This window comes from Methylocystis silviterrae (genome assembly GCF_013350005.1).
In the GTDB taxonomy this organism is placed as follows: domain Bacteria; phylum Pseudomonadota; class Alphaproteobacteria; order Rhizobiales; family Beijerinckiaceae; genus Methylocystis; species Methylocystis silviterrae.
The window spans coordinates 279,436-322,853 of record NZ_JABVWW010000005.1 but is presented as its reverse complement, the minus strand read 5'-3'; the positions used below and the strand labels follow the sequence as shown (position 1 = coordinate 322,853).

Genomic DNA, 43,418 nt, shown 5'->3' with positions numbered 1-43,418 from the left:
AAAAACGGTCGGGAATCATTGGCGCTTCCTTTCGGAAGCTGTGAATCACGACATCGCGCCCAAGCCAACAACTTTATAGGTCCGAGCCCTAAATCGGGACGCGGGAGGCGGCGCTGAACGTCTGCGCCAAACAGGCGGCCAAGCGCGGCCCTTGCGCCGGGAGCTTTCGGTGGCCAGACGCTCGCAGCGGGACTAATTCGCTGCACTTGATTGCGCTTCGCCAAACTCGACCCGCGTCCGCTCCATAGTTGCAAATACGCTAGACTATTGCGCGTCGATCGTTCGCCCTGATGCTTGCGCCGCCTTTCCTGCCGTGGTCCAGCGCCGAGCGACGGCTTCGCCGCGTTCGGCTTTATCTCGACTTGCCCGCGACACGCGCTTCGCCTAGACCGGCGCGGCACGCATGGAGGCGAGATGAGCAACATTAAAAGGATCGGCGCGGGGCCGCGTATGAGCCAGGCGGTCGTTCGCGGCAACGCCGTCTATACGGCCGGCCAGGTGGCCGACAAGACCAAGGGCGGATCGGTCGCCGATCAGACTCGCGAAATTCTCGCGCAGATCGACGCCCTTCTCGCCGAAGCCGGCAGCGCCAAGGCCAATATCCTGTCAGCGACGATCTACCTTGCCGACATTGCGACCTTCGCGGAGATGAACGGCGTCTGGGACGAATGGGTCGACAAAGCCAATCCGCCCGCGCGCGCCACCGTCGAAGCGAAGCTGGTCGCGCCGGCCTACAAGGTCGAGATCGCCGTCATCGCGGCGCTCTAGCGCATTTCCGCCGAAGTGGACGCCTTATGGAACGCATTCATCATTGCGCTCCGGCGCCGCTGAGCGGATTTTCCGGGTCAAAGGCGTAGCGGACGGTCTCGAACCGCATGCCGCGCGTATCGATGAGCAGCAGACGGCCGACCAGCCCCTCGCCGAAGTCGACGATCTCGCGAACGACTTCGAGCGCCATCATCGCGCCGACGATTCCGGCAAGCGCGCCGAGAACGCCGGCTTCTTCGCAGGTCGGGATTTCCCCCGCCTGCGGCGGCGTCGGAAAGAGACAGCGATAGGTCGGGTTAGGGCCGCCGTCGGGGCCGCGTTCGAAGGGCCGCAGCGTCGTCAGCGAGGCGTCGAAGCCGCCGAGCGCTGCGGTCACGAGCGGCTTTCTTTCGTAATAGCAGGCGTCCGAGACGAGGTAGCGCGTGGCGAAATTGTCCGAACCGTCGGCCACGATGTCGTAGCGCCCGATCAACGCCCGGGCGTTCGTCTCATTGAGTCGCAGCGCATGCGGCTCGACGAGGACATGCGGATTGAGGCGCGCGATGGCGTCCCGCGCGCTTTCGACCTTGGAACGGCCGATATCCTGCGTGGCGTGGATCACCTGACGCTGGAGATTGGACAGCGAAACGGCGTCGTCGTCGACGACGCCGAGCGCGCCGACGCCGGCCGCGGCGAGATATTGCAAGAGCGGCGCGCCGAGCCCGCCAGCGCCGACGACGAGAACCCGCGCATGTTTGAGCTTGCCCTGGCCCGGCCCGCCGATGTCGCGCAGCACGAGATGTCTTGCGTAGCGTTCGATCTCTTCAGGCGAAAGATTCAAAAGGCGCTCCGGCGCACGCTAGGATTGCGGCGGGGCCGACCATAGCGGCTTCGCCCGCCGGCCTCCAGCCATGGCGACCGCACGCGGGGCGACGACACGACGTTTATGGCTGGACAGGCTGGCGCTTTTTGGCGGAGCGGCGCTCGTCCGCCGATTCCTGGCTTGTCGCGCGCAGCGCCTCTATACCGACGCCGCCGAGCGCGGCCGCGCCGCGGGCGTAAGCGATATTGTCGAGGAACTGCCGTGCGCAATTCTCCCAGGTGAAGGTCAGCGCATGCGCCCGCGCCGCCTCTCGGCTGATGTCGAGCGCGGCGAGCGCCGCCGACCGCAAATTTTCGTCCAGCGCGCCAGCGCCGCTCGCGCCGACGACGTCGAGCGGGCCCATGACCGGATAGGCCGCGACCGGCAGGCCGCAGGCCATGGCTTCGAGCAGCACAATGCCGAATGTGTCGGTGCGGCTCGGAAAGACGAAAACATCCGACGAGGCGTAAAGCGCCGCAAGTTCGGCGCTCGATTTCAGGCCAAGGAACCGGGCCCGCGGAAATCGGGCTTCGAGCCCGGCGCGCGCCGGGCCGTCGCCGGCGACGAGCTTCGTGCCCGGCAGATCGAGCGCCAGGAAGGCCTCGATGTTTTTCTCGACGGCGAGTCGCCCCGCATAAAGAAAAATCGGCCGCTCAAAGGGGAGCGGCGTCGCTGCGTCAGGCGTAAACAGCGCGTGGTCCACCCCGCGCGACCAGCGCAAAATCCGGCGAAATCCGCGCTCCGACAATTCGCGGGAGAGGCTCGGCGTCGACGCCATCACGCCGGCGCCGGCGTTATGAAAGCGGCGCAAAGCCGCATAGGAAAGCCCGACGGGCAGTCCGAAGCGCGCCTGAATATATTCGGGGAAGCGCGTGTGAAAGCTCGTGGTGAAAGAGCGGCGCGCCCGCAAGAGGACGGCGCGGGTCACAAGGCCGATGGGGCCTTCCGTCGCGATATGGACGTGATCATAGCCATCCTCGAGCCGCCGCCGAACGGCGCGCGGCGAGGCAAGCGCCAGCGCGATTTCGGGATAGGTCGGCATCGGCAGCGAGTTGAAGTCGCGCGGCGTCAGAAAGTCGATTTCGGCGCCCAGCGCGCGGGCTGACTGCGCCATGGTTTCAAGCGATCGGACGACGCCATTCACCTGCGGACGCCAGGCGTCCGTCGCCACCAATATTCTCATCAAGCCGCCACAGCTCTCTCGTTTTGCAAGGCCTTGGCGCTTTCTGCGGCCTCCGCCGCCTCGCGTTCAGCCGCGGTATTATGCCAGCGCAAAATCTCGAATGCGCCGTCCTGATGTTCGGCGATCGCGGTGCAGCTTTCGACGAAGTCCCCGGTATTGACATAGAGCTTGCCGGCGATGGTCTTGATCGTCGCGTGATGGATATGACCGCAGATCACGCCGTCGACATTGCGCCGCGCGGCCTCGGAGGCCAAAGCGTTCTCGAAATCGCCGATGAAATTGACGGCGTTCTTGACCTTCAGCTTCGCCCAGGCGGAAAGCGACCAATAGCCGACGCCGAACATCCGGCGCGCACGGTTGAACCAAGTGTTGACGACAATCGCAAAATCATAGGCCCAGTCGCCAAAGAAGGCGAGCCAGCGGGCGTTGCGCACGACAATGTCGAACTGGTCGCCGTGAATGACGAGCATGGTCTTGCCGTCGGCGGTCTCATGCAGCGCGTCGTCGACGACTTCGACGCCGCCGAAATTGAGCCCGGTGTAATCGCGCGCGAATTCGTCGTGATTGCCAGGCACATAGATGACGCGCGCGCCTTTTCTCGCCTTGCGTAGGAGCTTCTGGACGACGTCATTATGGGCCTGCGGCCAGTACCAGCCGTTCTTCAGACGCCAGCCGTCGACGACGTCGCCGACAAGATAGAACGTGTCGGCGTCGTTATGCTTGAGAAAGTCGACCAGCAGTTCAGCCTGGGCGCCGCGCGCGCCCAGATGCAGATCGGACAAAAACAGCGTCCGATAGCGCTTCACTGCATGTTCACTTGCCGGATCCGACATCTGCGCTGTTTTGGAGCGCACCGCTTGGGAGACCTTCACCCTGGCGTTTCTGTCGAGCATGAGCTGTTCGCCTCTCGCCTTCGCCGCTTCGCCTGATTGACCAGATTCGCATCACAGCCAGATGACATGGCCGCCTCGGGCTCGAGCAAACGCAAGGTCGGGGAAAGGCGAGAAGGGTTCGCTGTTCGATATTTCGAACGCAGTCGGCTATCTTGCCGGTCGATTCTGAAACGTATGGGCGCGGCTGAAGCGCTGGGGATGATGGGCGTCGAAGGTCAGGACAAGCAAAAAATGCTGGAGGCGGGCGCGCTGGCGCTTTCTGGGCAGCTCGGCGCGACCGTGCAGCGCCTGCGCAAGGCCTATAATTTGTCGCTTTCCGAACTCTCTCAGCAGTCTGGAGTCGCCAAATCGATCATCAGCCAGATCGAACGCAATGAAACCAATCCGACGCTCGCCACCATCTGGCGTCTCGCGCAGGCGCTCGATGTCTCGATCGAGCGGGTTTTGCAGACGACGGAAGACGGACCCTTCCTCGAGAAAACCAGCAAGGCCGATACGCCCATCCTGGTGTCCGACGACGGCAAATGCCGGCTCGAGATCATCGGCTGGATCAAGACGGTCGAGTGGCTTCAGTGCTATGAATTCGCCGCCGCGCCGGGCGGCGTACTGGAATCCGAGGCGCATCAGCGCGGCTCGGTCGAGAGCCTATCCGTGCGCGACGGCGAGCTTGAGGTCGAGGTCGCCGGATCGAAATCGAGCGTGAAAGCAGGCGAAACCCTGCGCTATCGCTGCGACCGGCCGCACATTATCCGCAACCTCGGCAAAACGCCGGCACAGGCGACGATGGTGTGCATTCTGAAGGCGGCGGCGATGGAATGACTCGCCGCCGCAGGGCGTGAAAGCGCCAGCGGCGGCCGATGACGCGCTCCGTGCGTCAGGAGTGCAATTCGCCGACGTGCTTTTGCGAATAAAGCTGGACGCCGAGCTGCTTGATCAACTCAAGCTGCGTCTCGAGGAAGTCGATGTGCTTTTCCTCGCTCTTCACCACGCCTTCGAAAAGCTGCTCGGAAACGCGATCGTTAATCGAGAGACAATAGGCCGCAGCTTCGAGATACAGGTCGCGGGCGCCGAGCTCGGTCTCGAGGTCCGCCTTGATGATCTCCTCGACGGATTGGCCGATGCGCAGCGGATCGAGCACCTGCATATTCGGGAAGCCTTCGAGGAAGAGGATACGCTCGGCGAAATGATCCGCGTGATGCATTTCCTCAATCGACTCTTCGCGCCATTTCTTGGCGAGCTCGAGGAAACCCCAATTGTGGAAAATGCGGAAATGCAGCCAGTATTGATTGACCGCGGTCAATTCTGCGCGCAATCCGCGATTGAGATAATCGATGACCTTCGCGTCACCGCGCATGTCCGCATCCTTTCCATGAAATAGACTTAGGCCGCCAATTCGTCGGCGCGACAGCCTTCACAATCGCCGCTCCCCGGGCACTCATCCAATCCTCTCGCGGCGTGCTGGTCGACGATGGCGACAATGCTGCGCACGCAGCGCCCGCATTTCGCCTCGCAGCCCATATGCCGGAACACAGCTGAAACCGAAGGCCGGTCACCGCGTGGCCCAAGCGTATCGCGCACATCGCGGTCCGACAGGACGTTGCACGAACAGACGATCATTACTTAGCCCAGTTTGGAAAGGTTGCAAACTACTTTCTGGAAAGGTTGCAAGTTTCCTTCTTTGGAAAGATTGCAAACTACCTTTCGTATCAGTAGGTTACAACATCTCCTGTCGTTTGCCAACTCTCGCGTGTCGGTTTTCGGACAGACCCGCGCCGATGAACTTTGATTGGCAAGGACCATGCCGGTTTATCAAATATATTTCGAACGGATTGGTCTCCCGGCAAGTGTCAAAAAAAGCCGCGAACCAGCGTCCGCGGCTCATGTTGTTTTGGTTAATCCCTTCTTACCAGTGACGGTGTCCCCAGCCGCCGCCACCCCAGCCGCCGCGTCCGCCCCAGCCTGGTCCGCCCCAGCCAGGTCCGCCCCAGCCTGGGCGTCGCCAACCATAGCCGCCGCCCCAACGGGGACCACCCCAGCCGTAGCCGCCGCCCCAGCCGTAGCCGGCCTGCCACCAGCAGCGGTAAGGTCCGCACACCCAGCGCGCCTTCTCGACGCCCTGACCCAGCTGAGCCGCGGGCGCGCGATCAATCCCCGGCAGCGCGGAAGCCTCTGGCGCGAATGCGCTCGAAGCGAGAACGAAAAGAAGCGCGGCGAGGGCCGGCTTGATTGGCGCCGATAGGGTTTTGACGGCTGCCGATCTCATGGAGCATCCTCCTTTTGAGAAATGATGGAACCGTCCTCAAGTTGCGGCGAACGCTCTGAACCGAGGCTGAAACTTCCGTTCATCAGAGGGTTATGAATGTCCAAACTCCTGGGTGCGCTCGATCAGGGCACGACGAGCACCCGCTTCGTCTTGATGGACAAGAGCGGGGGGATCGTCGCTAAGGCGCAGCGCGAGCACCGGCAAATCTATCCCCGCCCCGGCTGGGTCGAACATGACGCGGCAGAGATTTGGCGCAATGCGCAGGCCGTGATCGCGGCGGCGCTGGCCGAGGCCAAGGTCTCGGCCCGCGACCTCGCGGCCGTCGGCGTCACCAATCAGCGCGAGACGACGATCTTGTGGGATGCGGCGACCGGCGCGCCGCTTCATAACGCAATCGTCTGGATGGATACGCGCACGCAAGCCGCCGTCGACCGGATCGCGGCGCAAGGTTTGGGAGATCTGGTCCGCGCAACGACGGGACTGCCGCTCGCGACCTATTTTTCCGCGCTCAAGCTCGGCTGGCTTTTTGACGAAATCCCCGGCGCGCGCGAAAGGGCCGCGCAGGGCGAGGCGCTTTTCGGCACGATCGATTCGTGGATCATCTGGAATCTGACCGGCGGCCCCGATGGCGGCCGACATCTCATCGACGCGACCAACGCCTCGCGCACGCAGATGATGAATCTCGAAACCCTGCAATGGGATCAAGAACTGCTGCGGATCTTCGACATTCCCGCGGCCTGCCTGCCGAAAATATGCTCGTCGAGCGAGGTCTATGGGGAATGCGTCGGCGCGCTCGCCGGCGTTCCGCTCGCCGGCGCGCTCGGCGACCAGCACGCCGCGCTGCTCGGCCAAGCCTGCGTCAAGGTTGGCGACGCCAAGAACACTTATGGCACCGGCTGCTTTCTGCTGATGAACGTCGGCGAGACGCCGCGCATATCGACCAAGGGCCTGCTGACGACGCTCGCCTATCAGCTTGGAGACGCCAAACCCTGTTACGCGCTGGAAGGCTCGATCGCGATCGCCGGCGCTCTGGTGCAGTGGCTACGCGACAATCTCGGGATCATCAAAGAGAGCCGCGAGATCGAGGCGCTGGCGAGTAGCGTGCCTGACAATGGCGACGTCTATTTCGTGCCGGCGTTCTCCGGTCTTTTTGCGCCACGATGGCGTGGCGACGCCCGCGGGATCATCGCCGGGCTGACGCGGTTCTCCAACAAGGGCCATATCGCGCGCGCGGCGCTCGAAGCCGCGGCGTTTCAGACCCGGGAAGTGCTGGCGGCGATGATCGCCGACGCGGGCGTCGAGATCAGCGCGCTCAAGGTCGACGGCGGCATGGCGGGGAGCGATTTGTTGATGCAGTTTCAGGCCGATATCATCGACGCGCCGGTCGTCCGCCCCAGCCAGCTGGAGTTGACGGCGGTAGGCGCCGCCTATGCGGCGGGACTTGCTGTCGGAGTCTACAAAAGCCTGGATGACATCGCCGCGCAGACGCGACAATCACGTCGCTTTACGCCCCATATGACGCCGCAGGAGCGGGCGCGCCTGATCGCATCCTGGGAAAAGGCCGTCGAGCGTTCGCTCGGCTGGGTGGTCTGACATATTAAGCCTTGCGCGCACTATTCGAAGTCCGCGCTCAAACCGTGCTTTTCGAGCTGCTTTTCGACCGCGTCGAGGATTTTCTGCAGCTCCTCGATGCCGATCGGCGTCTCATCGTCTGGCGCATCCCAATGTTCGAGGTCGTCGAGACGCACGATGAAATCAGCGTCCTCTTCCGATTCGCCGTCCGGCGGCGCGGCGGGGATGGTAAGCGTTTTCCCGGCGCGGCGCACGCGAATCGCGCCTTCCGTCACTTCGACCTGATAGCCGCCTGCGCGTCGCGCCATCGCTCCCTCCAGCCTCGCAGTCTCATGCGTCGATAAGTCCGGCGCGAGCGGCGGCCTTGCGCATGAGGGTGGGCAATCCTTCTTTACCCAGATTGGCGCGCGCCGCCCAGCGGCAATCCGAGAGCGCCGCTTTGCCGCGCGTATGCGCGACGAACACCGTCGCCTCCAGCGCGAAATGCGTAAAGATATGCGTCACCGGCTCTTCGAGCGCGCGCCACCGCGCTGGCGCGGGCGCGAAACGCGAGAATTCCGCGATGGCGATATCCTGCGTGAAAGGCGTCGAAGGGAAGGCGCTCATGCCGCCAAAAAGCCCGCGCGGCGGCCGGCGCAGGAGCAACGCCTCGTCTCCGCGCCGCAGGATGAAGATCGCGCCGCGGCGCTTGGGCTTCGGCCGCTTGACCTCTCGCGCTGGGTAGTCGCTCTGCGCGCCGAGACGCCGCGCGGCGCAATCGGGCGACAGCGGACAGGCGGGACAGTCCGGCGTTCGCGGCGCGCAAACAAGCGCGCCAAGCTCCATCAGCGCCTGAACGGAATCGCCGGGGCGCGCGGGGCTCATGAGCGCCGCCGCCTTCTCGCGAACGAGCGGCGCAACCTTGCGCGGCGGCGTCTCGATCGCGTGGAGACGCGCGATAACGCGCTCGACATTGCCGTCGACGGCGACGCACGGCTGATCGAAAGCAATCGCGGCGATCGCCGCCGCCGTATAGGGACCAACGCCGGGAAGACGGCGCAGAGCAGCTTCGTCGCGCGGAAAGCGCCCCTGATAGGCTTCCACGACCGCAAGCGCGCAGGCGTGCAGATTGCGCGCCCGGGCGTAGTAGCCGAGCCCTGCCCATTGCGCGAGAACGTCATCGAGCGGCGCGCGCGCCAGATCCTCGATCGCCGGCCAGCGCGACAAGAAGGCCGCATAGCGCTCCTTCACGGCGGCGACGGTCGTCTGCTGCAACATGATTTCGGAAAGCCAGACCCGATAAGGGACCGGCGTTTCGCCGCGCCGCGCGCGCCAGGGCAGTTCACGCCGATGGGCGTCGTACCAGGCGAGCAGCGCCGCGCCCGGTTTGGTCGATCTCGCGCGAGGCTTTATCATGAGAGCGATTGATAGAGGGCGAAGCCTCGCCCCGGCAAGGAGGGCGGCGTCGCCGCAAGTCCGATGAGCGTATCCACGCGCGCCAAAGGCTTCAAAGCGCGCTCGCTCGCGGATTACGTTGCGCGCGAGCTCGACCCGCTCATCGCCGCGCGCGGCTTCGGGGAAGCCTCGCTGCTGTTATGCTGGCGCGAGATCGTCGGGGCGCGAATCGCGCGAATCTGCGCGCCCGCCTCGCTGCAGTGGCCGCCGCAGCGGCGGGCGAAGCCGGCCGACCCCTCGCCGGGCAAGCGCCGCGAAAAGACGCCGCGAGAGCCGGCGACTCTCGTGCTGCGCGTGGACCCCGGCTTCGGGCTTGAGGCGCAGCATCTCGCCCCGACCATTATCGATCGGGTCAATGCGCATCTTGGCTGGCGCTGCGTCGCGCGGATCGCGCTGCGACAGGAAGCCATAATCCCCGCAACTGCGTCTCGGCCGAGCCCCGGCCGAGCGCCAAAGCCCGACGCGGCGGCGCGCGCGCGCGCCATCGAGGCGGCCGAGGGCGTCGCCGAGGAAGGCCTGCGCGATGCGCTTATCAGGCTCGGCGAACGCGCGCTCGCCGGCCCGAGCGGCGCGCCCGGCGACGCTTGACGGCGCGCCGAGGCGCCCTTGCGAAGGCTTGCAATCGCGAACGCTTGCTTTTAGGTTCGCGCCGCTAAACGCCGCCATAGCTCAGTTGGTTAGAGCACCAGATTGTGGATCTGGGGGTCCCCCGTTCGAGCCGGGGTGGCGGTACCATGCTCTCAGCGGCAAATAATGCAGCCGACTCCGGGATGATCCGATCGCCCGGAGCTTTAAGACGCGCCGGCGGAACGCGACCCACGGCCGATCTATCTGGCGACCTTCGGTCTGCTGATGTCGGCTGCGAGCTACGCCATTCCCGATGAAGGCATGGCGGGAGCCTTTTTCGGCTCCGGCCTGATTACCGCGGCCTTTTGCACGGTCTACTGGGCCACCCGCGGCCTCGATTAAGCCGGTCCATCGAAGGCCTCTGCTCGAATCCGGCTGTCATTCCCGGCAGCCGAAGGCTGACCGGGAATCCAGAGCAACTTTCATGATGTTTGTCGTGACCCTGGATTCCCGATCGCGCTTCGCGCGTCGGGAATGACATCCAAGCCGTTGCGAGCCTACAGCAGAGCGCCTTCCGAGATCGCCCGAAGGCCAAAGCCCAGGGCGATGATCCCCCATCCTTTGAACAGCAAATCGATGCCCAGGAAGGTTCCGATCGCCCAAAGCCCGGTGAACGGCCAGCCGGTCACCAACAGCGCGCCAAGCAGCAGCGCGACGCCGCCTTGCAGGAGATACATCCACAGACCGTCGATCTGGGAGGTCAGCGCAAAACCGATGACGAGTATGCCTTCGGCGATGAAATAGAAGGCGATGAGAAGCGTGATCGCTTCGGCGCTGATCGCCGGGCGCGTCAGCAGCATGATTCCGACGATCGCCAGAAGAACCGCCCAGAGGACGTGGACGAAGAAGTCTGTCCACAGGCCCGCGGCCGAAAAGGCGAATATGAGAACCGACACCGCGCTGACGATGAGCAGCGCGCCAAGAAAGCCGACCGCGATGAACGTCGCCATCCTGGCGCGGATGATCGCGAGGATTCCCAGCGCCCCGATCAATATTCCCAGGGCGATGACCCAGCCCCAGTGAACGGCGAGGACATCGGGGGCGCTTGAAACGAAAGAGTCAAACTGTCGCTGCATCTAAGGCTTCCATGGTGAGATGAGGAAAGCCGGATCTTTGCCGATTAGGCGCAAATAGCAAGCCGATAATTGTGACCAAACGATTTGACGGATAGCGGCGTTCTGGTCCGCGCCGAAATCTTGAATAGCGCGGACTTTGGCCGCCCTCGCCTCGGTCGCAACCCGCCCGCCGCCGCGCGGCGCCAGCATCCAGAGCGGCGTGGATGGTGGCGACGCCTTCCGCGCGATCCGACGCGCCGTGGAGGTCCGACATGCCCATCCGGTTACCTGCTTCTCACTCGCGACTATATTCTCCCGCACGGCGTTGCGCGCGCGAGCGCGCATGAGCTTTTGCTTGGCGCGCCGAATGAGAGCAAAGAGCCGTGCCACGCCATTTCGACCCTGCGCTGATCAACGAACCCTTCGACGATCCGGGTCTTTACGTCGATCTCGTTTTCGAAAAGCGGGCGCTGCTGTTCGATCTTGGCGATCTTGGACGGCTTTCACCCCGCAAGATGCTGCGAATCAGCGACGTCTTCGTCACGCATCTGCACATGGATCACTTCGCGGGCTTCGATCAGCTGCTGCGGCGTCTGCTCGGGCGGGAAATGACGCTTGGCGTTTACGGACCACGCGGCATAATCGACGCGGTGGAGCATAAGCTCAAAGCCTATTCCTGGAACCTCATCGGCGGCTACGAGGGCAATCTGACATTCCGGGTGACCGAAATGGACGAATCCGGGCGCGCTGCTTCCGCTTCATTTTCAGGTCGAACGCAATTTGAGCGTCGCGACGAAGAGAGGCGCCAATCGAGCGAGGGACTGCTGCTGAAAGAGTCCGGAATACAGGTTCGCGCCACGACGGTCGATCATGGCCTTCCGGTGCTGGCGTTCGCGCTGGAAGAGCGCGCGCATATCAACATTTGGCGCAACAAGCTGGACGCATTGGGGCTCGCCGTGGGCCCGTGGCTGCGCGCGTTCAAAGAGGCGACGCTTGGCGGCGCCGATGACGCGGACCTCATCAAGGTCGCCTGGGCTGACGCGGAAGACGAGAAACCCAACGCCCTGCCCTTCGGAATGCTCAAGAAGGAGATCATGAAGATCTCCTCGGGCCGCAAGATCGCCTATGTCGTCGATTGCGCCTATACCGAATGCAACATCGAACGAATCGTGAAGCTCGCGAAAGGCGCGGACACTCTCTTCATCGAAGGAGGATTTTTGGAGCGCGACTTGGCCGCCGCGTCCAAGCGGCGACATCTGACGGCGCGTCAGGCGGGAACGATCGCGCGCCGCGCCGGCGCGAAGCGCCTCGTGACGTTTCATTACTCGCCTCGCTACAAGGGCGAGGGCGCGGAGCTTGCGCGGGAAGCGCAGGACGCTTTTCTTAGCGCTGAATGTTCGGGAGCGGAACGCAGTCCATGAAGCTTATTCGATCGTCGGTTTTTTTCCTTTTTGCCGCGCTATTGTATTCGGTCGCCGCCATTGGCGCCGAGAGGAGCCGTTCCGTCATTCCGCTGACCTTGACCCAGGATGAATATCTTGGGGGGCGCATCTACCTGCCGGTTCGCATCGGCAACGTCATGGGAAACATGCGCCTTGACACTGGCGCCTCGAGCACGCGCCTCAGGCTGGCGCCCTGGAACAAGGACCTGCCGGTTCTGGGCGCAAGTCTCTCCACCGGGGCGTCCGGCGCCACAATGCGCTGTGACGATGTCGAAGCGCAAAATGTCGAACTCGTCGCCGATCAAGGAAACAACGTCGCGCGAGCGAAATATCAACTCACGCGATGTCCGCCTGGCGACGCTGACGATCTTTTGGGGCTGGATTTTTTCAAAGGCGCGCGATTCAGCCTCGACATCGATCGGCGCGAACTCACCTTTTTCGGCGACGCGACGGCGAGCGGCCGTCCGAAGCCGTTTCGGCGGCTCGGACCCGATGGGCGTCTTGTCGGCATCGACCTGCGCTTGGGCAATACGGCGGCGGTCGGCCTGTTCGATTCGGGCGCGGAAGTCTCGGCCGTCGATCAGCGGTTCATACGCAAGCACAAGGGGCTGTTCACGGCCGTGAAGGCCAAAGCCCGGGCAAGCGGCGTCGGCGGAAAACGCATTTCCTTGAAGGTCTACAAGATCAAGTCGCTTGACCTCGGCGAAGGCGGCGTCCTGCGCGACCTCTATGCGATCTCCTATGACTTCGGCGCCTTGCGCGCCGCGCTTGGCCGCGATGTTTCGTTCCTGATCGGCTACAATCTCATCCGGAGATTTGCCTGGGACTTTGATTTTCGCGCGCCGGATTCGCCGACTTGGGACGCGAAGCTGAAATAGACGATCGCGCGGGCGCCGCGCGAGCGCAGCGCAGCCGAAATTGTGGTGCGTCGCAGCGGCGAGCGCGTCTAGAAGTTCACTTTCGACGTGAGATAGAATGTGCGGCCCGGAGAAGGATATCCGTCAGCGAGCACATAATAGTCATCGAATGCATTTCGTACGCCGGCGGAGAATTTGATGTTGTCGCCCGGCGTATAATCGGCGTTGAAGTTCGTCAGGCAGAAGGCGCCCGTCCGATAATACCAATTGCCGTTTGTTATGGACGTCCAGCGATCGCCGGCCACTTCAATGCTTGGCGTCAAGGTCAGCTGGGGAATGGGGCGGTAGCCGGCGTAGAAAAACATCTTGAGGTCGGGCACCCCCGTCGGCTGAAAATTGACGATCGACGGCGAATTGACCCGGCGCCGAATTAGCGTGACGTTGCCGCCGAGCGAGAAATCCTCGCGCACGAAGTAATCGGCCGAGATTTCCGCGCCCCAGAATCTGCCGCCGCCGACGTTCTGAGATTGCGTGACGTTCACGCCGAACTGCGGCGCCGGCACGCTTTGGATGAGATTGTCGACGAGGCTGTAGAAGACGTCGATCGACACCCGACTGCCGGGCGCAAAGAGGCTTGACCAGCCGAGATCGAAATTGGTTGCGCGCTCCGGCTTGAGCGTCGGATTGGACGTCGCGCCGCCAAAGCGGGTGCTGAAACGCTCGAAGAGCGTAGGATAGCGCGTCCGGCTCGAACCGTTGAAGTAAACGCGGTCCGTATCATTGTAGCGCCAGATGGCCGCGCCCTGATAGTTCGGCGCCTGCACGTCGATGGGCCGATAGTCGATGACGCCCTGCGGAACGGCAAACCCTTGCGCCTGGCGCAGATGCCGCCAGTCGTAGCTAAAGCCCGCAACGATATCGATGTCTTGTCTCGGGTGAAACGTATTCTCCACGGCCGCCGAATAGGTGTCCTCGATGCTCGAAATCACCGGCTGGGTGTAGCAGGGGACGCTGGTCACACAGCCGGAGCGCGTGCCGCGAAAATTCTGCCCGAAATTCTCCTGCCACTCGGAATGATTGTCGAGGCGATAGAAGAACAGCGCTTTCAGCGTGTCGATATCGCCGATCTGCGTGCCCACTTCGGCCTCGGCGCCGAGCGCATAATCGGCATATGCGCTGTTGAAGGATCGAGGCAGAGACTGCTTGATGAAGGAAGAGTCGTCGTAGCTGACGAGGGAATTGTCGAATTTGCTCCAATAGCCGCGCGTCTTCACATAGGAGGAGTCGCCGAGCTGAGTCTTCGACAGGAAATAAAGGTTCTGGACCCGCCAGTATGGCCATCGCCAGAAGCGCTGCGTGGAGATGGGATCGGTCGTATGCAGCGGCGCGCCCTTTTGGCCTTCTTGGCGGCTGAAGCTTAGGGAATATTCGTCGGTCGCATTGGGCGTCAGGCCCACCCGCGCATTGATATTGTAGTCTTGCGTATGGGACTGACCGCGAAATCCCCATCCTTGAGCGAGAGTCGAGCGATAGCTCGCGGGCAGCATCCAGCCGTCGTAGTTCTGAAAAGTGCCGCTGAGCTGCGCATAATACATGTCCTTTTTCGTGCCGACGAAGCCGTAGGTCATCGGCCCCAGGAATGTGCCGTCGCGACCAAAATCGAATCGCGTGCGCCATTCGGCTTCAATCTCTCGAGTCGGTCTACGCGTCACCAGATTGATCTGGCCGCCCATGCCGCCAGGGCCGTCGAGCACCGAGACATAGCCCTTGGCGATTTGCACTTCAGCGATGTCGGCGGTCAGAAAGCGCGCGAAATCGAGTCTGTTGTCGACCGGCAGATAAACGCGAACGCCGTCGACGGTGAGCGGCACCTGCCAGCGATCGAAACCGCGCACATAGATATTCTGCTCGTTGCGGGAATTGCCGGAAATCTGACTATTGACGCCCGGCGCGATATTGACCGCGCTGTCGAGCGTCGGGCGGGCAAATGTCTCCATCTGTCTGTTGGTGATGGTGTAGCCGCCGAAGGCGTCGGTATGCTGCCTGGGCGTCGGACCATTGTCGGTTTTTTCCGACGGGACCCACGCGGGGGGCGGAGCGCCTACCCCGCCGCCGCCGGCGCCGGCGCCGGGCTGAGCGACCTTGGTCGGGACTCCAAGACGACGTTCCCCGACTTTGATCTGGCCGAGCTCGAAAGCCTTTGGCGCGCGGACCTCGATCGGCGGCAGCGGCGTCTGCGCGTTCATAGGAGTTGATAGCGAGAGAAGAACGCCGCCTGAAATCGCCGTCGTCGTCAGCAGCCTGGTCATCATTGCCCCCGTGAACTTCAGAGAGAGTTGAGGAAAGCGAGCAGCGCGTCGCGCTGGGGTTCGGGTAGATTGCGGAAGGCGTCGGCGGAGGATTGCGCTTCGCCGCCGTGCCAGAGGATCGCCTCGACGAGCGTGCGCGCCCTGCCGTCGTGCAGAAAATCGGCGCCGTCTCCGCCTTTGCCGGCGAGGCCCAGTCCCCAGAGCGGCGGCGTGCGCCAGTCCCTTGGACCAGCCTCGAAGTCGTCGCGGCCGTCGGCGAGCCCGTCGCCCATGTCGTGCAGCAGAAGGTCGGTGTATGGATGAATCTCGACGCCGTTGAGCGCGGGCTGCAGCGAGAAATCCGCAACATGCAGCGCATCGCGATGGCAATTCGAGCAGCCGATCTCATGGAACAGAACGTCGCCGTCCTTGACGCGTGGGTTCTCGAGATCGCGGCGCGCGGGAGGCGCAAGCGCGCGGATGTAGGCCACGACCGCGTCGAGTTGGGCGTCGGTCAATTCCGGCGTCGAAGCGCCGCGACGGCATTCGCTGTGAGACGGCGCGCAGCTCTCGACAGGAAACAGCGACGAGGTGACCCCGATGTCTTCGACGAAGGCGTTGGCGATCTGCTGCTTGAGATTGGGCTGATTGGCTTTGAGTCCGAAGCGGCCGAGCGTTCTTTGGCCGGTCTCGACGCTGAAGACGAAATTCGGTCTGCCCTTGCCGGCGAGAATTTCGCTCTCCGTGACCGCCTCGAGCAGACCCAGGCCGAAAACCGGCGGCGCGTTGCGCAGCGACGTCTTCGTCTCGGGCCCGAGCGGACCGTAAGCAAGATTGCGGAAGGAGAGCGTCGGCCGACGAAGCCTTACTGTCGCGCCATCGGAGAGCGCCACATCGAATTCGGCGTATTCGACGACGGCCTGGCCTTCGCCAGCGACGCCGGGAACGCCTTCGGGATTGAGCTGAGCGCCGTATTCAGGATGAACGCGCGGTCCGCCATGCGCGTCCCTTCCCTCGACGCTCAGCCTCGCCGCCATCGTGCGCGCGACGCCGTTTTCGCGGTCTGGCGCGGCGCCGCGACCATTCTTGACGTGGCAGGCGATGCAGGAAAGTCGATTATAGAGCGGACCGAGACCGATAAAGTCGGGATGGTCCTGCGAAGGTCCGATGACCCAGGCTTGGCGGAAGATGCCGCTCCCCTGGCGAAAGCTTGCTGCATGTTCGCCGTCCAATCCTTCAACCGGCTGGATGAAGGCTTCGGTGTCAGGGCCGCTCGTCTCATAACGCGCGGCGCCCGCGAGCAGCACTGCGCATAGAAGGACGCCGAAGCGTTTCATGGCGCCGGCTCCAGGCTTTTGACGAGCTCACGCGCCTGTCGCCGCGCCGCGCCGATCTCCTCGCGCCATTGTGCGATTTGCTGCGGATCGATGGCGTCGCGACGTAAGAAGCGCTCAAGGAAGGCGGTTGCGCGCGCGTCGCTTTCGGACACCGGAATGAAGCCGGCGAGTCTCTTCGCTTCGCCCAGCGCCGCGATGGCTTTCGCATTGCCGGCGAATTGTTTCTCGGCGTCGTGAATCTTGCGCCACAGTTCGGCGCTCTCGGCATGGCCTTCGACGATCGCGAGATCGAAGAGCAGCGCGATCAACGGCGGCCGCCGGCGGCCGACCTCCGAGTCATAATCCAGTATCGTCGACGCCGGCAGCGCAAAGGGATTCGCAAAGCCCTGCGGCGCGCTCTGATAGGCGTCGGGTCGCGCCGGATGCCGGCGGCTGTCCCGCTCCATCATCAGTCGCTGGCCTTCCGTCGACAGCAGGAAGTCGATGAACGCCTGCGCACCGGCGACATGCTTGGAGGCGGCGGTCATCGCGACATGGGCGGGCAGGAACGCCGTGCGCTGGGGATAGATCATCTCGACCGCCGCGCCATTGGCTTTGGCGATCTCGGCGAAGAAATCGATCGTCAGCGCGAGCGCCGCCTTGCCTTCGCGCACAGAGGCCGTCGGCGCGAATCCGGAATCGAGCAGCGTCGCCTCGCCGGCAATCTCGCCGAGGAGACGCCAACCAGCGTCCCACCCTTCGCTCTGCAAGAGGATGTCATAGAGCGCAGGCGAGAAGCCGACCTTTGAGGCGATCGGCATAGCGAGCTGGCGCGCATATTCGGGCGACGCGAGGTCGCGCCAGCGTCGCGGCAGGGAAAGGCCGGCCGCCGCCAGCGCGCTTGGATTCGCGACGATCCCATAGCCGGCGACGTCATAGGCTTCGTAGAGGCCAGCCGGATCGGACAATTGCTGCTGGCCGAGCCGGCCGGGAAGCACGGCGCGGTCGACCGTTATCTTGCGGAAGGCGCCTCGGTCGCGAAGATGCGCGAAATTCGCCGGCGCCGGAGCCCAATAGACGTCCGCGCCGCCCTGTTCGGGCTTGGCGAGTTCGGCAAGCGCGTCGCGGGACTGCTTCCAGATGAATCGAACGTGGCTTTGCGGGTGGTTGCGCTCGAACTCCCGCTCGTAACGGGTCGTCAGTTCTTCGGGAAAGCTTGTGACGACGACGATCGTCTCATTGGCCGACGCGCCGGACGGCGCAGCGCCAAGAATGCTGAAAAGGCTTGCGAATGCAGCGACGGCGACAGCGCGGATCATGTGATCGAGAACCGTTATGTAGTTAGCTTACATATTGCTTGACTACAAACGGGCGGTATAAAAGTCAACATCCGAACTTTAAGCAGCGCATGATCAGTATATATGCAAACGCCATAGGCCTATCGGTAATTGATATATTATCTGACAACATATCGCTTCTTAAGAAAATAGTGATGTTTTTCAATATGATAAACTGAGTCAGCCCAGCGCTGTGCGCGTCGTTGGCGGCTTTCGTCCGTTTTTGTCGCCTTCAAGACAAGATGCGCGAAACGAGGATTCTTCCGTCGCCCGGCCGTTGCCGGATTCCCTGCAATACAAAGGCGTGCGACTTGGCGCGTGATTTGCTGAAAAAGCGCGGGAGGCTCCCCATGCCACGCTTTTCAGCAAAAGAATTCCTCTCCGACTGCAATGAGCATTTCGTCATCATCCTCGGCACGAACGAGATCGCCTCCGCGGTCGCGGCGCGATTGACATGGGAGCGGCGCCGCGTGGTTCTCAGCCATGACGCGCACCCGCCGGTCATCCGACGGGGAATGGCCTTTCACGACGCGCTTTATGGAGATCGCGCCGAAGTCGACGGCGTCGTCGCCGATCTGACGCAAACGACGCTGGATGTGGTCGACGTCTTGTCCCGGCCGGGACGCGTCGCCGTTTCGCCTCTGCCCTTGACGGACCTCATCACTCTGCGCGCCCCCGACGTTCTGATCGACGCCCGCATGCAAAAGCACCGCGTCACGCCGGATCTGCGCGGGATCGCAGGTCTCGTGATCGGGATGGGTCCAAACTTCAGGGCGGGCTGGAACTGCGACGTGGCGATCGAGACTCATCCGGCGCATACGGGCGAATTGCTCGAAAACGGCGCCACGCTGCCTTCAGACGGCGTCGCTCGCGTTCTCGGCGGCGTCGGCAAGGAGCGCTTCATCTATGCGGCGCGCGACGGCGTCTGGCGGACGCCACTCGACATCGGCGCCCGGGTTTTCAGGGATTATCTGCTCGGCCGACTCGACGGCCTTCCCATCCAGGCGCCGATGGACGGCTTCCTGCGTGGGATCGCGCGCGACGGGGTGCATGCGGCGCGGGGCGTCAAGCTCGTGGAAATCGATCCGCGCGGACGCGCCTCGAATTGGACCGGAACGGACGAGCGCGGCCGCGCCATTGCCGAGGCGGTGGTCAGGGCGATCGCTCAGTCGCCGGCGCGGGGAGGACGGAGACCATCGCGCGCTAAAGTAACGCTCCACTAACCGAACATTCATCATAGCCGCGGTTGCCTCCGGCCGTCTTGCCCTGTATCCGGGCGATGAGGCGGGACGCAGGACATGGCCGAAGGCAAGATCGATGCTTCACTGGCGCTGCGGAGCGAGGGCCGACTCCTTGTCGGCCGCGACCGCGTGAAGCTTCTCGAGGCCGTCGCCCTTCACGGCAGCATTACCAAGGCCGCCAAGGCCGTCGGCTTCAGCTACAAGGCCGCATGGGACGCGGTGAACGCGATCAACAATCTTTTGCCCACGCCAGCCTTCATCACCAAGGCTGGAGGTCGCAGCGGCGGCGGCGCCGAGGTGACGGAGGAAGGGCGTCGGCTGATCGCCACCTTCCACCGCCTCGAAGAGAAGCTTGCGCGCATCTCCGAGACGATCGCCGAAGAGGGTCTCGCGGGCGCCGAGGATTTTCTGCTGTGGACCACGGGCATGACAATTTCCGCGCGCAATGTTTTTCGCGCGGAAGTGACTCAGGTCAAGAAGTGGCCGGTCGACGTCGAAGTGACGCTGCGGGTGTCGGAAAAGGATACGATCCTGGCGATCGTCACCAATGAATCAGCCGAGCGACTGGGCCTTTCTCGCGGGCGCAAGGCGCTGGCGCTGATCAAGGCGTCCTTCGTCAATCTGGCGCCCGCCGGCGACGCGGCGCCGCTGCAGCGCAATTGCTTCCGCGGCGTAGTCACGCAGCGGATTGACGCCGAGCGCAATAGCGAAATCCTGCTCGACGTCGGTTTCGGAAAGACGATGACCGCGGTGACGCCGCGCCACCTCGTTGAAGATATGGGACTGAAGGAAGGGGACGCCGCCCTGGCGACCTTCGACGCTGCGGACGTCATTTTGGCGGTGGAATAGCGGGTCTGCGACGGCGCCAGCTCCAACTGGATACCGGCTCAATTCCGCAATAGACTCTCGTCGGCGCTTTCGCAGAAGGCGTGGACTCGAAGGAGCATCCTATGAAGCCAGTTTATTTCATTGCCGCGGCCGCATTATCTTTTTTTGCGACGAACGCGCTCGCCGAAACGAAGAAGCCGACGTCCAAGTGGACATGCGAGGATTTCCTGGCGGTCGACGACCAATTTCAGCCGAAGGTGATCTACTGGTCCTCAGCGCAGAGCAAGAAAGGCAAGCCGCTCGCAACGGACGTCGATATCGAAGGCACGGAGAAGGTCATTCCCATGGTCATCGACGATTGCAAGAAGGCGCCGCAAGAGTCTTTCTGGAGCAAGCTCAAGGGCGCTTGGAAAAAGGTCGAGACCGACGCAAAGTCGCTTGGCAAAAAGTTGTAACCTCCCTTGCTGGCCAAATGGAAGGCTGAACAATGCTTGAAACGATCGCGGTCATCCTCATCATCATGTGGCTGCTCGGGCTGGTCTCCTCATATACCCTCGGCGGCTTCATTCACATTCTGCTTGTGATCGCGATCATCGTGATCATTCTGCGCGTCATTCAGGGCCGCAGCCTTCTTTAGCGAACGCCGCGCGAGGAACGCTCACGTTTGGCCGACGACCAAGGCGGGGAAGCGAGCGCAACGCTGTTCGCTGGCTTTCCCTCGCCCCCGCTCCATTTCGACTCGAAGCGCGCGAAACGCGTCTCGAGCTCCCATTGCCGTCTGGCTTTTTCGGAACCGGCCAAGAAACGACGACACCCGGCGGAAGGCGAAGTCCCGCCAAGCTGTGCGTTGCGGCAAGCCGAAACGGGGCGCGCGGCCGCAGGATCGCGCCACAGGCTCTCGCCGGGAAGAAAAGCGTACGTCAGACTGTTTCGAGACAGCTGTTTCAAGTCGCGGTAGGAAAGTTGGTAGACGCGCGCGGCGCGCTGATATTCGTGCGTGAGATCGATTCGCGATACGCCCTCGTCGTCGGTCGATAACGCCGTCGGCACGCCCGCGTTGCGATAGAGCGGGAATGGATGGTCCGCGCCTTCGACGCCGAGAATTTGCGCATTGGACGTGAGATTGATCTCGACCATTATTCCTTCGCGCGCCATTCTTGCCATCAGACCTTTGGCGTCGCGCTCGAAGCCGATGTCGACGCCATGGCCGATGCGCCCCGCGCCGGCGACCTCGACCGCCTCGCGAATATGGAAGGTCAGATCCTTGGGAGGAACGAGCCCCATTGTCAGCTCCCCCGCATGAAGACTGATCCGCGCCTTCGGGTGTCGGCGCCCGATGTCGCCGACGATTCGCATCTGATCGCTATAATTTCCCAACGTGATTACATCGTCCTCAGCCGCGACGAGGTTCAATCCGACAACCGGCCCGTCGCGCGAGGCGAGGCGCGCCGCAAGCGCCGTCTGCGCGAATAATTTCGCGCGATCGACATTGCGATAGACCTGGGCGAGAAACCGTACCGCGACGTCGCATCCGGGCCGACGATGAATCGCGTCGCTGCAGGCGAGTCGCCGGTCCTTGTCGGCGACGACGGCGACCACGCTCTCCGCCGCGCGCTGGACGAGGTCGCCAAGACCTTTGCCGTCGAGCGCCGCAAGCATTGCGTCGGGATCGTCCTTCCAGCCGATCTGCTCGCCAAGATCGCGCGCCTCGCCCATCAGCGGACTGATCATCAATTCGAGATACAAGACGTTCTGCGAGGCGGCGCGCTCGACGACCTCGGCGAGGGCGGCGCCGACATTGTTTCCCGTCACGTCTGAGAACCGAAAGAAGCTGTTGAAGAACTGATCATGGCCGCTGACGTGCGCGGTGATGACGTCGCGCATCGACCAGGCGTTGATCGCGTCTCGATAGGCCTGCGTCGAGCGCAGCGCTTCCGCGAGAGGCGGCTTCGACACGGCGTCGCAAGGCGGCGGCAGCGCCGCCTTGCTCTTGACGTCGAAACACCAGCCCTCGGCGCGCGCCCAAGCCAAAGCGCTCTCCGCATAGACGGCGCCCGCAAGGTGATTGTGCAAATCGGCGCCTTTCGGCATTTCGACAAGAAAGCTGCGTAGAGCGGCGCCATTGCCGCGCAGGCCTTCCAGCGCCGCAGACGTGTCGCGCACGGCGGCGGCGCTTAAAACTTCGCGCGCATGGACTGCGCAGCCGCCCCATGCGACGGCGAGGGCCGCGCAGAACATCCGCAACGACGCCGAGCCCGGCAGGATTTCAGCAAGCGAACGACTGAGACGCGGGGTCATGAGCAGCTCCGAGACGCGATTCACTGCGGCTTCTTAGCGCACAGCAAAGGCCTTCCGGCATTCGACGTCGCAAAACAATTTTTTGCAAAGGAAGCTTGCTCATTTCAGTCGAACTATGACAAGAGTGATGCTCACCTTCTTGGGGAAGCCAAATTTGGCGAATGTCGATGTCGTGGTCGCGCAAAAACTCAGCGTACAAGCTGTTTCGCATTCTTTTCATCAACTTTGGCCTGCTCGTCAGTCTCGTCGTCGTTGCGGAGATTGTTCTTCATCTCGTCTACACCGGCGGCAATCCATTTCTGGCGCCTGTGAAAAACGAGTTGAGGGTTCGCGATCCGCATTACACCCATGGCCTGAAGCCCAATTTTAACGGCTTCGACGCCTGGGGCTCCAATATAGTTCCCATTTTCACCAATTCACTGGGCTTTAGAGACGCCGCCGTACGCAGCGTGCCGATGACGGTGGACCGCAAGCGCGTCATCTTTATCGGCGATTCCTTCACTGAGAGTCCCGGCGTCCCCTATGAACAGTCTTTTGTCGGCCTTTTCGCGCAGGCTTTTCCCGCACTCGATGTGTTGAATGCGGGAGTCTCGAGCTACGCGCCGTCCGTCTATTACGAGAAACTCAAATATCTCCTCGACGCCGGCCTCAAGTTCGACGAGGCTGTGGTTTACATTGATATCTCCGACATACAGGACGAAGGCGTTTTCTATTCGTATGATCAAAATGGCGTATTGCAGATGGGCGTGTTTCAGCCCACTGCAAACGTTTGTTCCCCTGTCCCGCGGCCGCCGCTGCCACAACCACCAAAGAGGTGGTGGGAGAAAGTCTCTTATATGGCGGAGTTCTATGGCCAGATGCGCTACGCAGCGGAGTTGGGGAGAGCGCTCGGGCGAGCGTCCTTCGAGGACCTTTCAAAATCGGGCGTCGTCTACAGCCCCGATTACACGCGTGCAAGCTGGACATATAGCGAGAATTCAAGCTGCTATGGCCCATTAGGGATCGACGCGTCTATCGAAAAGGCGAAGAAGCAATTGGATCGCCTCTACGAACTCCTGTCGTCGCGCGGGATTGCGCTTTCAGTCGGGGTCTATCCATGGCCGCAGCAGCTGCTTTACGACGTTGAAAATTCGCGGCAAGCGCGCGTCTGGCGCGACTGGTGCGCCGGCAAATGCAGAAAATTTTTCGATCACTTTCCCGACTTTTTCGCCTATAAAGCGCAAGATCCCGATTTCATTAGATCGTTGTATTTCTGGGGAGACTTTCACTTCAACGCGAAGGGCAACGCGCTCCTGGCGAACGGTCTCATTAAGAATTACGAATGAGTACGCGGGGAGCGAAACCATACGGCAAGTCATGGGAAGGTCATGGGAAATTTGCGGTTCGCCAGCCTTGCAGATAATTTGTCGTTGAGGCGACTTGGGGGGTCTCGTCTGAATGTCGCATGAGGACTATTCGAGAGACCGTTCCGCCGCCATGGGGTCCGATCGATCGTTCGGTCTGGTGATGGCCGCGGCGATCACGGTCATCAGCATGCTGCCGCTTCGGCACGGCGAGGCGCCTCATTTCTGGGGGCTCGCTGCTGCGCTTGGTTTCGCCGCGGCGGCGTTCCTCGCGCCAGCCAAACTGCGGCCGCTGAACCGACTGTGGCACCAGCTGGGCTTGGCGCTGCACAAAATCACCAACCCGATCATCATGGGCGTCCTGTTCTTTGGAGTGATCCTCCCGATCGCGGTGATTTTCCGGCTGCGCCGCGTCGATCCGCTCAAACTTGCGTTCGACAAGAGCGCGACGTCCTACTGGACCATGCGTAATACGCCCGAAGGGGCGAGCGACATGAGCAAGCAGTTCTGAGGAGAGAGAGAGAATGAGCTTCCTGCTCGAACTTTGGGATTATCTCAAGACCAGTAAGAAATACTGGATGGCGCCGGTTCTCGTCATCATGCTGCTGATCGGCGCGCTGATCGTTCTGCAGGGCACCGCGGTCGCTCCGTTCATCTACACGCTCTTTTAAAGCGCGATGCGGATACTTGGCATCTCCGCCTTCTACCACGACAGCGCAGCCGCCGTGGTGGAGGATGGCGAAATCATCGCCGCCGCTCAGGAAGAGCGATTCTCGCGCAAAAAGCACGACTCGCGCTTTCCGCGTCACGCGATCGACTACTGTCTTGAAGCGGCCGGCGCCACGCCTGAAGACATTGATTTCGTCGCCTTCTACGACAAGCCGTTCATCAAATTCGAGCGGCTGCTGGAAACCTATATCGCCTTTGCGCCGCGCGGATTTCAGTCGTTCAAAATGTCGCTGCCGCTCTGGCTGCGCGAAAAGCTTTTTCAAAAGTCGCTGCTGCTGAAAGAGATGAAGGCCTATTCGGCGGATGTCGACTGGGCGAAAAGGCTGCTGTTCGCCGAGCATCACTTCAGCCACGCCGCCAGCGCCTTCTACCCCTCTCCGTTCAAGGACGCGATCGTTCTGACGATGGATGGGGTCGGCGAGTGGGCGACGACGTCGGTCGCTTTCGGCAGTGACAATCAACTGACCATGCAGCGAGAATTGCGCTTCCCGCATTCGCTCGGCCTGCTGTATTCGGCGTTCACATATTACACCGGGTTCAAGGTGAACTCCGGCGAATACAAGCTGATGGGCCTTGCCCCCTATGGCGAGCCGAAATACGCCGACGTGATCCTGGACAATTTGATCGACCTGAAGCCGGACGGCACCTTTCGGCTCGATCAGTCATATTTCGACTATTGCACCGGCTTGCGGATGACCAACGCCAAGTTCGACGAACTTTTCGGCGGCCCGGCGCGCAAGCCGGAGGAACTCCTGACGCAGCGTCACATGGATCTCGCCGCCTCGATACAGGCGGTCACCGAGGAGATCGTTCTCAGGCTCACCCGCGCGCTCGCCAAAGAGACCGGCGCACGCAATCTTTGTCTCGCCGGCGGCGTGGCGCTGAATTGCGTCGCGAATGGAAAACTGCTGCGCGACGGCAGCTTTGACCAGATCTGGATTCAGCCGGCGGCGGGCGACGCTGGCGGCGCGCTCGGCGCAGCGCTCGCCGGCTACTATCACTACAAGAAAAACTCCCGACGCCTCAACGGCGGCGGCGACGCCATGCGCGGCTCCTATCTCGGTCCTTCATTCCCGCAAGCCGAGATCGAGCGCCGGCTGCATGCCGTTGGCGCCAGATTCGAGCCGATGGCGGAAGGCGATCTTATCGAAGCGGCGGCGCGGGACCTTGCCGACGAGAAAGCGGTCGGTTGGTTTCAAGGCCGAATGGAATTCGGGCCGCGCGCGCTTGGCGGACGGTCGATTCTGGGCGATCCGCGTTCCGACACGATGCAGAAAACGCTCAATCTCAAAATCAAATATCGCGAGTCGTTTCGGCCCTTCGCGCCGTCCGTGTTGCGTGAGGATGTCGCCGACTGGTTCGAGCTCGAAGGCGATTCCCCGTACATGCTGCTCGTCGCCGATGTCGCCGAAAAGCATCGTCACGCAATGACGGCTGAGCAGCAGAATCTGTTTGGCATCGACAAGCTCAATGTTCCGCGCAGCTCGATTCCGGCCGTGACCCACGTCGACTATTCCGCGCGGATTCAGACCGTGCATCAGGAGACGAATCCGCGCTATCACGCGCTGCTTTCGGCGTTCAAGCGAATGACCGCCTGTCCCGTGCTCGTCAATACGAGCTTTAATGTGCGCGGCGAACCCATCGTCTGCACCCCAGAGGACGCCTTCGGCTGCTTCATGGGCACGGAGATGGACACGCTGGTGATCGGCGATTGTTATTTGCGCAAAGACGATCAGGACGCATCACTCAAGCACGATTACAAAGAAAAGTTTGAACTGGACTGACCGCAACTTGCGTTTTTCATGAGCGGATCGGATAGCGTTCAAGGGCTGGCTTCTGAGCGCGCGCGGAATTTCGCTCTCCGTCAGGATCTCATCTCCAAATACCGCTAAGCGATCGCTGTTGACTTGATAAATGTCGTTCGGCGCCGCCGGCTTGGCGACGCCGTTCTATGCACAGGAAAGGAGCGCCGCTCAGCTTGACGGATTGTTTAAACCCGCGTCTTTTTTTGAAGTCTGCTAAACGCCTGTGATTGCATCGAATTTTTGCTTATTGATGGAGCGGCAAATGGATTTTGATCGCGTCAATCGGGAAAGTCTCATCCATAGTCTTCGCGACGCCCTGCCGCTCTCCGCTCGCCCCCGACCGGCGCTCCTCGCATTTCTGCGCGCGCACGGCGCGGTCGGGAGGAGCGCGCCGCGGCTCGTCGTCGTCGACATCTTCGATGCGGGCGGACCGCAAGGTTTGATGTGCCGCTTCGAGATTGCCGGCGAAACCGACGCCTCAAGTTTCGTCGCGCAGTTGACCCAACTTGCGCTCGATCGGAGACACCCGCTGGCACAACGGGTCGCCGAGCGTCGACGGCGTGCGCCACGCACGGGGGCGACCTGAGACGACTGCGCCTATGTTGTCTCGACCCGTACGCCGCCCGCAGCGAACGTCGCCGTCAGCATCCCCGGAGTCGAGTGCGCCCGTCCGCATCTTCCCTCGCGATCGACAAGGATGAGGCCGCCGCGGCCGTCCACTCTGTCGACGAGATAGCGTATGGCGGCGCTGGCCGCTTCTTCAGCCTGCATTGAGCGGAATTCGACGAAACACGCGGCCGTGCGCGCCAGCGCAGTGCGGATGAAATCCTCGCCGACGCCGGTGCAGGACACCGCACAACTGGCGTTATCGGCGAATGTTCCCGCGCCGATGAGCGGCGAATCGCCGACGCGGCCGAAACGCTGGTTCACGACGCCTCCAGTTGACGTCGCGGCCGCAAGATCGCCGTTGCGATCGCGCGCGACGGCGCCGACCGTGCCGAGTTTCGCGTCGGTCGCGTCGGAGTGATCGAGCGCGGTCTCATGCTTTCGCTTCGCCTTGGCGAGCTGCGCGACGCGTTCCTCTGTCCGGAAATAATCTTCGCTTTCGAACGCTAACTGCCGCTCTCGCGCGAAGCGCTCGGCGCCGGCGCCGACGAGCAGCACATGGCCGCTCTTCTCCATCACCTCATATGCAAGGCGCACCGGATTTCTGACGCCGCGAACCGCCGCGACGGCGCCCGCCTTGAGGGTGCGGCCGTCCATGATCGACGCGTCGCACAGTGCGGCGCCTTCGGCGTTGAGCACGGAACCCCGACCGGCGTTGTAAAGCGGATCGTCTTCGAGCAGCGCGACGCAGTGAACGACCGCATCTAGCGCCGACGATCCATCTGCGAGAAGGCCGGCGCCCGATTCGACGATCGCGCGCAAGGAAGCCTCATAACGATGCGGATCGCGGATCGCGCCGGCGCCGCCATGGATCATCAAAGAAACGCTCGTCATCGCCCAACCAGCCGCTTGTCAATGCTTCTCGCGCCTGCGCTATAGTCTCGCGCCTCAAACCTTTGGAGTGAACGCCATGCGCAACACATTGCTTCTTTCCTTGATCTTCGTAGCCCTTGTGGCGCCGGCGGCGTCCGAGACGTCGATCATAGGCAAAAAGGACGGGAAGGACATCGTGACGGTGCGCGTCGGCGAAGCCTCACAATCGAAGCAGTCGCTCCCGATCTTCCCTGGAATTTCTACAAAGACCGCCGGCGCAAAAGGGCTGTCTTTATTGAAGGTCGTCATTCCTCCCGGCGGCAAGGCGCAGGCCCACACGCACAAAGGGCACGAGTCCGCGATCTATCTGTTGCAGGGCCGTGTCGAGACGCGGTACGGAGAAAATCTGGAAAAGAGCGTCGTGAACGTCGCCGGTGATTTCATTTTCATTCCTCCTGACGTGCAGCATCAGCCCGTGAACTTGAGCGACAGCGAGGCAGCGATCGCAATCGTCGCCCGCAACGACGGCGACGAGCAGGAGCATGTCATTCTGCATCCGATGAAAAGATAGGCGCTAATCTTTTGCTCACTGAGAACTGCGCCTTGGCTTCTTGAAAGCAAGCCTCGACAGGAAAGAGCCGCCGAGGCTTTTCGCACAAACCATTCATTTGCAGGAAGACAAGGCGCCGGAAAGCGCGCTTATGAAGTTCGTTATGTTGACTATCGCCTCATGTGTCGTCCGAAAGCGTCATGATGGCTAAATGACGATGCGGTTTAACGACATGAAGCTGAAGCCGAGAAATTGTAGGCGATGACGCCAGAGCGTTTCGCCTGTCAAAGCGCGCCAATTATGTAGGCGCTCCCTTCGGACATAGCGATCAGGAGTAGCTCATGCCCCGGTTTGCGGCTTTCCGAAACGATTCCGCTCAGGGAATCAGTTCGTCGGCGCAGAGCGCGTTTGTTTCTGCGTCAGCAAATTTGTCCCCAGATGCGCGCATCTTAATTGTCAGCGACACGCGCCTGTTTAGCGAAGCACTTGGCTTGCGTCTGAGCCAGCATGCGGGAATGTCGGTCGTCTCCGTCGTCGCGTGCGGCGCCGCTCTGGCGGCGGCGGCTCAATCTGAACTTGACATTGTGCTGCTTGACGTTGGCGAACTGGAAGCGCTCGCGATTGCGCAAGCTCTCGGCGCGCAACATCCAGATCTGCAGATCGTCGCCATCGGCGCGCCGGCATCGGCTGGCGCAGCATTGGCGGCCGCTTGTCCATCGATCGTCGGCGTCATTCCTCGCGAGGGCTCGATTGAAGACGTTGTCGAACTGCTGGAGCGATTGACAGCGGCGCCGGCGATTCGATCGGTCGAGCAGCGTCGGGCTATCGGCAAGGAACCGCTCGCGAATGCAAAGGACGCGCTTACGGCGCGCGAGCGGGAGATACTCGAACTGATCGAGCGCGGTCTGTCGAACAAGGAGATCGCTCGTCGGCTACGCATCGAACTCGGCACGGTGAAGAATCACGTGCACAATGTTCTACAGAAGCTGCAAGTGCGCGGTCGCGGCGAAGCGGCGCACTCGATGCGAAAGCGCTCCTCCGCAAATCACGGAGGAGCGCTTCATTCGCCGATCGATCGAGGACCGCTCGTGCTTGCGACTAAATAAGGCCCGCGGCTCGCAGCTGCATCATGCGCTGAATGATCGCCGGATTGATCCTTTGCATCATCGCAGGATCGACGGCCCATGGCGCTGGCGCGCTCAGCGGAGCAAATCCGTCGATCATCGCTCCCGCGGGCGCCAGTCCCGCGCCAGCGGGCGCCGCTGCGCCCATCGGCTGAGTTGCGGCCTGACTCGGCACGCGCTCAAAATCCGGCGCGCCGACGCCTTCGCGCGTGGAGTCGCCGAGATAGCGGACGCCGGATGAGGCCAACAGCGAGAAGAGCTGAGCAACGCGTTGCTCATTGCGCGCCGTACGCGCCCCTGCGAGAAGCGGATGGTGCGCGAGAAGCAGCGCCGCCATGCCGGTGACGTGAGGCGTCGCCATCGAGGTGCCGTCCCAGGCCGCATATCCGCCGCCGGGCACAGTGGAGACGATCGCCACGCCAGGCGCCGCGACAGTGATCTGTGGCCCAAAGCACGTGAATTTCGGCGAGAACATCGTCCCCGCGACAAGTTGCGGGACAACCGTCTGAGCGTGATAGCTGTCGGAGGGAAACTCATCGAGCTTGCCCATCGCGGCGACCGTCAGCACCGTCGGCAGCATGCCGGGAAACTGCACAGGTCCGCTGGAGTTTCCGGCGGCGACGATGCAGGCAACGCCGCTCTGGCGCGCTTCGGAGATTTTCTGCGCAACGAGTTCGGAAGGATCGCCGCTGCCAAGGCTCATATTGACGACGTCGAGCTGCCGTTCGATGCATTCGTCGAGCGCGTCGATGAGATCGCTGAAACGACCGCCGGGAAACACTTTCAACGCGTGAACTTCCGCCTTGGGCGCAAAGCCGCGAATGCCGGCGACGCCCTCGGAGGCGGCCGTAATGATTCCGGCGCAATGCGTGCCGTGGCCGATTTGATCGTTCGACCAGCTCGTCTTGTCGCCGCCATTGGTGAGATCGGCGCCGCGCGTCACATGGCGCAGTTGCGGGTGCGCGCTGTCACAACCCGAATCGATGATGCCGATCTTGACGCCGGCGCCAGTAAATGAGGGATCAAGCCGATCGAGCTTCATCAGGCGCTGACCCCAGCCGACCATCCCGCTTTGAGGGAAGCCGTTGAAGCTTTCAGTCAGCGGGCGCAACTGCACAGTGTTCATCGCGCCGGCCTGAAGTGCTGGCGCGCGCAGCATCCGATCCCAATGATCGGCGGAAGGTTTGACGTAAATCGCCTGGATGGTCTCGATCGGACCGCCGAAAACCGTCACGACGACTTCGCCGCGCTCATTGGTGACGCCTTGGCCCGGAAAGCCCTGCCCATAGACATAGACCGTCGCCTTGGGCAGCGGCTTGCCGCCAACGCCCACGACGCGCAGCTGCACGTCAACTCCAACGCCGGCGGCGATCGGCATGACTCCGTTGAAGTCGAAGGGCCGAAAATCGTCCGAGGCGCGAAGAAAGGCGTCGCGCTCCACAATGACGTTGGGCGGCGCCGACGCCTGCAGTTTGGCGCCGCGATCAGGGTCCATCTCGGCGACGAGAATTTCCGGCGTCTGAGACGATGGCCCGCCGGCTGAAAAGGCGGTGAGCCCGCGCGGCTGAATCCGCCGCACGATCTTTACGTCGGGCAGCGCATTGGCGAGATCCATCGCCGAAGCGGGCGCGAATCCGGGCACGCGCCGCGAGGCGATCATAAAGCGCTCCGTTGGCGCAATCGCCATCGGCTCCACGCGCGTATCGGCGCCATTGGGCGCCGGCGCCGCACGCCCGGAACTCTGACCATTCGGCCCATTCGGCGCAGGATTAGCAGTATCGGGACCAGCCATTTCGACTCTCCTAATAAAATCAGGCCAGCCTGCGCATCGCTCTGAAGAATGCGGCGGCGGCGTTAAAATGCTTTCAGCGGAGCGTTTGGTTCGATGATCAGGGTCGCGCCAAATTGTTCGCGCAATTGACTGGCGACCGCGGCGGGGAGAGCGACGACCAACCTCGGTTGACCGGCCTTGCCGGCGCGCTGAAGAATTGCGGCGCCGGGAACAGACTGCATCGCCTGTTCGAAAGCAGCTAAATCTCCTGCGCCCGCCGCATTCCGCGGCGCCACCAAAAATTGATCGATGCCGTTCGTTGCGCTCATGATTTCGCGATCCTGATCTCTCGAGGGCTCCCGGGCCGATGAATCGGCCCGGAAGCGGCAGCAGATCATCCTTCATGCGTCGCGTCGATTGCGTCGCTCAGGACATCAGCCGTACATCGGCGCCTGCATCTGCGGCACGTAGTAGACGGGCTGCGGGCCTGCTTCGAAGGGCAGGAAGCGCTGAGCGAGACCGCCCACCGTGCCGCCGATCGTCTGCCCCAGTCCAGCGTTGCCGAAGCGGCCGCCGATGAAACCGCCGAGCGGCGCGCCGATCGCGCCAAGCGCATCGCCGACGATGCCCTGCGGCGCGAACACTGGCGCAGCCGTCTGGGGGACATAATAAGTTCCAGCCTGTGGGCCAGCTTCGAACGGCAGGAAGCGCTGGGCTAGTCCGCCCACCACATTGCCAACCGTCTGGCCAGCGCCGGCGTTGCCGAAGCGCCCGCCGATCCAGTTGCCAACCCGGCCCCCGACCGCGCCGAGCGCATCGCCGATGAAGCCCTGCGGAACGAAAACCGGCTCCGCCTCGAACGGCAGGAAGCGCTGCGCGAGACCGCCCACCGTGCCGCCGATCGTCTGCCCCAGTCCAGCGTTGCCGAAGCGGCCGCCGATGAAGCCGCCGAGCGGCGCGCCGATCGCGCCAAGCGCGTCGCCGACGATCCCCTGCGGCGCGAACACAGGCGTCGCTTCGAACGGCAGGAAACGCTGGGCAAGCCCGCCCACCGTGCCGCCGATCGTCTGACCGAGACCGGCGTTGCCGAAACGGCCGCCGATGAAGCCGCCGAGCGGCGCCCCGATCGCGCCGAGCGCATCGCCGACGATCCCTTGCGGCGCAAATCCCGGCGCAGCCGTCTGCGGGACGTAATAGGCCCCGGCGTAGGCCGGCGGGCCGGCGTCGAACGGCAGGAAACGCTGCGCGAGACCGCCCACCGTGCCGCCGATCGTCTGCCCCAGTCCGGCATTGCCGAAGCGGCCGCCGATGAAGCCGCCGAGCGGCGCCCCGATCGCGCCAAGCGCATCGCCGACGATTCCTTGCGGCGCAAATCCGGGCGCGGCCGTCTGCGGGACGTAATAGGTTCCGGCGTAAGCCTGCGGGCCGGCGTCGAACGGCAGCAAGCCGCCGAGCACCCCGCCCGCGACGCTGCCGATCTGCCGACCGAGATTCTGGTTGCCCAGGGCGCGGCCGAGCGCGCCGCCGCCCAATCCGCCCAGCGCGCTGCCGAGCGCGCCGCCGATGAAGCCTTGCGGCGCAAACATCTGATCGGCAACCATGCCCATCGGCGCGACCGAAGGCGCTGTTCCATTGTAAGCGACTTGCATATCTGATCCTCCCAAAGGGTCAAAGAAATCTGCGCCGCTCAAACGCATGTCGCATCTGCTCATCGACGCAGAGCAAACGATAGGTCCTTTGGGAAGCCCAATATATGGATCGTTGGGCACAGTTGAGGATACATGCGCGGCGAACGCTTAGCGCCAAACAAAAATCAATGAAGCGCGGCGTCGTCGAACAAGTGCCACAGGGATTTTTGCAGCTTACGGCTCGTGATATGCGCGCCGGCGGCGCGGCGCTCAAGAACGAGTTTCTTGTCGTGAAAATCTTCCATGCCAACGCGATGACCGACGCTGATCACCGTCGCGCCGGCGAGATCTTCATTGAACAGGCGCAGCATCGAAACCTGACTCTCTTCGTCGAGCGCCGACGTCGCTTCATCCATGATGATGATCTGCGGCCTTTGCAGCAAGAGCCGAACAAAAGCCGTTCGCTGCCGCTCACCGCCGGAAAGCGTTTGGTCCCAGCGCTGCTCTTCGTCGAGATGCTTGACGAGATAACCCAAGCCGCATCGCCGCATCGCGCCTTCGATCATATCGTCGGTGATTTCCTTGTCGGAAATTGAATAGAGCATGGCCTGACGAAGCGTGCCCAGAGGGATGTACGGCTTCTGCGGCACAAAGGCGATGTGAGCGTCTTTCGGCAAGAGGATGCGCCCCGAACCCCACGGCCATAATCCGGCGAGGGCGCGAATAAGCGTGCTCTTTCCCGTGCCGCTCGGCCCCGCCACGAGCAGCTTTTCGCCAGTGGGAATGACAACGTTCGCGCCAGCAATCACAATTCGACCGTTGCGATGCGCGACCGCGAGATCCTCTATGTGAATCGTGTTGTCGTCGCTAACGCCGAAATCGATAAACTCCTTCTCCTCCATGATAACGCCTATATCCAGACTCTCGAGCGCTTCTGCGAGTTCGTCGACCCGGTTGGCTGAGGCCATCCACTCCGCGACGCGCACCGAATTGTCGATGAACCAGTTGAAGGCGATCTGCACCGAGATGAAGGCGGCGGTAAGCTGCATGACCATTCCGAGCGTCAGAGCGCCCGAGAGATATTTGGGCGCGACGAGCACGAGCGGAATCAGCGGCACCAGCGCGCCATTGGCGCTCTGCACGGTGGCGATCACCGCGTTGCGATGGATCTGGCGTATCCAGGCGGCGACGACGCGTCGATAGTTCTGCAGGACAGAACTCAATTCGTCGGCGTCGCCACGTATGAGCGCAATGCTTTCCGCGTTCTCCTTCAGCCGTGTGAGTTCGGCGAGGAACCGCGCTTCAGCCTCGTTCTTCTGCGCAACGGCCGGAACGAGGGGACGTCCGGCGAAGTAGGCGAGGCCGCCGGCGATCGTCGCATAAACCACCGCGGCGAAGCCGAGATATCCCGGCAACACGAGGCGCGCGCCAAACAGATTAAGCTCCAGGGCGCCGCCAACGGTCCACAGAACCCCGACGAAGGCCAACGCCGTCGCCAGCGCGGTCAAAAAGCCGACGGCGAATTCGACCAGCGGATCTACGGCGAGTTGCACGTCCTTGGAGATTCGATATTCCGGCGAGGTCTGCTCGGCTGCGGCGATCTCAAGACGGTAGTAGCGTTGATCCTCGAGCCACCAGCCGGCGAGTTTTTCAGTGAGCCATTCTCGCCAACGCATCTGCAACGTCATGCGCGCCACGAGCGTTCCGCTAATGGCGAGGCCGCTGAATGCGACGAGGGCGGGCAACAGGATCGTCGCCCAACTCAGCGCTTCGACATTCTTGCTTGCCAGCGCGTCGAAAAACGTCCGGTTCCATTCGTTGATGCTGAGCTGCGCCCCAAGCTGCAGCGCGATGCACAGGGCGACTAACCCCGTCAGACTCCATGCCCGTCGGCTGGTCTCGCCCGCCCAGAATCCCAGAGCAAGCGCGCAGAACTCCCGCCAACGCGCTCGAGCAGGCCGAGTCACCTCTGCAGCCACATTTGGCGCTATAGCTTGACTATTCACAGTCGAAGCGCCTCTCTGCTTGAGCGCCCCGAAATCGACGACGGCTCTTCTCGAGCGGCTCAGCGGACATCGCCCTGATGCGCGACTCCTATTTGGCGCGCCGAAACCGCTAGACTACAGCTTTGAAGCGGCCTTTTTCGTGAACTTAGGCGGCCCTGAGTGGGATATCCCGCCGCGAGTCGCTAGGCCGCGCGAGACGCCTTGCGCTCGAAGAACAGCGCCTGGCTGATCGTCGCCTTGACCGTATCGACCTTGTAGGGCTTGCTGATGAGAAACGCCGGCTCGGGCCGCTCGCCGGTCAGCAGGCGTTCGGGAAATGCAGTAATGAAAATTACCGGGGCGTCGAAACTTTCGAGCATTTCGTTGACGGCGTTCAGACCAGAACTGCCGTCGGCGAGCTGAATGTCCGCGAGAATTAAACCTGGCCGCTTGCGCGCGGCGAGCTCCACGGCCTCCTGATGGGTGCGGGCGACGCCAATGATACGATGGCCCAGATCACGCGCGATGAACTCGATGTCCTGCGCAATGAGCGATTCATCCTCGATGATGAGCACGTCCGTCGCGACGCGTTCGGCGATTTCCCGTCCAGCCTCCGTTACGAGCGCTTCGACCTCTTCTTCCGTCGCGCCCAGGATGGCGGCGGCGTCCGCTACCGAAAAGCCTTCGACCGTACGCAGCAAAAAGGCCTGTCGCGACCGCGGCGTCAGCAAGCTGATATTCCGCTGTGCTGCGGAGATCTCGTCATCGGCTGCGGCTTCGGTGTTCAGCCGGATCGACGACCACGACGTCATGAAGAGGTGGTAAAGCCCGACCTTGGGCGACATATTCGGTGGAAACGCATCCGGATCCGCCACCAGCGCCTCGAGCGTGGCGACGACGTAAGCGTCGCCGCTCTTTTGCGAGCCGCAAAGCGCCCTCGCAAAACGGCGGAGGTACGGCAGATGCACCGCAATTTCCCGGGAGAGGTTCATAGTTTCATCCTATGCCGCCCAGCGCGCAAGTCAATTCAAGCGCCCGCTGATATGTCACAGTGTTCCTTGCTTGCAATGGCGGAACAATTAGTGTTCTTACGCGTTCGAACAAGGGAGGTCGTCGCTCGGCCGCCCCGGGTAGAGGCGGCCAGTCTCGGGGCGAACTCGGGGTCGAGAATGAGCCAACGCGAAAATCCTCACGACAACGATGGCCCCTCCCGCGACGCGGAACCGAACTTGAACAATAAGGCTGGAGGTCGGGAGGAGGCGGATGCTGACGGCTCCCAGGATGCTGACGGGGCACAAGCGGACGGCGTCGCGCTGGACCCAAAGGTTCAAGCTCAGCTCGGGCGCGTATTTCGCGCCTATTGCGACGATCTGATCCACCAACCCATTCCAGACAAGTTCACTGTGCTGCTGGCCAAGCTGGAAGCCAAACAGCGCGAAAAGAAATGAGCGACGAGGCCTTCGGAGATCAGATGGTGGCGCAGATGCCCTATCTGCGCGCCTTCGCCATTTCGCTTTGCGGATCACATAGCCTCGCCGACGACCTGGTCCAGGACACTCTGGTCAAGGCCTGGTCGCACGCCGACTCCTTTCAGCCGAACACCAATCTACGCGCCTGGCTCGTGACCATTCTGCGCAATACCTATTTTTCCAGCTATCGGAAACGCTCCCGCGAAGTGCAGGACAGCGATAATCTCCTGGCCCAGCAGATCCCTGTGAAAGGCGGTCAGGAGTCGGCCCTCACGCTTACGGACGTTCAGGCGGCTCTGGATAAGCTCGCCCCCGAGCACAAGGAAATTCTGTTGCTGATCGGGATCACCGAGCTCTCCTACGATGAAGCGGCGGAGATTTGCGGCGTCGCCATTGGCACGGTCAAGAGCCGGTTGAACCGCGCGCGCGCCAAGCTTGCCGAACATCTGGGCCTGCTCACGACAAGCGACATTGACACCGATCCCACCGTATCGGACCTCGCAGCGCGCCGACCTTCCCGCGCGGTTTGACAGGCCAAGGCTTCACATGGGATGCGCGACCGAAAATTCGCGCTATCTGACGGTTACGCCCTGCAGGGTCCGGAGGATTTGGCAGCGTAATGACGCAAGGCCGTGATGGTCACTCAGCCCGGCGCTCGCCGCCCGTGTCGGCGACCGCCAAAGCGGATGCGCGGGCGCAGGGGGTCGCCGCCCTGCGGGCTGCGCTGGCGCTCTTCCTGGCGATGACGTCTGCGGCCCGCGCCGCGGAGGGCGCAGCAAACATCGCCGAGGTCTGGCGCTTGGCCGTTAGCGCGCTCGCAGTCGCGCTGGCGATGACGCTTGCGGTGATTTTCTGGCTGGTGAGACAGCGCCGGGAGGCGCAACGGGCGCAACACCAACTCGCCGAATTGAGTCTGGCCGTGGAAGCGCGCGGCGCCTCGCATTGGAGCGACACCGGAGTTCCCGAGGTCGATGCGATCGCGCACAGCCTTCAGGACATGGACGAGCGCCTGCGCGAAAAGTGCAAGAGGGTGTCCGAGCTGAACGATCTACTGATGAAAAGCTCGACGATCGTCAGCCGCGCCGGGGCAAATCTGCAAATGCGCGCGCTGCTTGACGCCGTGCCGGTCGGAATCATCATCGCCGAAGCCCCAAGCGGACGAATCGTCGAGGGCAATCACGTCATTGAAGCGATCCTGCGCCGTCCTGTTCGCTACTCGGAAAGCACCCAAGCCTATTCCGAATGGAACGCCATTCATCAGGACGGCCGCCCGGTCGCGAATTACGAATATCCGCTCGCACGCGCCCTTGCTGGGGAGAGCCATCCGCAACTCGAGTGCAAGATCGAGCGCGGCGACGGCGCCTACATCTGGATTAACATCGTCGGCGCGCCGATCCGCGACGACAAGGGCGCCGTTATCGGCGCGATCGTCGCCATTACCGACATCGACGACATCAAGAACACGGAAATACACAATCAGATGATGAATCGCGAGCTGCATCACCGGGTGAACAATTCACTGGCGATGATCCAGGGAATCGCCAATATTACGGCGCGCACGGCGCAGGACTTTTCGAGCTTTCAGCAAGGCTTTTCTCACCGCGTGCAATGTCTGAGCCGCATCTCCACGCTGCTCGTGCAGACCTCTTGGGAACGAACGCCGCTCAAAGACCTGCTCATGATCGCGCTGTCTTGTGGCAGCCACGACTACGCCGACCGCATCTCGCTGTCGGGCGAAGACGTCGAATTGCGCTCAGCGGTCGCCTCCGCCTTGGGTCTGACCATAAACGAACTGCTCGCCAACGCCGAGCAACACGGAGCGCTGTCCGAAGACGACGGCCGAATCGCGATCAGCTGGCGGATCGATCGTGAAGAAGATCGTCCGCGTCTCATCTTGAATTGGATGGAAATAGGCGGGCCAAAAGTCGAAAGCCCGGAGCAAACGGGAGTCGGGCATTTCCTGATCACCAATGTGCTCGCGCGCCAGATGGGCGGCGACGTCAGGCTCTCGTATCAGGCGGAAGGCCTGCAAGCCGAATTGTCCGCCGAAATTTAAAAGACATGCCTTGCGCGCGTCGTCATGCGGCTTGCTGCGGCGTCACCCGCAGCGCGGTGACGCGATTCCTGATCTTACGCATCACCTCGAAACGGAAGCCGTGATAGGTGAAGACCTGCCCGGCTTCCGGAATGGCGCCCGCCTCGTGGATCACGAGGCCCGCGATCGTTGTCGCTTCCTCATCGGGCAGATCCCACGCCATGACGCGATTGAGATCGCGCACCGGCACGGCGCCGTCGACCAGCACCGACCCGTCAGGCTGCGGACGCACGCCCTGCACCGCGAGATCATGCTCATCGCGAATGTCGCCGACGATTTCCTCGAGGATATCTTCAAGCGTGACGAGTCCCATCACCTCGCCATATTCGTCGACGACCAAGGCGAAATGCGTCTTACGCTTGAGAAAGGCTTCGAGCTGATCCTCGAGCGTCGTCGCCTCAGGCACGAACCATGGGGCGAACATCACCTCGCCGACGTCGAGCTTGGATGCGTCGCCGCCTGCGGCGTTCAGCGCCCGCAGCATGTCCTTCGAATGAAGGACGCCGACGAAATTATCCGGTCGCTCGCGCCAGAGCGGCATGCGGGTGAAGGGCGACGACAGCACCTCGCGCACGATCTGGGCCGGCGGCAGATCCGCGTCGATCGTGCGCATTTTGGTGCGGTGGATCATGACGTCCGAAACATGCAGCACCTGCAAATCGAGGACGCCGCCGAACATGTCGCGCGCGGCGCGCTCGACATTGCCCTCGTCATGCAGAATATCGACGGCGCTCTTTAGTTCGTCATAGGGCGAGCGAACCGTTCGGCCATGGCCGACCTCGACTCCCGCCAACGCGAGCACCGTGCGCACGATATATTCGACGCCCGCGAGGAGCGGCCCGACGACTCGCACGAAGGGCGCAATAAACTTCGCGACGCGCAGCGACGTTTCGTCGGGATGGTTGATCGCCAGCGTTTTCGGCAGAACTTCGGCGAAGACGAGAAGCAGCACGGTCATGATGACGGTCGCATACACCGCCCCATTGTCGCCCGCGACAACGACCAGCACGCTCGTGGTGAAAGCGGAGCCGCCAATGTTGACGAGGGTGCCGCCAAGCAACAGCGCGGCGATCATGCGGTTGCGCTGGCGCAGCAGCCGATTGACGGCGGCGGCGCGCTTATCGCCCTCTTTTTCCAGCGAGTGCATCCGGGCGTGCGACGCGGCGGTGAGCGCCGTCTCCGATCCCGCAAAGACCGCCGACAGGAATACACAGACGATGACGATGCCGACCGCAGTCCATATGTCGACCTGCGGCGCGCCGGATTCGAGCCCATGCATGGCGCTATGTCCGCTTTAGCTCGTCTTTAAGAAAGCCAAGCACCTCATTGGCGTCGACGGATTTTGCGATGAACGCCTGGCCGATGCCGCGCAAGAGAATGAAGGTCAGCGCGCCGCGCTCGACCTTCTTGTCCTGATACATGGCGTCGAGAATGGCCTGGGCGTCGTCGCGCCAATCCGGAATGTCGTGGATCTTCGTCGGCAGACCGACGCCCTTCAGATGGCGTTCGACGCGCTCCGCCGCCGCCTCGGCGCACAGACCGCGGCGCACGGAGAAGCGCGCGGCGCAAGCCATGCCGATCGCAACCCCCTCGCCGTGAACCAGGCGCGCGCTGTTGTAGTCGGTGAGGCGCTCGAAGGCGTGGCCGAATGTGTGACCGAAGTTGAGCAACGCCCGTTCGCCCTGCTCCGTTTCGTCGCGCGCGACGATCGTCGCCTTGGTCTCGCAGCTCACCGCGACGGCGCAAATCTGTTCCGCCTGACTATGAAACACCGCTTCCGAGTCGGCGTCGAGCCAATCGAAGAACCGGGCGTCGCCGATCAGGCCATATTTCACGACCTCCGCGTAGCCGGCGCGAAACTCGCGCAGCGGCAATGTCCGCAGCGTGTCAACGTCGGCGAGAACCAGCGCAGGCTGGTGAAAGGCGCCGATCAGATTCTTGCCGTGACGTGAATTGATCCCGGTCTTGCCGCCAACCGAAGAATCGACTTGCGACAGCAACGTCGTCGGAATTTGCACGAAGCGCGAGCCGCGCCGCACGCTCGCGGCGACGAATCCGGCGAGGTCGCCGACGACGCCGCCGCCAAGCGCGACGATCAGATCACGCCGTTCGATCCTCGCGGCCAGCACGTCGTCGCAGACGCGGCCATAAACCGAAAGCGATTTGGACGCCTCGCCAGGCGGAACGATGATGGTTGTCGCACGTAGGCCGGCGTCCTTCAGACTCTGCTCAACTGTCGAAAGATGCAGTCGGGCGACATTCTCGTCCGTGATGATGGCGCACGCGGCTCCCGGCGCGATCTCCGCAATATAATCGCCGGCGCGCTGCAACAGCCCGTCGCCGATGACAATGTCGTAGGAGCGTTCGCCCAGCGCGACCCGGACAATTTCCTGGCGGCGAGCGTCGCTTTCCGCGCGCGCGGGATACAGATGCGTCATGGCCTTGGCGAAACCTCTGCTTTGCGCCCGCTGTCGCAAGTCTTCCAATATCGGCAAGCCTGCAGCGAGAACGGCGAGCGTATCATCCACCATCGCATCCTGCGGAACTTCGCGCGACTCGACACGAAGATCGGCGAGTTCGTATAGGGGGCGTCGCGCCTCCAGTAACTGGCGCAGCGTCTCCTCCGGATCCTCCGTTTGCAGCAGGGGACGATCGTTCTTGCGGCGCACGCGCTTCAGCAGGGTCTTCAGATCGGCGTCAAGCCACACCGATACGCCCCGCTCGGCGATGCGGTCGCGCGTGCGAGGGTCGAGAAACGCGCCGCCGCCGGTGGCGAGCACGACCGGGCCGCCGTTCAGCAGGCGCATGATGACGCGCCTCTCGCCGTCGCGAAAATAGCGCTCGCCATATTTGGCGAAAATCTCGGGAATGGACATGCCGGCCGCCGCGGCGACGATCTCAGCGTCCGCGTCGACGAAGGGAAGGCCGAGTCGCACGGCGAGCCTCTGGCCGATGGCGCTCTTGCCGGAGCCCATCATGCCGACAAGCACGATGGCCCTGCCGTTCAGGGCGGCGCGCACGGCCAAAGCGCGCTCGTCACTGGGCGCTTGCGGAGCTGGAAGGACGACGCCGGAGTGTTGCGGTCGAGTCATTGGCGCAAATCTAACCCGCGCAGCGCGGAATTTCATCCGCGCCGCCGAGGGCGCGCGAAAGATACGCGACCATGAATGCGGGCAGGCGCGGGTCGGCAAGCGCCGTCAAGCTCGAAACCATATGCGCGTCCGCGAGTTCGGGCGCGCTTTCGGTCGCGATAAAGGCTTTCACCCTGGCGAGGAGGGCGTGCGACGGCGCGTCGAAATCCAGCCTCTTGACGCAGGCGACATGCTGGCGATCGAATATCGCCGTCCAGCCGGCCGACGCATGCGCGTCCGAGGCGGCGAGGCCCGTCTCTTCGGCGAGCTCGCGCACGAGACTGCCGGCGAGATCGACGCGGCCGCCCGATACGACGTCGGACGGGTCGGGGGTGCCGCAGGGAAAATAGAGCTGGCCGGCGAATGAGTGGCTTGGCCCCATTTCCCCGAGGAGATAGGCGCCGTCGCGGGCGCGCGCCGCCGGCATCGAGAAGCAATTATATACGGCTTCGTCGGGCCAGCCGAATTCTCGCCAGGCAAGAAAGCTTGAGAAAGGCGTCTTGAAAAACGCCATACGCAAGATGCGCGCGCCATCTTCGCCCGTTGTCCGCTCGACGCGGCAGGCGAGCAGCACCGAGCCGTCGTAGAGCGCCGGATTGGCGCATCGACGCTCCTCCCAATGGCGCTCGATGTCGGCGGCGCGCTCCTCAACGAAGCCCCAGCGATGATCGACAAATCGACACTCGAGGCGATCAATCTCCGCAATTTCGATGGTCACAGGCGGGCCGCTCCTTGGCCGCAACGGCGCGCCGGGCCGTCACATCCGTAATGGACTCGATTGCGCGCGATGAACGCCGGATTTCGCCTGGACTGACTAAGTCGCATCGCACACGTCACGCGCTTCGTTACGCCTGCATCTGCAGAAGCGCCATGCTGTCGCGAAATTCGACGATCTCGACGATGCGGCCGTCTTCGAAGCGCACGAAGTCGGCAAGCTGAACTTGGCCGCAACGGCCTGTGCCGCGATGACGCCATTCGACGATCCGACGCGCAGCGGCGGCGCCGCCGTCGACGATGACCTCGGGCATCGCGAGTCCGAGTTGCTCGAACTCGACCTCGATGCTGCTCACGATGTTGATCAGCGCCTCTATGCCGCGATGTCGCCCGGCGTGCGAAACTGTCGCGCGGTCGCCAACGAATTCGCACACGACGTCGGGCGAACACAGCTCACGGAACAAGGCTATGTCGGGGCCACGGGAGAAACTGCCCATGGCGATCAACCGGCGCGCCATTTCATCGCGCGACAGTCCCGGGCTGCGGGGATTGAGAATGTCGTCGAGGCTTTGCGGCAAGAAATCGGCGCCGCGCGCGACGCAACGATGGTCCCGGAACTCGTACATTTCCGAAACGAGTCCGTTCCGCCAGCGCAGAAAATGCGCCATGTCCATGCGGTGGATGTGACCGGTGGCGCGGTGGCGCCAACTGCTGATCCATCGCACCACGGTATTGTCGCCTTCGACGAGGACCGCGAGAATTTCCGCGTCGAGCGGTTCATAATCGATATCGACGCGGCGCAAATGGGCGCGCAGCGCATCGCGCCCGCGCCATTGTCCCGGCGGAAGCACGCCAAGTCGGGAGCAGCTGTAGTTCAACTCGACGTCTTCGACGAAATGTTCGACCAATGTCGAGACGTCGTACGTCATGCGGCTCCGTACAATCTCATGTACGCGCCGACGCGTTTCGCTCTCGATAACATGACTCGACCGCCCGCCCGGCCCGTGCATTCATCCCCCGCTATGGCGATGCATTTGTCGATGCGTGATGCGTCGACTGCGCCTCGGCAACGCCCCAAACCCGAGTGCGCGCTCGCCTTTTTGGGATCATTATGCGCTAATTGCGGTCCTTGTCGACCAACTTATTCTTGCCGATCCAAGGCATCATGCCACGCAGGCGAAGGCCGACCTCTTCGATCGGATGCGCATTATTTCGCGCGCGAGTGGCCTTAAAGGAGGTCTGGCCGACTTTATTCTCGAGCATCCAGTCGCGCGTGAATTTGCCCGATTGAATATCGTCAAGCACACGCTTCATCTCGGCCTTGGTGTCCTTGGTGATGATGCGCGGACCGG

44 protein-coding genes and 1 tRNA gene (1 of these 45 running past the window's edge) are annotated in these 43,418 nt (G+C 62.6%); 21 read left to right on the top strand and 24 right to left on the bottom strand.

Features of this window, described 5'->3' with window-relative positions; all coding sequences use genetic code 11:
• Positions 1-414: 414 nt before the first annotated feature.
• Positions 415-768 carry a RidA family protein gene (locus HUN39_RS08520; RefSeq protein ID WP_029649346.1) on the top strand — a complete coding sequence of 118 codons (354 nt, stop codon included), beginning with the start codon at positions 415-417 and terminating at the stop codon, positions 766-768.
• 40 nt (positions 769-808) lie between these two features.
• Here HUN39_RS08520 and HUN39_RS08515 read toward each other — a convergent pair whose 3' ends face one another.
• From HUN39_RS08515 to HUN39_RS08505, 3 genes are all read right to left on the bottom strand, one after another.
• Positions 809-1,588 (bottom strand): HesA/MoeB/ThiF family protein, encoded by a 780-nt coding sequence (locus tag HUN39_RS08515; protein ID WP_175094015.1) that lies wholly within the window; start codon positions 1,586-1,588, stop codon positions 809-811.
• A gap of 103 nt (positions 1,589-1,691) precedes the next feature.
• A complete protein-coding gene (locus HUN39_RS08510; protein ID WP_175094014.1) occupies positions 1,692-2,792 on the bottom strand; it encodes a glycosyltransferase family 4 protein in 1,101 nt (366 codons plus the stop codon).
• Positions 2,792-3,625 carry a UDP-2,3-diacylglucosamine diphosphatase gene (locus HUN39_RS08505; RefSeq protein ID WP_175094036.1) on the bottom strand — a complete coding sequence of 278 codons (834 nt, stop codon included), beginning with the start codon at positions 3,623-3,625 and terminating at the stop codon, positions 2,792-2,794. Before HUN39_RS08505 ends, HUN39_RS08510 begins: the two co-directional genes overlap by 1 nt.
• Positions 3,626-3,886: 261 nt before the next feature.
• On the opposite strand from HUN39_RS08505, the gene HUN39_RS08500 reads away from it, so the two are divergent.
• Positions 3,887-4,504: a helix-turn-helix domain-containing protein gene (locus HUN39_RS08500; protein WP_175094035.1), complete on the top strand. Its 618-nt coding sequence runs from the start codon at positions 3,887-3,889 to the stop codon at positions 4,502-4,504.
• Positions 4,505-4,559: 55 nt separating this feature from the next.
• On the opposite strand, the gene bfr is transcribed toward HUN39_RS08500, so the two are convergent.
• From bfr to HUN39_RS08485, 3 genes are all read right to left on the bottom strand, one after another.
• Positions 4,560-5,039, bottom strand: a complete 480-nt coding sequence (gene bfr, locus HUN39_RS08495; protein WP_123174254.1) for a bacterioferritin — start codon at positions 5,037-5,039, stop codon at positions 4,560-4,562.
• Between the two features lie 26 nt (positions 5,040-5,065).
• Positions 5,066-5,302 (bottom strand): (2Fe-2S)-binding protein, encoded by a 237-nt coding sequence (locus HUN39_RS08490; RefSeq protein WP_123174255.1) that lies wholly within the window; start codon positions 5,300-5,302, stop codon positions 5,066-5,068.
• 286 nt (positions 5,303-5,588) lie between these two features.
• Positions 5,589-5,948, bottom strand: a complete 360-nt coding sequence (locus HUN39_RS08485) for a hypothetical protein (protein WP_175094013.1) — start codon at positions 5,946-5,948, stop codon at positions 5,589-5,591.
• 96 nt (positions 5,949-6,044) lie between these two features.
• Between HUN39_RS08485 and glpK the strand changes: the two genes are divergently transcribed.
• Positions 6,045-7,541: a glycerol kinase GlpK gene (glpK, locus tag HUN39_RS08480; RefSeq protein ID WP_175094012.1), complete on the top strand. Its 1,497-nt coding sequence runs from the start codon at positions 6,045-6,047 to the stop codon at positions 7,539-7,541.
• Between the two features lie 20 nt (positions 7,542-7,561).
• On the opposite strand, the gene HUN39_RS08475 is transcribed toward glpK, so the two are convergent.
• Positions 7,562-7,828: an Imm74 family immunity protein gene (locus HUN39_RS08475; protein WP_018406673.1), complete on the bottom strand. Its 267-nt coding sequence runs from the start codon at positions 7,826-7,828 to the stop codon at positions 7,562-7,564.
• A gap of 22 nt (positions 7,829-7,850) precedes the next feature.
• Positions 7,851-8,915, bottom strand: coding sequence for an A/G-specific adenine glycosylase (gene mutY, locus HUN39_RS08470; protein WP_175094011.1), 1,065 nt, complete (start codon positions 8,913-8,915; stop codon positions 7,851-7,853).
• 63 nt (positions 8,916-8,978) lie between these two features.
• On the opposite strand from mutY, the gene HUN39_RS08465 reads away from it, so the two are divergent.
• Positions 8,979-9,542 (top strand): DUF721 domain-containing protein, encoded by a 564-nt coding sequence (locus HUN39_RS08465; RefSeq protein ID WP_175094010.1) that lies wholly within the window; start codon positions 8,979-8,981, stop codon positions 9,540-9,542.
• Positions 9,543-9,612: 70 nt separating this feature from the next.
• Positions 9,613-9,689, top strand: a tRNA-His gene (locus HUN39_RS08460).
• Between the two features lie 389 nt (positions 9,690-10,078).
• Here HUN39_RS08460 and HUN39_RS08455 read toward each other — a convergent pair.
• The gene (locus tag HUN39_RS08455) at positions 10,079-10,657 is read right to left on the bottom strand and encodes an HdeD family acid-resistance protein (RefSeq protein ID WP_175094009.1); all 579 of its coding nucleotides are present in this window, start codon (positions 10,655-10,657) and stop codon (positions 10,079-10,081) included.
• A 362-nt stretch (positions 10,658-11,019) separates the two neighbouring features.
• Here HUN39_RS08455 and HUN39_RS08450 point away from each other — a divergent pair, with 362 nt between their 5' ends.
• Both HUN39_RS08450 and HUN39_RS08445 read left to right on the top strand, forming a co-directional pair.
• Complete coding sequence (locus HUN39_RS08450) at positions 11,020-12,057, top strand: ribonuclease Z (RefSeq protein ID WP_175094008.1); 1,038 nt, start codon at positions 11,020-11,022, stop codon at positions 12,055-12,057.
• Positions 12,054-12,956, top strand: coding sequence for a pepsin/retropepsin-like aspartic protease family protein (locus HUN39_RS08445; RefSeq protein WP_175094007.1), 903 nt, complete (start codon positions 12,054-12,056; stop codon positions 12,954-12,956). The genes HUN39_RS08450 and HUN39_RS08445 overlap by 4 nt, the downstream gene beginning before the upstream one ends.
• Positions 12,957-13,024: 68 nt before the next feature.
• Here the strand turns inward: HUN39_RS08445 and HUN39_RS08440 are convergent, their stop codons facing one another.
• From HUN39_RS08440 to HUN39_RS08430, 3 genes are read right to left on the bottom strand one after another with little or no spacing between them, the layout of a single operon-like run.
• A complete protein-coding gene (locus HUN39_RS08440; RefSeq protein WP_175094006.1) occupies positions 13,025-15,244 on the bottom strand; it encodes a TonB-dependent receptor plug domain-containing protein in 2,220 nt (739 codons plus the stop codon).
• Positions 15,245-15,261: 17 nt separating this feature from the next.
• The gene (locus tag HUN39_RS08435) at positions 15,262-16,560 is read right to left on the bottom strand and encodes a di-heme oxidoreductase family protein (RefSeq protein WP_175094005.1); all 1,299 of its coding nucleotides are present in this window, start codon (positions 16,558-16,560) and stop codon (positions 15,262-15,264) included.
• Positions 16,557-17,858: an ABC transporter substrate-binding protein gene (locus tag HUN39_RS08430; RefSeq protein ID WP_175094004.1), complete on the bottom strand. Its 1,302-nt coding sequence runs from the start codon at positions 17,856-17,858 to the stop codon at positions 16,557-16,559. The genes HUN39_RS08435 and HUN39_RS08430 overlap by 4 nt, the downstream gene beginning before the upstream one ends.
• A gap of 368 nt (positions 17,859-18,226) precedes the next feature.
• On the opposite strand from HUN39_RS08430, the gene HUN39_RS08425 reads away from it, so the two are divergent.
• The 4 genes from HUN39_RS08425 to HUN39_RS08410 all read left to right on the top strand — a co-directional run bounded on the left by HUN39_RS08425 (position 18,227) and on the right by HUN39_RS08410 (position 20,582).
• Positions 18,227-19,099: a xanthine dehydrogenase gene (locus tag HUN39_RS08425; RefSeq protein WP_175094003.1), complete on the top strand. Its 873-nt coding sequence runs from the start codon at positions 18,227-18,229 to the stop codon at positions 19,097-19,099.
• Positions 19,100-19,174: 75 nt separating this feature from the next.
• Positions 19,175-19,966: a TOBE domain-containing protein gene (locus HUN39_RS08420; protein ID WP_175094002.1), complete on the top strand. Its 792-nt coding sequence runs from the start codon at positions 19,175-19,177 to the stop codon at positions 19,964-19,966.
• A gap of 101 nt (positions 19,967-20,067) precedes the next feature.
• Complete coding sequence (gene hdeA, locus HUN39_RS08415) at positions 20,068-20,400, top strand: acid-activated periplasmic chaperone HdeA (protein ID WP_175094001.1); 333 nt, start codon at positions 20,068-20,070, stop codon at positions 20,398-20,400.
• 32 nt (positions 20,401-20,432) lie between these two features.
• Entirely contained in the window at positions 20,433-20,582 is a 150-nt protein-coding gene (locus HUN39_RS08410) for a lmo0937 family membrane protein (RefSeq protein WP_175094000.1), read from the top strand.
• Here the strand turns inward: HUN39_RS08410 and HUN39_RS08405 are convergent.
• The gene (locus HUN39_RS08405) at positions 20,579-22,243 is read right to left on the bottom strand and encodes an adenosine deaminase family protein (RefSeq protein WP_232365988.1); all 1,665 of its coding nucleotides are present in this window, start codon (positions 22,241-22,243) and stop codon (positions 20,579-20,581) included. The genes HUN39_RS08410 and HUN39_RS08405 overlap by 4 nt on opposite strands.
• 167 nt (positions 22,244-22,410) lie before the next feature.
• On the opposite strand from HUN39_RS08405, the gene HUN39_RS08400 reads away from it, so the two are divergent.
• The 5 genes from HUN39_RS08400 to HUN39_RS08380 all read left to right on the top strand — a co-directional run bounded on the left by HUN39_RS08400 (position 22,411) and on the right by HUN39_RS08380 (position 26,706).
• Entirely contained in the window at positions 22,411-23,568 is a 1,158-nt protein-coding gene (locus HUN39_RS08400; RefSeq protein ID WP_232365987.1) for an SGNH/GDSL hydrolase family protein, read from the top strand.
• 112 nt (positions 23,569-23,680) lie between these two features.
• Positions 23,681-24,097, top strand: a complete 417-nt coding sequence (locus HUN39_RS08395; RefSeq protein WP_175093998.1) for an SxtJ family membrane protein — start codon at positions 23,681-23,683, stop codon at positions 24,095-24,097.
• A gap of 13 nt (positions 24,098-24,110) precedes the next feature.
• On the top strand, positions 24,111-24,257 hold the full coding sequence (locus HUN39_RS08390) for a DUF5989 family protein (protein WP_014891398.1): 147 nt from the start codon (positions 24,111-24,113) through the stop codon (positions 24,255-24,257).
• 6 nt (positions 24,258-24,263) lie between these two features.
• Complete coding sequence (locus tag HUN39_RS08385; protein WP_175093997.1) at positions 24,264-26,099, top strand: carbamoyltransferase family protein; 1,836 nt, start codon at positions 24,264-24,266, stop codon at positions 26,097-26,099.
• 283 nt (positions 26,100-26,382) lie between these two features.
• A complete protein-coding gene (locus tag HUN39_RS08380) occupies positions 26,383-26,706 on the top strand; it encodes a hypothetical protein (RefSeq protein ID WP_175093996.1) in 324 nt (107 codons plus the stop codon).
• 11 nt (positions 26,707-26,717) lie between these two features.
• Here HUN39_RS08380 and HUN39_RS08375 read toward each other — a convergent pair whose 3' ends face one another.
• Positions 26,718-27,620: an isoaspartyl peptidase/L-asparaginase family protein gene (locus HUN39_RS08375; RefSeq protein WP_175093995.1), complete on the bottom strand. Its 903-nt coding sequence runs from the start codon at positions 27,618-27,620 to the stop codon at positions 26,718-26,720.
• A 76-nt stretch (positions 27,621-27,696) separates the two neighbouring features.
• Between HUN39_RS08375 and HUN39_RS08370 the strand changes: the two genes are divergently transcribed.
• Positions 27,697-28,170, top strand: a complete 474-nt coding sequence (locus HUN39_RS08370) for a cupin domain-containing protein (protein WP_210266907.1) — start codon at positions 27,697-27,699, stop codon at positions 28,168-28,170.
• Positions 28,171-28,664: 494 nt separating this feature from the next.
• Complete coding sequence (locus tag HUN39_RS08365; protein ID WP_232365985.1) at positions 28,665-29,255, top strand: helix-turn-helix transcriptional regulator; 591 nt, start codon at positions 28,665-28,667, stop codon at positions 29,253-29,255.
• Here HUN39_RS08365 and HUN39_RS08360 read toward each other — a convergent pair.
• From HUN39_RS08360 to HUN39_RS08340, 5 genes are all read right to left on the bottom strand, one after another.
• Positions 29,248-31,065, bottom strand: coding sequence for a S8 family serine peptidase (locus tag HUN39_RS08360; RefSeq protein ID WP_175093992.1), 1,818 nt, complete (start codon positions 31,063-31,065; stop codon positions 29,248-29,250). The genes HUN39_RS08365 and HUN39_RS08360 overlap by 8 nt on opposite strands.
• A gap of 62 nt (positions 31,066-31,127) precedes the next feature.
• Positions 31,128-31,373 carry a hypothetical protein gene (locus HUN39_RS08355; protein WP_175093991.1) on the bottom strand — a complete coding sequence of 82 codons (246 nt, stop codon included), beginning with the start codon at positions 31,371-31,373 and terminating at the stop codon, positions 31,128-31,130.
• 105 nt (positions 31,374-31,478) lie between these two features.
• A complete protein-coding gene (locus HUN39_RS08350; RefSeq protein ID WP_175093990.1) occupies positions 31,479-32,693 on the bottom strand; it encodes a hypothetical protein in 1,215 nt (404 codons plus the stop codon).
• A gap of 164 nt (positions 32,694-32,857) precedes the next feature.
• Positions 32,858-34,639, bottom strand: coding sequence for an ABC transporter ATP-binding protein/permease (locus tag HUN39_RS08345; protein ID WP_175093989.1), 1,782 nt, complete (start codon positions 34,637-34,639; stop codon positions 32,858-32,860).
• 221 nt (positions 34,640-34,860) lie between these two features.
• Entirely contained in the window at positions 34,861-35,649 is a 789-nt protein-coding gene (locus HUN39_RS08340) for a response regulator (protein ID WP_175093988.1), read from the bottom strand.
• Between the two features lie 177 nt (positions 35,650-35,826).
• Here HUN39_RS08340 and HUN39_RS08335 point away from each other — a divergent pair, with 177 nt between their 5' ends.
• The 3 genes from HUN39_RS08335 (at position 35,827) to HUN39_RS08325 (ending at position 38,182) form a co-directional block, all read left to right on the top strand.
• Positions 35,827-36,105, top strand: a complete 279-nt coding sequence (locus tag HUN39_RS08335; protein WP_175093987.1) for a NepR family anti-sigma factor — start codon at positions 35,827-35,829, stop codon at positions 36,103-36,105.
• Positions 36,102-36,656, top strand: a complete 555-nt coding sequence (locus HUN39_RS08330) for a sigma-70 family RNA polymerase sigma factor (RefSeq protein ID WP_175093986.1) — start codon at positions 36,102-36,104, stop codon at positions 36,654-36,656. The genes HUN39_RS08335 and HUN39_RS08330 overlap by 4 nt, the downstream gene beginning before the upstream one ends.
• A gap of 89 nt (positions 36,657-36,745) precedes the next feature.
• Complete coding sequence (locus HUN39_RS08325) at positions 36,746-38,182, top strand: HWE histidine kinase domain-containing protein (RefSeq protein ID WP_175093985.1); 1,437 nt, start codon at positions 36,746-36,748, stop codon at positions 38,180-38,182.
• A 22-nt stretch (positions 38,183-38,204) separates the two neighbouring features.
• Here the strand turns inward: HUN39_RS08325 and HUN39_RS08320 are convergent, their stop codons facing one another.
• From HUN39_RS08320 to ilvC, 5 genes are all read right to left on the bottom strand, one after another.
• Entirely contained in the window at positions 38,205-39,500 is a 1,296-nt protein-coding gene (locus tag HUN39_RS08320; protein WP_175093984.1) for an HlyC/CorC family transporter, read from the bottom strand.
• 4 nt (positions 39,501-39,504) lie between these two features.
• Positions 39,505-41,313, bottom strand: a complete 1,809-nt coding sequence (aroB, locus tag HUN39_RS08315) for a 3-dehydroquinate synthase (protein WP_175093983.1) — start codon at positions 41,311-41,313, stop codon at positions 39,505-39,507.
• Between the two features lie 10 nt (positions 41,314-41,323).
• Positions 41,324-42,070 carry an NUDIX hydrolase gene (locus HUN39_RS08310; RefSeq protein WP_175093982.1) on the bottom strand — a complete coding sequence of 249 codons (747 nt, stop codon included), beginning with the start codon at positions 42,068-42,070 and terminating at the stop codon, positions 41,324-41,326.
• Positions 42,071-42,197: 127 nt separating this feature from the next.
• Entirely contained in the window at positions 42,198-42,995 is a 798-nt protein-coding gene (locus HUN39_RS08305) for a nuclear transport factor 2 family protein (protein WP_175093981.1), read from the bottom strand.
• A gap of 187 nt (positions 42,996-43,182) precedes the next feature.
• Positions 43,183-43,418 carry the end of a ketol-acid reductoisomerase gene (gene ilvC, locus HUN39_RS08300; RefSeq protein WP_175093980.1) on the bottom strand. It continues 784 nt past the right edge of the window, so only the last 236 of its 1,020 coding nucleotides appear in the window; its start codon lies off the right edge, out of view; it ends in the stop codon at positions 43,183-43,185.

What these genes read in the sequence shown, in the direction of transcription:
- HUN39_RS08520 (WP_029649346.1), top strand. Translation starts at nt 415, where the DNA reads ATGAGCAACATTAAAAGGATCGGCGCGGGGCCGCGTATGAGCCAGGCG.
- HUN39_RS08510 (WP_175094014.1), bottom strand. Translation starts at nt 2,792, where the DNA reads ATGAGAATATTGGTGGCGACGGACGCCTGGCGTCCGCAGGTGAATGGC.
- HUN39_RS08505 (WP_175094036.1), bottom strand. Translation starts at nt 3,625, where the DNA reads ATGTCGGATCCGGCAAGTGAACATGCAGTGAAGCGCTATCGGACGCTG.
- HUN39_RS08500 (WP_175094035.1), top strand. Translation starts at nt 3,887, where the DNA reads ATGGGCGTCGAAGGTCAGGACAAGCAAAAAATGCTGGAGGCGGGCGCG.
- bfr (WP_123174254.1), bottom strand. Translation starts at nt 5,039, where the DNA reads ATGCGCGGTGACGCGAAGGTCATCGATTATCTCAATCGCGGATTGCGC.
- HUN39_RS08490 (WP_123174255.1), bottom strand. Translation starts at nt 5,302, where the DNA reads ATGATCGTCTGTTCGTGCAACGTCCTGTCGGACCGCGATGTGCGCGAT.
- HUN39_RS08485 (WP_175094013.1), bottom strand. Translation starts at nt 5,948, where the DNA reads ATGAGATCGGCAGCCGTCAAAACCCTATCGGCGCCAATCAAGCCGGCC.
- glpK (WP_175094012.1), top strand. Translation starts at nt 6,045, where the DNA reads ATGTCCAAACTCCTGGGTGCGCTCGATCAGGGCACGACGAGCACCCGC.
- HUN39_RS08475 (WP_018406673.1), bottom strand. Translation starts at nt 7,828, where the DNA reads ATGGCGCGACGCGCAGGCGGCTATCAGGTCGAAGTGACGGAAGGCGCG.
- mutY (WP_175094011.1), bottom strand. Translation starts at nt 8,915, where the DNA reads ATGATAAAGCCTCGCGCGAGATCGACCAAACCGGGCGCGGCGCTGCTC.
- HUN39_RS08465 (WP_175094010.1), top strand. Translation starts at nt 8,979, where the DNA reads ATGAGCGTATCCACGCGCGCCAAAGGCTTCAAAGCGCGCTCGCTCGCG.
- HUN39_RS08455 (WP_175094009.1), bottom strand. Translation starts at nt 10,657, where the DNA reads ATGCAGCGACAGTTTGACTCTTTCGTTTCAAGCGCCCCCGATGTCCTC.
- HUN39_RS08445 (WP_175094007.1), top strand. Translation starts at nt 12,054, where the DNA reads ATGAAGCTTATTCGATCGTCGGTTTTTTTCCTTTTTGCCGCGCTATTG.
- HUN39_RS08440 (WP_175094006.1), bottom strand. Translation starts at nt 15,244, where the DNA reads ATGACCAGGCTGCTGACGACGACGGCGATTTCAGGCGGCGTTCTTCTC.
- HUN39_RS08435 (WP_175094005.1), bottom strand. Translation starts at nt 16,560, where the DNA reads ATGAAACGCTTCGGCGTCCTTCTATGCGCAGTGCTGCTCGCGGGCGCC.
- HUN39_RS08430 (WP_175094004.1), bottom strand. Translation starts at nt 17,858, where the DNA reads ATGATCCGCGCTGTCGCCGTCGCTGCATTCGCAAGCCTTTTCAGCATT.
- HUN39_RS08425 (WP_175094003.1), top strand. Translation starts at nt 18,227, where the DNA reads ATGCCACGCTTTTCAGCAAAAGAATTCCTCTCCGACTGCAATGAGCAT.
- HUN39_RS08420 (WP_175094002.1), top strand. Translation starts at nt 19,175, where the DNA reads ATGGCCGAAGGCAAGATCGATGCTTCACTGGCGCTGCGGAGCGAGGGC.
- hdeA (WP_175094001.1), top strand. Translation starts at nt 20,068, where the DNA reads ATGAAGCCAGTTTATTTCATTGCCGCGGCCGCATTATCTTTTTTTGCG.
- HUN39_RS08410 (WP_175094000.1), top strand. Translation starts at nt 20,433, where the DNA reads ATGCTTGAAACGATCGCGGTCATCCTCATCATCATGTGGCTGCTCGGG.
- HUN39_RS08405 (WP_232365988.1), bottom strand. Translation starts at nt 22,243, where the DNA reads ATGACCCCGCGTCTCAGTCGTTCGCTTGCTGAAATCCTGCCGGGCTCG.
- HUN39_RS08400 (WP_232365987.1), top strand. Translation starts at nt 22,411, where the DNA reads ATGTCGTGGTCGCGCAAAAACTCAGCGTACAAGCTGTTTCGCATTCTT.
- HUN39_RS08395 (WP_175093998.1), top strand. Translation starts at nt 23,681, where the DNA reads ATGTCGCATGAGGACTATTCGAGAGACCGTTCCGCCGCCATGGGGTCC.
- HUN39_RS08390 (WP_014891398.1), top strand. Translation starts at nt 24,111, where the DNA reads ATGAGCTTCCTGCTCGAACTTTGGGATTATCTCAAGACCAGTAAGAAA.
- HUN39_RS08385 (WP_175093997.1), top strand. Translation starts at nt 24,264, where the DNA reads ATGCGGATACTTGGCATCTCCGCCTTCTACCACGACAGCGCAGCCGCC.
- HUN39_RS08380 (WP_175093996.1), top strand. Translation starts at nt 26,383, where the DNA reads ATGGATTTTGATCGCGTCAATCGGGAAAGTCTCATCCATAGTCTTCGC.
- HUN39_RS08375 (WP_175093995.1), bottom strand. Translation starts at nt 27,620, where the DNA reads ATGACGAGCGTTTCTTTGATGATCCATGGCGGCGCCGGCGCGATCCGC.
- HUN39_RS08370 (WP_210266907.1), top strand. Translation starts at nt 27,697, where the DNA reads ATGCGCAACACATTGCTTCTTTCCTTGATCTTCGTAGCCCTTGTGGCG.
- HUN39_RS08365 (WP_232365985.1), top strand. Translation starts at nt 28,665, where the DNA reads ATGTCGGTCGTCTCCGTCGTCGCGTGCGGCGCCGCTCTGGCGGCGGCG.
- HUN39_RS08360 (WP_175093992.1), bottom strand. Translation starts at nt 31,065, where the DNA reads ATGGCTGGTCCCGATACTGCTAATCCTGCGCCGAATGGGCCGAATGGT.
- HUN39_RS08355 (WP_175093991.1), bottom strand. Translation starts at nt 31,373, where the DNA reads ATGAGCGCAACGAACGGCATCGATCAATTTTTGGTGGCGCCGCGGAAT.
- HUN39_RS08350 (WP_175093990.1), bottom strand. Translation starts at nt 32,693, where the DNA reads ATGCAAGTCGCTTACAATGGAACAGCGCCTTCGGTCGCGCCGATGGGC.
- HUN39_RS08340 (WP_175093988.1), bottom strand. Translation starts at nt 35,649, where the DNA reads ATGAACCTCTCCCGGGAAATTGCGGTGCATCTGCCGTACCTCCGCCGT.
- HUN39_RS08335 (WP_175093987.1), top strand. Translation starts at nt 35,827, where the DNA reads ATGAGCCAACGCGAAAATCCTCACGACAACGATGGCCCCTCCCGCGAC.
- HUN39_RS08330 (WP_175093986.1), top strand. Translation starts at nt 36,102, where the DNA reads ATGAGCGACGAGGCCTTCGGAGATCAGATGGTGGCGCAGATGCCCTAT.
- HUN39_RS08325 (WP_175093985.1), top strand. Translation starts at nt 36,746, where the DNA reads ATGACGCAAGGCCGTGATGGTCACTCAGCCCGGCGCTCGCCGCCCGTG.
- HUN39_RS08320 (WP_175093984.1), bottom strand. Translation starts at nt 39,500, where the DNA reads ATGCATGGGCTCGAATCCGGCGCGCCGCAGGTCGACATATGGACTGCG.
- aroB (WP_175093983.1), bottom strand. Translation starts at nt 41,313, where the DNA reads ATGACTCGACCGCAACACTCCGGCGTCGTCCTTCCAGCTCCGCAAGCG.
- HUN39_RS08305 (WP_175093981.1), bottom strand. Translation starts at nt 42,995, where the DNA reads ATGACGTACGACGTCTCGACATTGGTCGAACATTTCGTCGAAGACGTC.